This is a genomic window from Pseudomonas sp. 11/12A (assembly GCF_000800055.1).
GTDB lineage: Bacteria > Pseudomonadota > Gammaproteobacteria > Pseudomonadales > Pseudomonadaceae > Aquipseudomonas > Aquipseudomonas mohnii.
The window spans coordinates 4585545-4641234 of sequence record NZ_JUGV01000001.1 but is presented as its reverse complement, the minus strand read 5'-3'; the positions used below and the strand labels follow the sequence as shown (position 1 = coordinate 4641234).

The following is a 55690-nucleotide window of genomic DNA, read 5'->3' as shown; positions in this document are numbered from 1 at the left end:
AGCGAGAACACAATCACCCCGATGCTGATCCACGGTGCGCCCACCGGCTCCGGATGCTTGATCCGCTCGAACGCCTGCATCGCAATCAGCACCGCACTGCCCCCGATGAACAGCGCCTGCGCCATGCCGGCCAGCGATTCGGCCTTGCCATGCCCGTAGCGATGATCGTCGTCGGCGGGGCGCAGGGCGTAGTGCACAGCCAGCAAGTTGAGCATCGAAGTGATGCCGTCGAGTGCCGAGTCGGTCAACCCGGCGAGCATGCTCACCGATCCACTCAGCCACCAGGCGATGGCCTTGGCGACGACCAGCGTGCAAGCCACCGCCACCGAGGCACGGGTCGCCAGCCGCAGCAGGCGGGCGTGTTCGGAGCTGGAGATCATAAGTGCGGCCTTTCCTTGAAACGCATCGATTACGCGGCGGGTTGCAGGCCGAACATGGCCAGTTGCTGGGTGCTGCCCTTGTGCTGGATCAGGCGTGGATCATCCAGCGGGAAGCTGCGGCCCAGTTCACGCTGCAGAATAGTCTGCAATTTGAGGTTATCGACCTTGCCGTCGGCGCCGATGGCGTCCTTGAGCTTTTCCGGATCAACCTGGGCGGTCTTGCCCGGTTCGAAGTAAATCGCGCCGGTGGCGAAGTCCACGGCAAACGCGATCAGGCCGGGAATGATATAGAACAGAAGGCCCACGGCGTCGAGCACGGCAATGGCCGGGTCGATCTTGCCGTCGATCTGGCCGCGGCGATCCGGGTAGAAGATCGAACCGCAGGCCGTCACTTGGGTCAGCAGGGTGGCAACCAGAACACCGCCAATCAGGCGAAAGGGAATACGCATATGAAATCTCCTGGGTCATTTCAAAACGAAGCGTCATCGGTATGAATTAGGACCGCAACGAACACTGGGCAGTTCGCCGTTATACTCGCCGCTCTGTTTGGGAGCCAGCATGATTTCTTTGCCGATTGATGAAGTTTTACCCGCCCTGCGTGAAGCCTTGGCGACACGCCACGAAGCCGTGCTCGAAGCACCGCCCGGCGCCGGTAAAACCACCCGCGTGCCCTTGGCCTTGCTCAACGAGCCGTGGCTGGCCGGGCAAACCATCCTGATGCTCGAGCCGCGCCGGTTGGCGGCGCGTGCGGCAGCGGAGCGCCTGGCCAGTGAACTGGGCGAGAAAGTCGGCGAAACCGTGGGTTATCGCATTCGGCTCGACAGCAAGGTCGGCCCCGACACCCGCATTGAAGTGGTCACCGAAGGCATCCTCACCCGGCGCTTGCAGGACGACCCGGCGCTGGAAGGCGTGGGCTTGCTGATCTTCGACGAATTTCACGAACGCAGCCTCGACGCCGACCTCGCGTTGGCCCTGAGCCTCAATGGCCGGGAGCTGTTTCGCGACGATCAACCGCTGAAAATCCTGCTGATGTCCGCGACCCTGGAGGGCGAACGCCTGGCCGGGCTACTGGACGATGCGCCGATCCTGCGCAGCGAAGGGCGCATGTACCCGGTGGCGATGCGTTGGGGGCGGCCATTCCAGGCGGGTGAATTCATCGAGCCACGGCTGGTGCAGACCATTCTCGAAGCCTTGAACGATGAGACCGGCAGCGTGCTGGTGTTCCTGCCCGGACAAGCGGAAATTCGACGCGTGCATCAACAACTGGCCGATGCGCTGGGCGACAACCCTCAGGTGTTGCTCTGCCCGTTGCATGGCGAACTGGACCTGGCCGCGCAACGTGCGGCGATCGACCCGGCGCCGGTGGGCCAACGCAAAGTGGTGCTGGCCACCAACATCGCCGAGACCAGCCTCACCATCGACGGCGTGCGCGTGGTGATTGATGCCGGGTTGGCGCGGGTGCCGCGTTTCGACCCTGGCAGCGGCATGACCCGCCTCGACACTCAGCGTATCTCCAAGGCCAGCGCTACCCAGCGTGCGGGCCGCGCCGGGCGACTGGAGCCCGGCGTGTGTTATCGCCTGTGGTCACAGGATCAGCACGAACAACTGGCGGCCTACGGCAGTGCGGAGATCCTTTCGGCGGACCTCGCCGGTCTGGCCTTGCAACTCGGCCGCTGGGGCGTGACGCCCGGGCATTTGGTCTGGCTCGATGTACCCCCCGCCGCCGCGTACGCCCAGGCGCAGGACCTGCTCGAACGTTTGGGCGCACTGGATGGCCAAACGCTGACCCGTCACGGTCAGGCCATGGCCGAGTTGCCGGCGCATCCGCGCATCGCCCATTTGCTGTTGCGCGGCCAGGCCCTGGGTTTGGCAGACATGGCCTGCGATGTCGCGGCGCTGCTTGGCGAGCGCGACATCTTGCGCGGTGCCGGCGCGGATCTGCACAGCCGACTGGTGCTGTTGTCCGGCGAGGCGCGCGCCGCTCGCGGTGCCCAGGGCGGGGTGCAGCGGGCGCGGCAACTGGCGCGGCAATATCGAGGCTATCTGCGCGGCAAGGCAACGCAGCCGGTCAGCGATCCCGATCACCCGCGCTGGCTCGGCGCGCTGCTGGCACTGGCCTATCCCGATCGCGTCGCCCAACAACGACGCGCGAGCGGTGCCGAGTATCGCCTGGCCAACGGCCGTGCAGCCCTGTTCGCCGAAGCAGACAGCCTGATGAAGCAACCCTGGCTGGTAATCGCCGACCTCGGCAGTCGTCAGGGCCAGCGTGAAGAGCGGATTTATCTGGCGACGGATTTCGATCCGGCACTGTTCGACTCGGTACTGGCCGAGCAGGTGCGTGTGGTTGATCAACTGGATTGGGACGAACGCGAAGGCGTGTTGCGGGCCGAGCGTCAGCGCAAGGTCGGGGAACTGATTCTCAGCCGCGAACCGCTGACCGGCCTCGATGAAACCGCCCGCAGCCAGGCGCTGGTCAATCTGGTCCGGCGCAAGGGTCTGGAATTGTTGCCGTGGACGCCGGAGTTGCGTCAGTGGCAGGCGCGGGTCGCCTTGTTGCGCCAGTTGGATCTGGCGGGCAAGGGCGAGAGCGAGTGGCCGGATGTCAGCGACGCCGCGTTGCTCAAAAGCCTGGAGCACTGGTTGATGCCGTATCTGGGCAAGGTCTCACGGCTCAGTCACTTCGCTAACCTGGAACTGTCGAGCATCGTCCATAACCTGTTGCCATGGCCGTTGCCGCAACGGCTCGACGAGCTGGCACCGCATCATTTGAGCGTGCCGTCGGGCTCGTCGATCCGTCTGGATTACAGCGAACAACCGCCGATTCTGGCGGTGCGTCTGCAGGAGCTGTTTGGCTTGGCCGAGACACCGCGCATCGCCGGTGGCCGGCAGGTGGTCAAGCTGCATCTGTTGTCCCCGGCGCGGCGGCCGGTGCAGGTGACGCAAGACCTGGCGAACTTCTGGCGCAGCACCTACGCCGAAGTGAAGAAGGACTTGAAGGGGCGCTACCCGAAACACTACTGGCCAGATGATCCGCTGGTGGCCGAAGCGACCGCACGGATCAAGCCGCGTAAGTAGGCGCTGGCTTGCCAGCGAGGGCGGTCTCAAGGTCAATGCAAGTCACAAGGGCCCCTTCGCCGGCAAGCCGGCTCCTACAAATGGCGTCCGCTGAACCACCACGGAACTTGTGGGAGCTGGCTTGCCAGCGAAGGCGTCCTGCAAAACACCACAGATTCCAAACCCTTCGCCAGCAAGCTGGTGCCTACAGGGTCGGGTGTGTTTTTTCGGATTTTTCGGTGAGCTGCTCGCGGCAGTAATCGGCAAACAGCTGTGCCGGTTTGGTCAATTGGCCGCGTTTCAACCACGCCGCCACCAGTCCTGACCCCGTGACGTCTTCGACAATGTCCACGCACACCACTTTCTGCCCGTCATAGGTGCACTCCGAATGCGGCCGCGTGACCAGGATCGAGAAGCCAAACCCTTGCCCGACCATCCCGCGCACCATCTCGATCGACGGTGAGCTGAAGGCGATGTGCGGCGTCAGGCCGAGTTCCTCGAACAGGCTGACGAAGTAGGTCCGGCTCGGCTGTACATCCAACAGAATCATCGGCTCCAGGCACAGGTCGCGCAGCGACACTTGCTTCAACTGGGCAAAGCGATGATCCGCCGGCAGCAAGGCATAAGGGCGCTGCGCCGGCATCAGGGGTTCGGTCTGGATGGTCGCGTCCAGGTCGTGCTCATAGAGAATCGCCAGATCGAAGGTGCCCGAGGTCAGGCCTTGCACCAACTCCTGCTGCTCACCGTCGCGGATCCGGATTTTTACCCCCGGGTACAGTGCCGAAAACCCCGCAATCAGCTTTGGCAAATACAGCGGTGCGACGGTTTCGAAGCAGCCGATATCAATTTGCCCGGCCACCACGTCGTTGTCGGCCAGAGCGTTCTGTTCGAACTCCTTGGCCATGCGCAGCAGTTCCTGGGCCTTGCGGTAGAAGCGCGCGCCGCTGGGCGTCAGGGAGACGCCCTGGGCGTGATGGCGGATCAGCAGTTGCACGCCGAAGCTGTCCTCAAGGCCTTTGATCGCCGTGGAGATCGCCGGTTGGGCGATATACAACTTGCGCGAAGCCTCGGCGACGCTGCCGCAATCGACGGTGGTAATGAAGTACTTCAATTGACGCAGGTTGTAGGCGGCCACGACAAACCTCGGGACGGACGGGTAAGGCATCCAAGCAATTTACGCACCGCCCGTATCCCTTCAGGCGAAGTTTTTCTCGCGTTTGAACAATAACCACAAGCGGCGCAACCAGGGAGATTGGCTACCCAGTTTTTTCATCGTCTGCGAAGACATTTTTACTATTTTTCCTCGACACGGGCCTGGGCCACCATCCATGCACAAGAAAAGCCCTTGGAGCATCTGAACGTGTTCGAGCTTGCATATTGGCAAAACAAGGCCGCTGCGCTGCGGCTTCCCGACCAGGCCGTGATCGACGGTAAATCCCGTGCGGCGCAGTCGGGACAGACATTCGCGGCCATCAACCCCGCCACCGGCCAGTGCCTCGCCAACGTGGCGGCTTGCGGTGAGGAGGACGTCGACGCAGCGGTGCGCAACGCGCGGCAGGTGTTCGAAGCCGGCACTTGGGCGGCGCGTTCGCCGAGCGAGCGCAAGCAGGTGCTATTGCGCCTGGCGGATCTGATTCTGGCCCATCGCGAAGAACTGGCGCTGCTCGATTCGCTGAACATGGGCAAACCCGTCATGGACGCCTACAACATTGACGTGCCGGGCGCCGCCGGGGTGTTTCGCTGGTACGCCGAGAGCCTCGACAAACTCTACGATCAGGTCGCCCCCAGCGCACAGAACGTGCTGGCGACCATCACCCGAGAAGCGTTGGGCGTGGTCGCGGCCGTGGTGCCCTGGAACTTTCCGCTGGATATGGCCGCGTGGAAACTCGCGCCAGCCCTGGCGGCGGGCAACTCGGTAATCCTCAAGCCGGCCGAGCAATCGCCGTTTTCCGCGCTGCGTCTGGCCGAGCTGGCGCTGGAAGCCGGACTGCCGGCCGGTGTGCTCAACGTGTTGCCGGGGCTTGGCGAACAAACCGGTAAAGCCCTCGGCCTGCACCCGGATGTCGATTGCCTGGTGTTCACCGGCTCCACCGAAGTCGGCAAATACTTCATGCAGTACTCGGCGCAATCGAACCTGAAACAGGTATGGCTGGAGTGCGGCGGCAAGAGTGCGAACCTGGTGTTCGCCGACTGTCAGGACCTGGATCTGGCGGCGCAGAAGGCGGCGTTCGGCATCTTCTTCAATCAGGGTGAAGTCTGTTCCGCCAACTCGCGGTTATTGGTGCAGCGCTCGATTCACGATGAGTTTGTCGAGCGCCTCAAAGCCCAGGCCGAGTGCTGGCAGCCGGGCGATCCTCTGGACCCGTCGAGCACTGCCGGCGCCATCGTCGACAGCCGCCAGACGGCACGCATCATGACGTTCATCCAGCAAGCCGGGCAGCAGGGCGCGACCCGCGTCTGTGGTGGCCGGCAGTCGATCTTCAATGGCTCCGACAACTTCATCCAGCCGACCATTTTTACCGGCGTGAGCCCGGACATGCCGCTGTTTCGCGATGAGGTTTTCGGCCCGGTGCTGGCGGTCACGGCGTTCGATGACGAGGCCCACGCCTTGCAACTGGCCAACGACAGCGTCTACGGTCTGGCGGCGTCGCTGTGGACCGACGACCTCAATCGCGCCCACCGCGTGGCGCGACAATTGCGAGCCGGTACCGTGTCGGTCAACAGCGTTGATGCGCTGGACGTGACCGTGCCTTTCGGCGGTGGCAAACAGTCCGGTTTTGGCCGTGACCTGTCGCTGCACTCATTCGATAAATACACCCAGTTGAAGACCACCTGGTTTCAATTGCGCTGATAACAAAATGGAGAACTGGCGATGACCACCCCACGTGAAACCCGCGACTACCAGGCCGCCGACGCCGCGCACCACATCCACGCATTCGTCGATCAAAAGGCACTCAACGATGAAGGGCCCCGGGTGATGGTCCGTGGCGAGCGCCTGCACCTGTGGGACAACGACGGTCGGCGTTATCTCGACGGCATGTCCGGGCTGTGGTGCACCAACCTCGGCTACGGGCGCAAGGACCTGGCGTTGGCGGCGAGCCAGCAGCTGGAACAGCTGCCGTACTACAACATGTTTTTCCACACCACTCACCCGCAGGTGATCGAGCTTTCCGAGCTGTTGTTCAGCCTGTTGCCGGGTCACTACAGCCACGCGATCTACACCAACTCAGGCTCCGAAGCCAACGAAGTGTTGATCCGCACGGTGCGGCGTTATTGGCAGGTGCTCGGTAAGCCCGAGAAGAAAATCATGATCGGCCGCTGGAACGGCTACCACGGTTCGACCCTGGCCGCGACGGCGCTCGGGGGCATGAAGTTCATGCACGAAATGGGCGGCATGATCCCCGACATCGAGCACATCGACGAGCCGTACTTCTTCGCCCACGAAGGTAACCTGACGCCGGCCGAATTCGGTCTGCGCGCGGCGCAGCAACTGGAAGCGAAGATTCTCGAACTGGGCGCGGACAAGGTCGCCGGCTTCATCGCCGAGCCGTTCCAGGGCGCGGGCGGCATGATCTTCCCGCCGGAAAGCTACTGGCCGGAAATTCAGCGCATCTGCCGCAAATACGACGTGCTGTTGTGTGCCGACGAAGTGATCGGCGGCTTCGGTCGTACCGGCGAATGGTTCGCCCACGAGTACTTCGGTTTCGAGCCGGACACCCTGTCCATCGCCAAGGGCCTGACCTCGGGCTATATCCCGATGGGAGGCCTGGTGCTGTCGAAAAAAATGGCCCGGGTGCTGGTGGAGCAGGGCGGGGTGTTCGCCCACGGCCTGACCTATTCCGGGCACCCGGTGGCGGCGGCGGTGGCGATTGCCAACCTCAAGGCATTGCGCGATGAAGGGGTGGTGACGCGGGTCAAGGATGACATCGGTCCGTACCTGCAACAGTGCCTGCGCGAGGTGTTCGGCAATCACCCGCTGGTGGGCGATATCCAGGGCACGGGCATGGTGGCGGCACTGCAGTTGGCCGAAGACAAGACCAGCCGCAAACGCTTTGCCAACGAGAACGACATCGCCTGGCGCTGCCGCACGATTGGCTTTGAAGAAGGGGTGATCATTCGTTCGACGCTGGGGCGGATGATCATGGCGCCAGCGTTGATTGCCAGCCGTGAAGAGATCGATGAGCTGGTGGGCAAGACCCTGAAAGCGGTCGATCGTACGGCGCAGGAATACGGCCGGCTCTAACACCGCCTGAAGGTCCTGCGGACCTTATCGCGGGCTAGCCACGCTCCCACAGGTTATGTGTCGTGCTTAAACGTGCGACCGACACATGACCTGTGGGAGCGGGCTTGCCCGCGATTGCTTTTGCCCATTCAACGCACTTTTCATTTTTTGCACCCACCCTGTGCACCCTCGCTGCCCCCGCCCTTTTTCCGCGCGCGCTACCCAGTTTTTTCATCATTCCCATCGACATATTTCCTCATTTTCCTGAGCCCTGCCTTGGGCCAACATCGACTTCGCCAGTCAGCCCCATGCTGCCCAACCAAAGGTCCGTCAGAGATCGCCGGTGGCAGCTGATGTTCAGGGCCGCTGGCCGTACTGCCCATCAAAACTAAATCAACAGCTTTGGGAGTGCCCTATGATCAAGTCCTTGCTTACCCGCGTTACTTATCCACTGGCGGTCACCGCCATCGCCGCGACGGTCGCCACCAGCGCCCAGGCCGGCACCCTGTCCATCGGTCACACCACCTGGGTCGGTTACGGCACCCTCTACCTGGCCCAGGACCTGGGCTACTTCAAGGAAAACGGTTTGACCGTGGAACTGCCCGTCGTCGAAGAGGCTTCGATGTACATGGCTGCGCAAGCGTCGGGCGAGTTGTCGGGCTCGGCTTCGACCATCGACGAAGTGCTGAAATACCGTCCGCAATTCTGCTTCAAGGCGGTGGCCGCGCTGGATGACAGCCATGGTGGCGACGGCGTGCTGGTGGGCAAGGACGTCAAGAGCCTGCAGGAGCTCAAGGGCAAGTCCGTGGCGGTCAATGAAGGCTCGACCTCGCAGTTCTGGTTGTCTTACCTGCTGAAAAAACATGGCATGACCATGAGCGACATCACTGTGCAGAACATGACGGCTGACGACGCCGCCACCGCCTTCATCGCCGGTCGCGTGCCCGCCGCCGTGACCTGGGAACCGCACCTGTCGATGGTCCGCGACAAGCAACAGGGCAAGGTGCTGATCGACAGCAGCAGCACGCCGGGCGTGATCGTCGACGTGGTGGCACTCAACTGCACCGTCATCGAAAAACAACCGGAAGACGTCAAGGCCCTGGTGGCCGGTCTGTACAAAGCGGTGCAGTACACCAAGGACCACCCGGAGCAGGCCTACACCATCATGGCCAAGGGCGTCGGCGGCTACCTCGCCGATCCGAAGGAGCTGGCGGCGGCCGCAAAAGGCGTGCGCTTCTACGATCAGGCCATGAGCGAAAAACTGCTCGGCTCGCCGGGCAAGCCGGGTGACAGCGAACCGCTGATCAAACTGGCCAACGAGACCGCCAGCGAGTTGCAGGGCAAGCCTTACAACGTCAGCAATGACGACCTGATCGACAACCGTTTCGTCAGTCCGCTCTAGGAGGTTTGCATGTTCAAGCGCAATTCATGGCTGAGCCGCTGCATCACGCCCAAGACCGGCCTGCCGGTGTCGGTGATCTGGAGTGCGAGCGGCCTGGCCTGGGTCTTGTTGGTCGGCCTCTGGGCCGGCTTGTCCTACGGCGGCGTGGTGCCGGGCATGTTCCTGCCGACACCGGGCGCCGTGGTCGAGGCCGCCGTACGCCTGGGTCGCGACGGCACGCTCGGCCAGCATGTCTGGGCCAGCGTCGAAGTGGTGATGGTCGGTTTTATTGTCTCGTCCCTGGTCGCCGTGCCGCTGGGGTTGCTGATGGGCAGCTTTCGCATCGTCCAGGCGTTTCTCGAGCCGATGGTCAACTTCATCCGCTACCTGCCGGTCACGTCCTTCGTGCCGCTGTTCATTCTGTGGATCGGCATCGGTCTGGAGCAGCGGGTGTCGGTGATTATCTTCGGCGTGTTCTTCCAGCAACTGGTGATGATCGCGGATGTGTCCAAGGGCATCTCCAAGGACTTGATCAACGCCTCCTACACCCTTGGCTCTAACCGTCGTGACGCCGTGCTGCACGTAATTGCCCCGGCGTCCTTGCCGGGCGTGCTCGACACCCTGCGCGTGACCATGGGCTGGGCCTGGACTTACCTGGTCGTCGCTGAACTGGTCGCGGCCTCCAGTGGCCTGGGTTACCTGAGCCTCAAAGCCATGCGCGGCTTTCAGGTGGATGTGATTTTCCTGGCCATCGCGATCATCGGCCTGTTGGGCCTCGCGACCGATCAACTGTTCCGCTTCCTACGTCTGAGGATCACCGCATGGGCTCAGTAACCGCTGCCAATCATCGATTCGCCACCCCCCAGGCCACTGCGGTGCAGGCCGCGCCACGACTGCAAGTGGACAAGGTCAGCCTGCGTTACAAGAAACCCGATGGCGGCACGTTTACCGCGCTGGAAGAGGTGTCGTTCGACGTGCCGGATCAGCAATTCGCTGTGCTGGTCGGCCCTTCGGGGTGCGGCAAGTCGAGCCTGCTGTACCTCACCGCCGGCCTCAACGAGCCCACGTCGGGCGAGATTTATGTGGGGGGCCAGCAAGTGCAGGGGCCCGGTGCGGATCGCGGCATGGTGTTCCAGAGCTACACGCTGTTCCCGTGGCTGACCGTGCGCCAGAACGTCGAGTTCGGACTCAAGCGGCGTGGCATGCCGGCGGCGCAACGCAAGGACATTGTCGACTACTACGTCAACGAAGTCGGCCTGAGCAACTTCGCCGACAACTACGCCAAGCAGTTGTCCGGCGGCATGATGCAGCGTGTGGCGATCGCTCGCGCGCTGGCCAACGACCCGCAGATTCTGCTGATGGACGAGCCCTTCGGTGCCCTCGACAGCCAGACGCGCCTGCAAATGCAGCAGCTGTTGTTGCGGGTCTGGGGCCACAGCAAGAAAACCGTGTTGTTCGTCACCCATGACATCGACGAAGCGATTCTGCTGGGTGACCGGGTCTATGTGATGGGCGCACGTCCCGGGCGGATCAAGCAGATTCTCGACGTGCCGATCGAGCGCCCACGCACGCTGGACATGGTCATGGAACACTCGTTCATTGACATGAAACGCAAGATTTTCGGCTTGCTGCATGACGACCTGGAAGAGGTGCATTGATGCACGTTCTTTGTGGGAGCGAGCTGGCTCCCACAGGGGCGGTGTTGGCCTGGAGTCTGGCGCTAAGGCGCCGCCGGCAGCAGGAATCGGGCGATCACCGGCAAGTGATCGGAGATGCGTAATGTATCGTCCTGTCGCACCCTCGCTTCGACCCGTTTGATGCGCGGGCTGTAAAACAGGAAGTCGACAGTCCGGTCCGGGCCGCTCACGTTCGTATCGTTCGGGTAGTGCGTCAGCCAGCGCGCGCGGTCGATGCCACTGGCTTCGTTGTTGGTGGGGATCATCGGGTATTTGTCCCACAGCACATGCAAGGCGCTGTCGGAGGAATAGGGCGTGCGTTGCTCGCTGGGCAGGCGCTGGTATTGACCCAGGGGCAGGAGGTTGAAGTCGCCGCCGATCAACCACGGCGTGCCACGGCTTTCGAATTTGTCGAGGACCTTGGCCACGGCCGAGACTTGCGCTTGCAGGGTTTCGTCGGGTTGGGTCGCACGGTCCAGATGGGTGTTGAGGACCGCCATCTGGCCGCCGTCGCTCAACGGCAGGTAGGTCAGCAACAAGGCGTTTTTCGGCTTGAACTGACGGCTGATCAGGTTGACCTCCGACACGGGCAGTTGCAGGCGCTCGGCGTGTTCGATCTCGTAGCGGCTCAAGGTCGCCAGTTGCCGGCCAACGCTGCCGAAAATGTGCGGATCAGGGATGAAGTCGGCTTTCCAGTCGAACGCGTGGGCACTGCATGGATAAAGGTCGGCGACCCGCTCCTGCAAGAGCTTGAGCTGATTCTGGTAGTCGCTGGCCTTGGCGCCGTCATCGAGTTCCTGCAACAGCACGATGTCCGGTTGCTCGTCACGAATCACCCGCGCCACCTCATCGAGGCTGAAGGCCATGTCGTCGGCGGTGGGGGCTTCATCGGTGCCGGCCGCCAGGTCATTCCAGAACACGTAGCGCTTGCCCGCCAGGTACTGGACGTTCCAGGTCATCACCTTCAACGCCTGGCCAGGCGCCAGGGTCGGGGCCTGAGTACTGCAACTGACCGGCAGCACCTCCCTGGCGTCAGGACGCCAGGTCAGGCTGTAGACCATCGCGCCTGCCAGGGCGATCACAATCAACAATCCCAGCAGGGTGTAGCGCAATGGTCGGGTCATGGCTCGGCTTATTATCTTATTATTGTGTTACGAGGATAGACCCCGAGCATACCCGACTGACAAGCCATCGCCCACGGTCAGCGTGGTCCATCGATTTTTTCCGGCGTATCGCCGATCAGCATGAACAGGCGGAACAGCACCACGCTGGTGAACAGTTGCAGGAAGCTGTGGGCACTGTCGATCAACAGCGAGATCATCGGGTTCTGCGGGTCGGGATACACCGCCAGCGTCGCGCCCTTGAGCACCCACAACGGCCCCATCACGCACAGAATGCACACCAGGATGCGCATGAAATGCCCGCGGGTCAGGCGCAGGCTTTCCTTCATCGCCGCCAGCGGGGCCAGGCCACGCAGCACCAGCAGGTATTCGCCGAAAGCCAGGGTCACCATCAGCCAGATGCCCGGCAGGAAATACAGCGACAGGCCGAGCAGTATCAGCACGGTATTGAGGGCCGTCAGCAAGGCAAAGCGCGGCCACAGGTAGGCGGACCTTGTCAGCAGATCGCGGTTACGGGGTGATTCCCCACGGCTGCGGGCATCGAGAAACAGAATCAGCGCGGCGGTGTACAGCGGATAGATCAGCAAACCGACGATCACGCTGATGCCTGGAAAACTGTCGGGCTCGGTCGAATGGTCGACCACTTGTTGCAGCAGGGCCTCGATGATCACCAGCGGCAGGCACAGTTGCACAATCTGGCCCAGATTGCGTTTGAAGAAGTACAGGGAGTCACGCAGTACGTCGAACGGATTCATCAGTCGGTATCGCAGGTTGAAAGCAGTGGTCCACTTTAACCGATGATGTGCACAAGGGCACAAACGTAAACGTTCGGTAAAGGTCATTGAAACAACTTGTTTCAGCCTCCATTAAGGTCAGGCACCTTATCCTCGGTGGATACAGGCAACGATTTTCCCGGCAATCTAAGAGGTCGCCATGAACAGCGAAGAACAAACCCTGATCGATGGACTGTTTTCCCGGCTGCAACAGGCCGAAACGAACTCAGCCCCGCGCGACGCCCAGGCCGAGGCGCGGATCAAGGAACACCTGACTCGCCAGCCCGCAGCGGGTTATTTCATGACCCAGGCGATTCTGGTGCAAGAGGCGGCGATCAAGAGCCTCGACGAGCAGAACAAGCAACTGACGGCACAAATCCAGCAATTGCAGGCCGAACTTCAGCAGGCCAAGGCGCAGACAGCGGCGCCGGCCCCGAGCAGTGGCGGCTTTCTGTCGAGCATCTTTGGTGGCAGCGCCCGCGACCCGCAGCCGGCGCCCAGCCAAAGCGCACCGGTATCGAGTGGTGGCGGCTGGCGCGAGCCAGGGCGGTCGTCGTTCGGTGGCCAACCGCCGCAGCAAAACTACGGTGCTCCGCAGCAGGGCTTTGCGCAGCAGGGTTATGCGCCGCAGCAGCAGGCTCCGGCAGCGGCCGGCAGCAGTTTCCTCGGTGGCGCGCTGAAAACCGCCGCGGGCGTCGCGGGTGGCGTAATGCTGGCGCAAGGCATCAGCAGCCTGTTCCATAACAATCAGCAACCGCAGGAAATCGTCGAAGTCATCAAGGAAGAGCCGGCCCAGGTCAGCGACCAGAGCAACAATGGCTGGGGCAATGACCAGCGTATGGCGGGTAACGATTCCTACAGCAACGACCAGGGCGGCTTTACTGACGCCGACTACAACGATGACAGCTCATCGTTCTTCGGCGGCGACGACGACTCTTTCGTCTGACCCTTCTGTTGCACCTGACCTGTGGCGAGCTCGCTCGCCACAGGTGTCATTCCAAAGGTGTCACTCCCCAACGTTGCCCATTCCACAGGTGCCATTCGTCCGAGGCGTCCGGATGCCTCGGGCCGATTATTCGCGGAATACGCCTTCAGGCTGGCATACTGGGCGCCTTTTCGGGCCTGGTGCCTGATCCTGCCTGCGCCCAAGGGGATGTGCGGTGAAAAAAATCGCAGTGTTCGCCGATGTCCAGAACCTCTACTACACCGTGCGTCAGGCTTACGGTTGCCACTTCAATTACGCCGCGCTGTGGGCTGAAATCAGCAAGCAGGGGCAGATTGTCGAGGCCTACGCCTACGCCATCGATCGCGGCGACAGCAAACAGCAGCAGTTCCAACAGATCCTGCGCAATCTCGGGTTCACCGTGAAGCTCAAGCCTTTCATCCAGCGCAGCGACGGTTCGGCCAAGGGCGACTGGGACGTGGGCATCACCCTCGACATCATGGACGCCGCCGACCATGTCGACGAAGTGGTGCTGGCCTCCGGCGACGGTGATTTCGACATGCTGCTCGAGCGCATCATCAGCAAGCACGGCGTGCAAGCGGTGGCCTACGGCGTGCCGGGCCTGACCGCCAATTCGCTGATCCGCGCGGCCAGCCGCTACGTGCCGATCGAAGGCGCGCTGCTGCTCAAGAATTGATTTTTACGGAGTTGAAACAGGTTTGGAACGCATCGCAGTCATCGACTTTGAAACCACCGGGATCTCCCCGAGCAGCAGCTGCCGGGCCACGGAAATTGCCGTGGCGATCCTTGAACAGGGGCGCATCGTCGAGCGTTACCAGAGCCTGATGAATGCCGGCGTGCGTGTCCCGGCCTTCATCGAACAACTCACCGGCATCAGCAACGCCATGCTGCGCACCGCGCCATCCTCCGAGCAGGTCATGAACGAGGTCAACGAATTCGTTGGCGCCATACCATTGCTGGCGCACAACGCCGCGTTCGACCAAAAATTCTGGGATTTCGAGCTCGGGCAGATCAAACGCATGCGTTTGCAGAGCTTCGCCTGTTCGCTGCTGTTGGCTCGGCGCCTGATGCCTGGGGCGCCCAACCACAAACTTGGCACCCTCACCACTTTTGCCAATCTGCCCCACACCGGCAAGGCCCACCGGGCCATGGCGGACGCGGAAATGGCCGCCAACCTTACGGTGCACCTGGCCGAAGAACTGCGCCAGAAACACGGCGTGCGCGAGTTGTCCCACGACCTGCTGTGCAAGTTGCAGAAAGTGCCGGCGGCAAAAGTGGGCGAACATCTGAAGCGCTATCGCGGCTTCTGACTACACCGCAGATCCCCTGTAGGAGCCGGCTCGCTCCGACAGGTTGTTCACTTTCCATTGCCCTCGATGTGCCCCAGCGGCACGCGCTTCTCTATCGCGCTCGACAACACAATCGACGTCTTGCTGAAGCCGAACGTGGCGATCCGGTTGATCAACTCTTCCAGCTCCGGCATCGAACCCACCGCCGCCTGCATGATCACGCAGGGATCGCCCGTCACCCGGTGGCATTCAGTCAACTGTGGGATTTTGATCAGGTCGTCGTAGGCTCTCTGGTTGCCGTGCTGGTTCAGGCGCAGTTCGATCACGCACTGGATGGGCAAGCCCAGCTTGGCCATGTCGACTTTCGCCTGGTAACCGGTGATGACTCCGCTGGCTTCGAGCTTGGCCACGCGTTCGGCCACGGCGGGGGCGGACAGGTTGACCTTGCGCGCCAGGTCGGCGTAGGACGCGCGACCGTTTTCCAGCAGGGCGCTGAGCAGCATGCGGTCGTATTTATCCACGGGGCGACTCCTGAAAAGGGCTGACTTTCGAAACAACGGTATATAGCGCTGAACTCCGTGTTTTGAAAAGTGTACCGGCGCTTTAAAAAGGTTTTGTAACTTATTTTCTGCTGTCAGCCTTTCTAGAATAGCTGCTCACTTGTCTTGCCTGTGAGCTGCCCCCCATGCCTGGCCTACGTCGTTTTCCCTTACCGCTGATCGCCGCCTTCTTCGCCTTGTATGTGATTTGGGGCTCGACCTACCTGGTGATCCGCATCGGCGTGGAGTATTGGCCGCCGCTGCTGCTGGCCGGGATTCGCTTCGTCATTGCCGGGAGCTTGATGTACGCCTTCCTGCGCTGGCGCGGGGCACCGGCACCGACCTGGGCGCAATGGAAAGCCGCGGGCATCATCGGTGTGTTGTTGCTGGCGTGCGGCAACGGCGCGGTCAGCGTGGCTGAGCACACGGGCGTGGCCTCAGGTGTCGCCGCCCTGGCGGTGGCGACGGTGCCGTTGTTCACCTTGCTCTGTGGCTACTTGTGGGGCGCGCGCAATACCCGTCTCGAATGGGCCGGGATTGTCCTCGGGCTGATCGGTATCGCCATGCTCAACCTCGGTTCCAACCTGCAATCGAGCCCGCTGGGCGCCGCGTTGTTGATCTTTGCAGCAGCCACCTGGGCCTTCGGCTCGGTGTGGAGCAAACACTTGCCATTGCCTCAGGGTGCCATGGCCAGTGCCGTGGAAATGCTGGTGGGCGGGGTGGTGTTGCTGATCGGCAGTGCCGTGAGCGGCGAACACCTGGAAAAGATGCCACCGATCGAAGGCTGGGCCGCGCTGGCGTACCTGACCGTGTTCGGTTCGATCATCGCCTTCAACGCCTACATGTATCTGTTGAAACACGTGCGCCCGGCGGCGGCCACCAGTTATGCCTACGTCAACCCGGCGGTGGCGGTGTTGCTGGGGATCGTGTTTGTCGGCGAGACCATCGGTATCGAAGAAGGGCTGGCGATGCTGGTGATCATCAGTGCCGTGGTGTTGATCGGTCTGCCGCAGTGGCGCCGTTCGCCACCGCAGCCGGTGGTGAAGGCAGTGCCGACAGAATCCCGTGTGAATTAGGGTAAACTGCGCGCCATTGCACATTTGTTTGCACACTTGTTTTGCACAACCCGCGCTGAATTTTCCTACGGTACTCCCATGACTTTCGCCACCCTTGGCCTGATCGAACCCTTGCTGCGCTCCCTCGAGAAGCTTGGCTACCAGACTCCGACGCCGGTTCAGGCGCAAGCCATACCGGCGGTGCTGGCCGGTCGCGACCTGATGGCCGCCGCCCAGACCGGCACCGGCAAGACCGCCGGTTTTGCGCTGCCGCTCCTGCAATTGCTGGCCATGGAAGGGCCGAAAGTCACCGCCAACTCGGTCCGCGCGTTGATCCTGGTGCCAACCCGCGAACTGGCCGAGCAAGTTCACGAAGCCGTGCGCCAGTACGCCGAGAACCTGCCGTTGCGCACCTACGCGGTGTACGGCGGCGTCAGCATCAACCCGCAAATGATGAAGCTGCGCAGCGGTGTCGATCTGCTGGTGGCGACCCCGGGCCGTTTGCTCGACCTGTTCCGCCAGAACGCGCTGAAGTTCAACCAGTTGCAAACCCTGGTGCTGGACGAAGCCGACCGGATGCTCGACCTGGGCTTTTCCGAAGAACTGGCGAACATTTACCGCGCATTGCCGAAGAAACGTCAGACGCTGCTGTTCTCCGCGACCTTCTCCGACGACATCCGCCTGCTGGCCGGGCAAATGCTCAACGACCCGCTGACCATTGAAGTCAGCCCGCGCAACGTGGCCGCCAACACCGTCAAGCAATGGGTGGTGACGGTGGACAAGAAACGCAAGCCCGAGCTGTTCGTGCACTTGATGCGCAAGGGCAAGTGGAAGCAAGTGCTGGTGTTCGCCAAGACCCGTAATGGTGTGGATGCGTTGGTCGAGAAGCTGCAGGGCCTGGGCATCAACGCCGACGGCATTCACGGCGACAAACCCCAGGCGACCCGTCAGCGTGCGCTGGACCGTTTCAAGGCGAGCGAAGTGCAGATCCTGGTCGCCACCGACGTCGCGGCCCGTGGTCTGGATATCGAAGACTTGCCGCTGGTGGTCAATTTCGACTTGCCGATCGTCGCCGAGGACTACATCCACCGCATCGGCCGTACTGGCCGCGCGGGCTCGACCGGCGAGGCGATTTCCCTGGTGTGTGCCGATGAAGTGAACCTGCTCTCGGCCATCGAGATGCTCACCCGTCAGACCTTGAAGCGTCAGAACGAGCCGGACTTCGAGCCTGAGCACCGGGTGCCGGACACCGATGCCAGTGGCCAGGTGATCAAGAAACCGAAAAAGCCTAAGAAGCCGAAAGCTTCGGGTGGTGGCGGCAAGCGTAACCTGGGCAAGTGGGTTGATAGCGGGGAAGTCGCACCAGCAGAACCTTCGGTCAAGCCTGTGCGCAAGGTGCCGGTGTTCAATACCGGGCCGCGCAAGCGTAAGCCTTGATTAACGGCGGCGTCTGCTAAGCCGCCTTCGCCAGCAGGCTGGCTCCCACAGGTTTTCCCTGTGGGAGCCAGCCTGCTGGCGATGGGGGCTACTCGGTCTTCAGCCCTTGCGCTGCAACCACTCAATCATCCCCAACCCCGCCGCCCGCCCACTGGCGAAACATGCGGTCAGCAAATAGCCGCCCGTCGGCGCTTCCCAGTCCAGCATTTCCCCCGCGCAGAACACCCCAGGCAGTTGCTTGAGCATCAAGCGTTCATCCAACGCTTCGAACAACACACCGCCCGCACTGCTGATGGCTTCGTCCAATGGCCGGGTTTTCACCAGTGTCAGTGGCAATGCCTTGATGGCCTGGGCCAGCAAAGCCATGTCCGTGAAAGTTTCGGCAGAAGTCAGTTCGCGCAGCAGCGCGGCTTTCACCCCATCGATGCCCAACTGACTGTGCAGGTGTTTGGCCATCGAGCGTGAGCCGCGCGGCTTGCTCAATGCCGACTGCACTTTATCCACAGGCCGGCCGGGCAGAAGGTCGATATGAATCGTCGCCGAGCCGTGCCGGTTGATCGCTTCGCGGATCGGTGCCGACAGGGCGTAGACCAGGCTGCCTTCGATGCCGGTGGCGGTCATGACGCATTCGCCGAGGCGCGGCACGTCGTCGTTGAGGCCGATGGCGATGTTTTTCAGCGGGCTGCCTGCGAATTTGCTGACCATCAAATCGCTCCAGGCCTGCACTTCGAAGCCACAATTACTCGGTTGCAGCGGTGCCAGTCCTACACCGCGTTGCTCCAGTGGCCGCATCCAGGCGCCGTCCGAACCCAGGCGCGCCCAACTGCCGCCACCGAGCGCCAGCAGGGTGGCGTCGGCCTGAACGGTTTTTTCGCCTTCGGGGCTGTCGATGCGCAAACCGCCGTTTCCATTCCAGCCCAGCCAGCGATGGCGGGTGTGGATAACGACGCCGCTGTCACGCAGACGCTTGAGCCAGGCACGGAGCAGCGGCGCGGCTTTCATGTCGGTCGGAAAGACCCGGCCCGAGCTGCCGACGAAGGTGTCGATGCCCAGGTCCTGAATCCACTGGCACAGGGCTTCGGCGCCGAAGCCGCGCAGCAGTGGGGCGATCTGCGGTGCCCGTTCGGCATAGCGCGAAAGGAACGCCGGGTAGGCTTCGGAGTGGGTGATGTTCATGCCGCCGACACCGGCCAGGAGGAATTTGCGCCCGACCGAAGGCATGCCGTCGTACAGATCGACCTTGATCCCGGCCTGACTCAACACTTCAGCCGCCATCAGGCCGGCGGGGCCGCCACCGATGATGGCGACGTGAAAGGCGGAGGGTGTCGAGGGTCGGGTCATGGGCTGCGCTGCGGTCTGGCGGGATAGGGCGGGCATTCTACCAGCCTCGCCTTCTGTAGGAGCGAGCTTGCTCGCGAAGGTCTTGAACGATAACGCGTGCAACCAGATGCCCAGCGGTGACGTTATGTTTCTCGCGAGCAGGCTCGCTCCTACAGGGGTTATCGGTGTTTTTTAGGGTGGTTAAAAAATGATCATTAGTCTGTAGCCCACACCCCGCATGGGCTGCGGTCCCTTTCACTCAGGTTATCCACAGGCAGCTCCACAGGCATTGTGGGTAAAGCGCCCACAACTCAGTGACAACCTGATGACTGCCAGACCCGCTGCGCGCTGTGGTGGAGAATGCCGTGGCGGCGGGCCAGGGCTTTGCGGTCCTTGCTGTAACCGCCGCCAATCACCCCGACCACCGGGATGTCGCGGCCCAGGCAGTGGCGCATCACGGCTTCATCGCGGGCGGCGAGGCCTTCGTCTGTCAGTTTCAGATAGCCGAGGGCATCGTCCTTGTGCACATCGACGCCGGCGTCATACAGCACCAGATCCGGCTGATAGAGCGGCAACAAATAGTTGAGCGCGTCATCCACCACCTTTAGGTAGTCGGCATCGCCCATGCCATTGGGCAATGGAATGTCCCAGTCGCTTTCGGCCTTGCGTGCAGGAAAATTCTTCTCGCAATGCAGGGAAACGGTAATAGCCTCCGGAGTGTCGTGCAGGATGCGTGCAGTCCCGTCACCCTGGTGCACATCGCAATCGAAGATCAGCACCCGGTTTACCCGGCCACTTTCCAGCATGAAATGGCTGATCACCGCCAGGTCATTGAAAATGCAGAAGCCGGCCGGGTGGTCGTAGTGAGCGTGGTGAGTGCCACCGGCCAGGTGACAGGCCAGGCCATGCTCGAGCGCCTGCTCGGCCGCCAGCAACGAGCCGCCGACCGCCCGCACCGTGCGCCGGGCCAGGGCTTCGCTCCAGGGCAGGCCGAGGCGACGTTGATCCTCGCGGGACAACTCGCCGCCCATGTAGCGTTCGATGTACGAAGGGTCATGGGCGAGGGCGAGAATCTCCGGCGGGCAGAGTTGCGGACGCAGCAGGTCGGCGTCGCGAGTCAGGCCGCTGTCCACCAGGTGATCGCGCAGCAAGCGGAACTTGTCCATGGGGAAGCGGTGATCCGCCGGGAATTCGGGACTGTAGTCTTCGTGATAAATCAGCGGCAGCGGCATGATGCTTTCGTACAGGAATGAGTGAAGGATCCTACCAGCGTTGTAGACTCGCGGCATGAAAATGGGGGGAGCACGATGGAGCCGATACTGGAACTCGAGAGCGCGCGGCTGCTGTTGCGGCAGTGGCAGGATGAGGATTTGCCGGAGTTTGCGGCAATGTGTGCCGATCCACAGGTCATGCGTTATTTCCCGGCACCCTTGAGCCGACTGGAAAGTGCTTCATTGATCGGGCGAATCCGTGGTCATTTCGCTGAGCATGGTTTCGGTCCGTGGGCGCTGGAGCGCAAGGACACTGGGCAGTTCATCGGATTTACCGGGCTCGGGGTGGTGGGTTTCGACGCGCCGTTCACCCCCGCCATCGAAATCGCCTGGCGCCTGGCGCGGGAGCATTGGGGACTGGGTTATGCCAGTGAGGCGGCGTGGACCGCTCTGCGCTGCGGGTTTGACCGTTTGGCGCTGAACGAAATCGTCTCCTTCACGGCCGACAGCAACCTGCCGTCGCAGAAAGTCATGCAGGCCATCGGCATGCACCATGATTGCGCTGATGACTTTGAACACCCCAACCTTGCCGTCGATCATCCCTTGCGCCATCACGTGCTGTATCGCATCAGCCGTGAACAATGGCTGCAAACCTTGCATGGATAAGCCGCCGCGGATGTTTACAATGGCCCCCATCGGCCCTGGCCAGAAACTGAATCGACCGCCGCAGCCAAGACTGCGGGGCATTGCTTTGTGTGAGGAGAGTCTGAATGAGCCAAGTGTTGGATGATCTGGTCGACCTGCTGACCCTGGAGCCGATTGAGGAAAACCTGTTCCGTGGCCGTAGCCAGGACCTGGGTTTTCGGCAGTTGTTCGGCGGCCAGGTACTCGGCCAGTCCCTGTCGGCGGCCAGTCAGACCGTCGATGAGGCGCGCCATGTGCATTCGATGCATGGCTATTTCCTGCGTCCGGGCGACGCCGGGTTGCCGGTGGTGTATCAGGTTGACCGGGTGCGCGACGGTGGCAGTTTCAGCACGCGCCGGGTTACCGCGATCCAGAAGGGTCATCCGATCTTCACCTGCAGCGCCTCGTTCCAGTACGACGAAGAGGGTTTCCAGCACCAAAGCGAAATGCCGCAAGTGGTCGGTCCGGAAAACCTGCCATCGGAGCTGGAGCTGACCCAGCAGCGCGCGCACCTGATTCCCGAGAAAATGCGCGAAAAACTGCTGTGCCCCAAGCCGATCGAGTTCCGGCCGATCACCGAAAAGGATCCCTACAACCCGCTGCCGTCCGACCCGATCAAGTACGTCTGGTTTCGCGCCGACGGCGCCTTGGCCGACTCCCCGGCGTTGCACAAGTACTTGCTGGCCTACGCCTCGGATTTCGGTCTGCTGACCACCTCGATGCAGCCCCATGGCAAATCGGTCTGGCACAAGGACATGCAGGTCGCCAGCCTCGATCATGCGCTGTGGTTCCACGCTGATCTGCGTGCCGATGACTGGTTGTTGTACGCGATGGACAGTCCCTGGGCCGGCAACTCCCGTGGTTTCTCCCGTGGCAGCGTGTTCAACCGCGCCGGGAAACTGGTGGCCTCGGTCACGCAGGAAGGCCTGATCCGTCATCGCAAGGATTGGTCATGAGCTTGGCCGACGTGCGTCACTGGGTGTTCGACATGGACGGCACCCTGACGGTGGCGGTGCATGATTTCGCGGCGATTCGCGTGGCGCTGGCGATCCCGGCCGAAGACGACATCCTGACCCACCTCGCCGCGCTACCGGCCGACGAAGCCGCTGCCAAGCATGCGTGGCTGCTTGAGCACGAGCGCGACCTGGCGCTCGGGTCGAAACCGGCACCGGGTGCCGTAGAGCTGGTGCGTGACTTGGCCGGGCGCGGTTATCGCCTGGGTATTCTCACGCGCAATGCCCGTGAATTGGCGCATGTCACGCTGGAGGCCATTGGCCTGGCTGACTGCTTCGCGGTGGAGGACGTGCTCGGTCGAGATGAAGCGCCGCCAAAACCGCACCCCGGTGGTTTGCTGAAATTGGCGCAAGCCTGGAACGTACCGGCGAGCGAAATGGTGATGGTCGGTGATTACCGCTTTGATCTGGATTGCGGGCGGGCGGCGGGGGCGCGGACGGTGCTGGTGAACCTGCCGGATAATCCGTGGCCGGAATTGACCGATTGGCATGCGGCCGATTGCATCGAGTTGCGGCAGATGCTCTCGGCCAGCGCAAAACCTACAGCCCGAACAACGCCTTTTGCCCCTCCGGCGAAGTAAACATCCCATCCCCGTCATGCCCGACGCCGGGCACTTCGATCAGTTGCTGATTGAGCCCTTTCGGTTGCAGCCGCTTCAGATACTCAAAGTAATTGCGCCCGCGGGCCAATCGATAGGGGCCTTGCGCCTGGGCTTCACAACCCTTGTCCAGCGCCGGGTGGTTGGGGTCGATGTCCTGTTGCCCCAGCAGATAAACGATGTTGCGCTTGACGTAGGTTGCCAGCAGTTGCGCCGGCGTTTTCCCTTCGGCGTAGGCGGGTAGATCCGTCAGCCCGTACTTCCAGCGATTGAAGTCCGGGCAGCGGGCATGGCTGAAAGCCACTGGCCGGCGTTCGTCGAAGTACGCATAGGAAGATGGATTGGCGATGACATAGCGCACCTGCACACCGGCGGCGTCGAGGGCTGGCTGATCGTGTCCGAGCAGGGCGTATCGCTGAACCACTTGAGCGCCACCGGAGTGGCCGGCGATGACGATTTGCTTCACATCGGGAAACTGTTCGCGATCACCCAGGCGGGCGATGATTTCGTCCAGCGCCGCAAAGGCGCTGAGACGGAACGGCGCAGTGGATTCGCCCCCCGCCATCCACTCATTGCCCTGCCAGCGCAGAACGGTCTCGGCGACGGGATGCATCGCGACGTCGGTTTCATTAAGGAATTGTGGGGCGATGATCAGTGTTGTCGCACTTTGCCCGGCCAGTTCCGCCGCGTGTTCGCCGCTGTACAGGTAGGTCTGAGCGTTGCGCAAGCGACCATGGACGATGATCAGCACACGTTCGATTTTGGCCGGGCCAGGGCTGATGCCCACCGCGATCTCGCCTGATTTCAACAACAGGCGTCCGGGGCTGACCTCCTTGACGGCATGCTCGGCAGCCCAAGTGCTTGTGCAAGTGATCAATAACGCCAACAGCCACGTCTTCATTTACAGATTTTTCGCCGCAAAGGTGTCGCACTGGCCAACCTGGCCTTGGGCGAATCCGGTTTTGAACCAGCGCACCCGTTGCGCCGACGTACCATGGGTAAACGAGTCGGGCACCACACGGCCCCGACCCTGTTGCTGCAAACGATCATCGCCGATGGCATTGGCAGCGTTGAGCGCTTCTTCGACATCGCCCGGTTCCAGCCAGTTCAGCCGTCGTTGTGCATGGTTGGCCCAGACGCCGGCCAGGCAATCGGCTTGCAGTTCTTGACGCACCAGCAAGCCACCATCGCCTTCCATTTGCCGGCCTTGCTGGCGCGCGGCCTGGATTTTTGCGGAAACACCGAGCAAGGTCTGCACGTGGTGTCCGACTTCGTGAGCGATCACGTAGGCCTGGGCAAAGTCCCCCGCCGCGGAAAAACGTTGGGCCATTTCCTGGAAAAACGCCATGTCCAGATAGACCTTCTGGTCCGCCGGGCAATAGAACGGACCGGTGGCCGACGTCGCCAGGCCGCAGGCCGAGTTCACGCGATTGCTGAACAACACCAGGGTCGGGTCTTTGTATTGCTTGCCGGCCTGCTGGAAAATCTGCTGCCAGGTGTCCTCGGTATCACCCAGAATCGAACGGACGAATTCGGCGCCTTCATCACTGGCTGGTGGCGCCTTGCGCGTCTGAGTGGTCGCCGGTGCCGTTTGCTGGCCCATCTGCCCGGTCAGTTGGCCGAGGATCTGCAGCGGGTCCTGGCCGGTGATCCAGCCGATGCCGACGATCAAAAGGATCGCCGTCAGGCTCAGGCCCTTGCCACCGCCAAAGCGCATCCCGCCACCGCCGACATCATCGCCACGGGCATCGACCACGTTGTCACTGCGTCGGCCTTTTTTCCATAGCATGTGGGAATCCTCTTCTGTTCCGGGTAATGACCCGTGCGGTGAGTGTTGCTGCCAAGTGGGAGCGGCGCCAGTCCAGTCGTCCGGGTTTTTGTCGCACGCGCCCGTAGGCCCGGCAATCCCTGACGGATTGCCGAGTACATTTCAGGCTTGTATTGAACACGGACACCCCGACGAATTCCGCAGGGCGACGGTTTTTTTATCGGGGGAACATCGAGCGCTGCGTAAAGCGCCCGGATCGGCGGGGTTATTCGTCGAACGCGTCCCATACCGGGGCAAAGGGCGGGCTGACCTGACGCTCGCGTTTGGAAAGGCTGGCGATCAAGGCGCGGTCCGTGTCATCCAGTTGCACCTCCAGCGCCGCCAGGTTGGCCCGTTGATTGGCCTCGCTACTGGCCTTGGGAATGGCGGCCACGTTCGCTTGATCCAGCAGCCATTTGAGTGCGACCTGGGTTGGCAGCACGCCGTGTTTGGCGGCGATCTGCCGGATCTGCGGGATGTCCGACACCTTGTTGCGAGCCAGGGGCGTGTAGGCCGTGAGGGCCAGATCGTGTTGACGGGCGTAGTTCAGCAGGGCGTTTTGGCCGAGCAGTACGTGATACTCGACCTGAATGGCGGACAGCGGGGCGCCCAGTTCCTCGACGACTGTGCGCAACAGCGGCAGCGGAAAATTCGCCACGCCGATATTACGCGCCAGGCCCTGTTCCTTGAACGACACCAGGGTCTCGATCGTGCTCGGCAAGTCCCAGTCGGTGCTCGGCCAATGGATCATGAACAGGTCGACGTAATCGCTGCGCAGGGCCTTTAGGCTGCGGTCCATGGAGTGGCGCATGGCGTCGGGTTGCAGTTGGTCCCACCAGACCTTGGTGGTGACGTGGATCTGCTCGCGGGGTGTCGGACTGTTCGCCAGTGCTTGACCGACAGCGTCTTCGTTGTTGTAGCCCGCCGCCGTATCGATGTGCCGATAACCCAGTGCCAGGGCCTGTTCCACGGCGCGGGTGCATTCCTCGCCCAGCATCGGCCAGGTGCCGAGGCCCAGTTTTGGCATGTTCAAACCTTGGGCGTTAACGATGTGCTGCATGGTCGATCTCCTTTTCATAAGCGGTGATACCCGCGATATGCCGCGCGGCGATGTAGCCGAAGGTCAGCGCCGGACCCAGATTGATGCCGCCGGCGGGGTAGTGCCCGCCCATGATGCTGGCCATGTCGCCGCCCGCCGCATACAGCCCGGCGATGGCCTGACCTGTGTCGTCGAGGACCTGGGCGTGTGCGTTGACCTTGAGCCCGGCGAAGGTGCCGAAGCAACCGGGCTGGACCTTCACCGCGTAGAACGGGCCTTGTTCGATCGGCGCGACGCAGGGGTTGGGTTGCTGCCGCGCATCGCCCTGCTTGCGGTTATATGGGGTCGAGCCGCGACCGAACTGCGGGTCTTCACCGTTGCGCGCATGGCGGTTGTAGTCTTCCACGGTGCGGCGCAGACCGGCCGGATCGATGCCGCAGGCCGACGCCAATTCTTCAAGGCTGTTACCGGTTTTCAGATAGCCGTTGCGGATAAAGGATGATAACGGCACCGGAAACGGCCGAGAGATGCCCAGCCCGTAGCGCCGCTGGAAACCATGGCTGCAAATCAGCCACGAAGCGACCTCTTCGCCTGGCGGGGCAGCGGCGACCATGGCCTTGACGTAGTCGTAGTAGCCGTTGGCTTCGTTGACGAAGCGCTGGCCATTGCTCAGCACGCCGATGATCCCCGGCTTGCCGCGTTCAATAATGTGCGGGAAATGGCCAACGCTGCCATCGCTGTGCGGCACCTGCGAGACCGGTGCCCAGGCGACCGGTGACGCCACATCGGTATTCACTCGAGCGCCGACGCTTTCGCCCAGTCGCAGCCCGTCGCCGGACACCGCCAGCGGCGGCAATGCCAGGTGCTCACGCCCGGTTGGCGTGCGCGCAAACAATGCCTTGCGCCGCTCGATGTCATTGGCAAAACCGCCGGCCGCGAGCACGACGGCCTTGCGCGCCTGGATGCGCACCGAACCCTTGGCGGTGCTGACCACCGCACCACGGACCTGATGGTTCTCGCGCAGCAACTCGGTGACGGGCGCCGACTCCCACAGCAATACGCCGAGGTCCTCGGCGGATTTTGCCAGGCGTGCGACCAGCGCCACACCGTTGACCAGTTGCATCGCGCGGCCATGCACGGCGAGGTCGAGCAGGTGGCGGGTGAAACGTCGGGTGACGTGCCAGGCGGCGGGCAGCGAGCGGGTCAGGTTGAGGAATGCCGTAAGGTCCGCGCCCGCCATGATCGGCATGCCCATGAACGACGTTTCACGCATGGTTTTGCGCAGACGCTTGAGCAGCTTGCCGACTTTTCGTGCGTCATAAGGGGCGGCGATCACCGAGCGCCCGCCGGTGCCTGCGCCTGGCGTGTCGCCGTGAATGTCGGCAATGGCATTGCCGTCGGCGAATTGCAGCGAGGTGTGCTGTTCGAAAAACGCAACCATCTGTGGGCCGGCCTCGAGGAAGGCATCAATCATTGCCGGCTCGAAGTGCTCGCCCAACTCGTGTTTCAAGTAGGTGCGCGGCAGTGCCACGTCTTCGACGATGCCGGCGCGACGGGCCAGGGGGTTGCAGGGCACCCAGGCCCAGCCGCCGGACCATGCCGTGGCGCCCCCGAAAACCGCATCTTTTTCCACCACAATGACTTTCAGGCCATGCCATGCCGCCGTGACAGCGGCCGACAAACCGGCCGCACCGGAGCCGACGATCAGCACATCACAGTCGATGTCGGGAAGAATGGGCGGTTCGGCAGGCATTTTGAGCACTCCAGCGGTCTATTATTTTGGAATTTGATTCCAGAAAATATAAGAGGTCGACGGAGTCGGGCAAGCCTGGGGCGCACAAAGCGGGCGGTAATCGGACGGCGAGTTCCAGATTTCGCATTCGGCCGGTTGTCTTCTAGAATCGAGCAAATTTTGCGTGGAAGCTCCCATGGCCGGCAGTCAGATCGAACGTGTTTTCAGTGTGCTTGAAAGCCTCACCAGCGACCCCCGTGGCCTGCCGATGCAGACCCTGGCAGAGCAGCTGGACATCCCCAAGAGCGCCACCCATCGCATGCTGGCGGAGCTGATCCGCCTCGGTTATGTGCGACAGAATCCGGAGAACCTGCGCTACCACCTGTCGACCAAGCTGGTGGCGATGGGGTTCCGTTATCTGTCGAGCAGTGGCGCCGATATCGTGCAGCCGGTGCTCGATCGCCTGGCTCAGGAAACCGGTGAACTGGTGCGCCTGGGCGTCATAGACGGCGAGCGGCAGACCTGGATCGCCAAGTCCCAGGGGGCCCGCTCCGGCTTGCGCTACGACCCGGACATGGGCCGCGATGCCCCGCTGTTTTACACGGCTTCCGGGCATGCGTGGCTGGCGTGCATGAGCGATGCCGAAGCCCTGTCGCTGGTCGAACGCCAGGCCATGGACCGACCACTGGAACTGGGGCCGAATGCGCCGCGCTCGAACATTGAATTGCTCGAGCGCCTGCGCCTGGCGCGGGAGCAAGGCTATGCCTGTGTCGAGGAAAGTTCGGCGATAGGCACGTCGGCGATTGCCGCGGTGGTGCGTCATCCCGGCGATGGCCGGGTGATCGGCGTACTCAGCATTGCCGGGCCGAGCGCGCGGATGCCGGGCGCGCGACTGCATGAACTGGCGCCGTTGTTGTTGAGGTTTACCGAGGAGTTGTCGGCGGCGAGCCTGGCGTCGGAGTTGTTTAACTAGGGGCGCAAGTTTCTCCTGTGGGAGCGGGCTTGCCCGCGATGAGGGACTTATATCCGACATCATTGTTGGCTGGAGGTCCGCTATCGCGGGCAAGCCCGCTCCCACAAAGGATTTTCGTTTGCCAAATGAAGCTGTGCGTTGTTCGAACACTTTCAGTCCTTGTGTGTGTAAGAATCTGGAACTGGGTTCTAAATTATTGGAAACCTTCCTTCCAACAATAAACACAAGAGGACCGCGCCTTGAATTCGCCCCTTCGAATCGCCCTGATCGGCGCTGGCATCATGGGCCAGCAGCATTACCAGCATCTGAAAACCCTGACTGAAGCGACGCTGTGCGCCGTGGCCGATCCCGGTCCGCAAGCAGCAACCCTCGCCGCCGAATGGGGCGTGGCGTATTTCGCCGATCACGCTCAGATGCTGGAGCAGATGAAGCCGGACGCGGTCATCGTCGCGAATCCGAATAACCTGCACATCAGCACCGCCCTCGACTGCCTCGCCGTCGGTGTAGCGGTGTTGCTGGAGAAACCGGTCGGCGTGCATCTGGATGAGGTTCGCCAGTTGGTGGAGGCTTCGAAGGCTACGGGTGTACCGGTGCTGGTGGGCCATCATCGGCGGCACAATCCGTTGATCGTCCGTGCCCATGAACTGGTCAAGAGCGGCGCCTTGGGCCGGTTGACCACGGTCACGGCGCTCTGGCAGTTGCGCAAACCCGACAGTTACTTCGAGACGCCCTGGCGCCGCGAGGCGGGTGCCGGGATGTTGTTGACCAACCTGATCCACGACCTCGATTTGCTGCGGCACTTGTGCGGTGAAGTACGTCAGGTGCAGGCCATTACCAGCAACGCCATCCGCGGTTTTGCCAACGAAGATTGCGCGGCGGTGTTGCTGCAGTTCGACAACGGTGCCCTGGGTAGCCTGACCGGGTCCGACGCGGTGGCGGCGCCCTGGAGTTGGGAGCTGGATTCCGGGGAGAACCCGGTGTATCCGCGTCAGGCCGACCAGCCGTGTTACTTGCTCGCCGGAACCGGCGGGGCGCTGAGCATTCCGCAACTCAAGCGCTGGCATTACACCGAAGCCGATGGCGGGTGGCATCAGTCCCTGGTGCAGACGCAGGAAAGCTTCAGCGCCGATGAGGCGTTGCGCTTGCAGTTGCAGCATTTCGTGCGCGTCGCGCGCCGGGAAGTCGAGCCGCTGGTGAGCGCCGCCGATGCCGCCCGCACCCTGGCGCTGATCGAAGCCATCCGCGAAGCCGCCGAAACCGGTCGCGCTTGCACACCTTCCCTGATTGAGGCTTGACCATGAGTGAACGAATCTTTTCCCTGGCCAGTCTGACCGTGCTGGAGTTGTCACCGCCCGAGATGGTCGACGTCGCGGCGCGGGCCGGGTACAGCCACGTCGGCTTGCGTCTGGTGCCGGCGACGCCGGAGGAGCACCATTTTGCCCTGGTGGCGGATGCGGGTTTGCGCCGTCAGACCCTGGCGCGTCTGCGCGATACCGGCATACGTGTACTGGATGTTGAAATCCTGCGCTTGAAGCCGGATACCGTCGTCGCCGAATTCGAGAAGGTTCTGGCGGTCGGTGCCGAATTCGGTGCGACTGAATTACTGGTGGCCGGTAATGATGTGGATGAGCAACGCCTGATCGATAACTTTGCGCTGCTTTGTGATCTGGCGGCCCCATATGGACTGCATCCGCACCTGGAGTTCATGCCCTGGACCGATGCGCGCAACCTTGAGCAAGCCGTGCGCATCGTCGAGGCGGCCGGGCGCGAAAACGGTGCAGTGCTGGTGGATGCGTTCCATTTCGATCGCTCCGGGTCGCGGCTGGAAGATCTGGCCAGGGTTGCCCCTTCGCGGCTACGGTATGCGCAGTTATGTGATGTGGCGGGGCCGCGTCCGGCCGACATGGCCGAGATTTTGCGTCAGGCCCGTAATGAGCGGCGGTTTCCCGGCGATGGCGATTGCGATCTGCCGGGTCTGTTGCGCTGTTTGCCGGCTAACATTCCATTGAGTCTGGAAATTCCCACCCTGCAACTGCTGGAGCAGGGCGTGAGCGGGTTGGACCGGGCGCAGATGGCGTTGGATAAAACCCGGGAATTGTTGGCGCGGCTGTAAGCGGTGCTGCGCACCTGTCGCGGGCAAGCCACGCTCCCACACGTTTTATGCTGACCTGTAGGAGCGTGGCTTGCCCGCGAAGCTTTTGATTTTTGATGTAAACAAAAGGAAACCCAATGACAGTCAGCACCCCGCTTTCCGGCGTCAATCAGCCCTTCAAGGGCATCTTGCTGATCGTCGTTGCCACCTTCCTGTTTTCCAGTCATGACGCGATATCCAAATACCTCTCGGGGTTCTACCCGATTGTCATGGTGGTGTGGGCGCGTTATGTGGTGCACACCTTGTTGATGGCCGGGATATTCCTGCCGCAATCCGGGTTGCGGGTGTTGCGTACCAAGCGCCCGTTGCTGCAATTGGTCCGGGCGTTATGCCTGCTGGGCACCAGTCTGTTTTTCACCACGGGGTTGATGTACATCCCGCTGGCGGAAGCGACCTCGGTCAACTTCCTGGCGCCCGTGCTGGTCACGGCGTTGTCGGTGCCGTTGCTCAAGGAGCGCGTGACGCGCGGGCAGTGGTTGGCGGTGATTTTCGGCTTCAGCGGCGTGCTGATCATTGTTCACCCCGGCGGCGAGTTGTTCACCCCGGCGGTGTTGCTGCCGTTCTGTTCGGCGTTGTTTTTCTGCTTCTATCAACTGCTGACCCGCAAGCTCAGCGAGATCGACAGCCCGACCACCAGCAACTTCTTCGCCGGGCTGTGCAACACCCTGGTAATGAGTGCGTTGGTGCCGTTCTTCTGGCAGGTGCCGAGCCTGCCCCATGGCGTGCTGATGCTGGCGCTGGGCGCCTGCGGCATGACGGCGCATCTGTTTCTGACCCAGGCTTTCCGCCATGCCGCGCCCGCTTTGCTGGCGCCCTTCAGTTACTGCCAGATCGTGTTTGCCGGCCTGCTGGGCTGGTTGCTCTTTTCCCACACGCCAACCTTGACCACGGTGCTTGGGATCGCGGTGATTTGCTGCAGTGGCCTGGCGGCGGCCTGGCAGCAAAGTCGCCGTTGAGGCCGCTCAGAACCTGAAGCGCACCACCAGGTTTTGCAGGCCCGCCGCCAATTGCGACAGCTCCTGGCTGGTAGCACTGGTGCGGGTCGAGGCGTCGGCGCTTTGCAGTGACAGGTCGCGAATGTTCAGCAGATTCCTGTCCACCTCGCGCGCCACCGCCGCTTGCTCTTCCGACGCGCTGGCAATCACCAGGTTGCGCTCATGGATCTGTTCCATGGCCCGGGTAATTTCTGCCAGTGCGATGCCAGCCTGTTCCGCGAGCGACAGGGTTTGCGCAACGCGCTGGCTGTTGCCGTGCATCGACTGCACCACACCTTCGGTATCGCCCTGAACCCGGCCGATCATCTGTTCGATTTCCCGGGTCGATTGTTGAGTGCGATGGGCCAGTGCGCGAACTTCATCGGCCACGACCGCAAAACCGCGCCCGGCTTCCCCGGCCCTGGCGGCCTCGATGGCCGCGTTGAGCGCCAGCAGGTTGGTCTGTTCGGCGATGGCGCGAATCACGTCCAGCACCTTGCCGATTTCCCGGGATTGCTCGGCCAGGGTCTGCACCTGTTGCAGGGCTGTGCCGGCATCGGCGCTCATGGCCTGGATCGAGTCGAGTGTTTCAATCACCCGCGCCTGACCCTGACTCGCCTGTTGTGTCGACTGGCGCGTACTGTCAGACGTCGATACGGCATTGCGGGCGACTTCTTCCACGGCCACGGTCATCTCGTTCACCGCGGTGGCGGCTTGTTCGATTTCGTTGTGCTGCTGTTGCAGGCGGCCAGAGTCCTGGTGGGTGCTCTGTTTCATCTGGTTGGCGGCAGCGGCCAGTTGTGTGGAGGCGTCGCTGATCCGTTGCAGGGTCTCGCGCAGGCTGGTTTGCATGATCGACAACGCGGTCAGCAAACGCCCGGTTTCATCCGTGCCGTGGCTGCGGATCGGCGTACTGAGATCCCCGGCGGCGACCTGCTCGGCCACGTCTACGGCCTGACGGATGGGCGCCACGATGCTGCGAATCAACATCCAGGCGAGGAGCACGGTCAGCAGCGAGACGGCGATCAAGGCCCCGATCACCGTGACTTTCACCTGGTTGTAGAGCGCGTCGGCCTGTTGCGCCGATTGGCTGACTTGCTGGGTGGTGAGGGCCACCAGCTCGGCGAACTGGTCACCGGTCAGGGTCGAGTAATCCTGGATCTTGCCGTTGAGCAGCGCGGTCATTTCTTCCTGGCGGTTTTCCCGCGACAGGGTTTCGTATTGCGCCAGCGCTTGACGGTATTGGGTGACGGTCGCGACGAATTTTTCGTACGGCTCTCTGTTGTAATCGCCTACGAGGGGGGTGAATTTGTTCAGCGCCTGTTCCAGCCAGCCCTGCACCTGATGCAGGCGGCTCACCGTGGCCTCGAGCACCTTGGCGTCGCGGTTGAGTGCCATGCGCAGGCTGAGTACCCGAATGCTCAATGCATAGTCGCGGATTTCCCCCAGGTAGCGGGTGCTGGGCAGGGAGATGTTCTCGGTGTATTGGCCGGTGGCACGCACTTCGGCGACTTGCTTGAGGGCGAACAAGCCCTGCAACAGCACCAGCAGGGCGATGAGACCGAAGCTGATGACCGCGCGTTGGGCGATGCTCAGGCGACCTGGCGACATGGTTAGACCTCCTTGGCGATGAACGAAAAATCGTGGATTCATGAAATGCAGGCACAAAAAAAGCGCAGGCCCGAAATCGGGCCTGCGCCGAGGCAGCATCAGTCTTCTACTTTCGGAATCTTGCGCGGGGCCATGAAGTACATCCAGATCAGCGCGATGAAGTACATCGCCGGAATCAGGGTGAACAGCACGGTGTAGTTGTTGTTGGTGACGGTCAGGATATGGCCGACCAACTGCGTCATGAACATCCCGCCAATGGCGGCGCACATGCCACCGAAACCGAACACCGTACTCATCATGTGCTTGGGCGTGTAGTCCATCACCAGGCTCCAGATGTTCGCGGTCCAGGCCTGGTGCGCGCCGATGGCCAGGGAAATGGCAAACACCGCGACCCACAGGTTGCTGGAGCCGGCGGCCATGATCACGCCGATGATGCAGCAGGCGAACAGGAACATGGACATCAGTCGCGCCTTGATCGGGTTGATACCGCGGCCGATCAGGAACGAGGACAGAATCCCGCCGCCCACGCTACCGAAGTCGGCAGTCAGGTAGATGATGATCAGCGGGATGCCCATCTGGGTGACGTTGATGCCCAGGTTGTATTGCTGATTGAGGAACGGTGGCAGCCAGTACAGGTAGAACCAGAACACCGGCGCGGTGATCGAGTAGGCGAGGGCGAAGGCCCAGGTGCCACGCATGCGCAGGATTTTCGAGAACGGTACGCGAGTTTGTTCCGGTTCGTCTTCTTTCTGGATGTAGTCCAGTTCCGACTGTTTGACGCTCGGGTGATCATCCGGGTTGAAGTACTTCAGGCCCCAGCACACCAGCCAGATGCCGCCCAGTGCCGACATGCACAGGAACGCGGCTTGCCAGCCCCAGGCGTGCAGGATCAATGGCAGCAACATCGGCGTGAACATCGCACCGACGTTGGTCCCGGCGTTGAAAATACCGGTGGCCACGGCACGCTCGCCGGCCGGGAACCACAGGCGCGTGGTCTTCACGCAGGCCGGGTAGTTGGCGGCTTCGGTCAGGCCGAGGATGAAGCGGCAAACCATGAAGCCAGCCGCCGATGTGGCCAGGCCATGAGCGCCGGTTGCGAGGCTCCAGAGCAGTACGGCGCAGAAGAACACGCGCTTCACACCGACCCGATCGATCAAGCGCCCTTGCAGCACGAAGCCGATGGCGTAGCCGACCTGGAACCAGAAGTTGATGTTGGCGTAGTCCATCGCCGTCCAGCTCATTTCCTTGGCCAGGATGGGCTGCATGACGCCGAGGGCGGCGCGGTCGATGTAGTTCAGGGTGGTGGCGAAAAACACCAGCGCCAGCATGCCCCAACGGGTTTTGCCGACGGCCATGGCGCCGCGGATTTTATCGCCGATGCCACCGGTGGTAGCGCTCATGGCCGGGGCCATGCGTGAGCTTTGTGTAGGATTCATGTGTGCCATCCGTTCAATGACTGACAAGCCAGGCTCGTCGGGACTTCAAGGGCGCGTGATCAATCGCTGGCGGCGAGCGCGTGAGGACTGATCGGCTGTTTCGTCGGCTGACGGGTTATTCAGCGAGCGGCACGTGTGTGCCAGCGGTGCGCAGGGTTCGGATGGACGCCGGGCCAGGCGTAATGGCGTTGGTTCGAGCGAGCAGAGCGGTGAAGGAGCGCATGAGCGTATACCCGTTTTTTTGAAATTTTTATGTGGTGTTCTGGGTCGTTGTTAACTGGGACCGATGAGTGGTGACCGGGCCCAATGTGGTGTTGATGTTGCGCAGTGGGCGAAAAATCGTCAATTCGCCAATTGCCATTTTGTTCGATAATCGCACGCAAAACTAACTGGGTAGTACACTTTAAATTGCTGTGCGGGATCACGCAGCCAATAATTCACTCAAAGCTAAACGCAGTCCCCGCATCAGCTGGCGAATGCCCCTAACAAAATGGTCTCCAGTACCGGGAGTCGAAGATATGCAGCGTTCCATTGCCACCGTTTCCTTGAGCGGTACCCTGCCGGAAAAACTCGAAGCCATTGCCGCCGCTGGTTTTGACGGCGTCGAGATTTTCGAGAATGACCTTCTCTACTACGACGGCAGCCCCCGGGAAATCAAACAGATGTGCGCCGATCTCGGGATCGCCATCACCTTGTTTCAACCGTTCCGGGATTTCGAAGGCTGCCGCCGTGACCGCCTGTCGCGCAATCTGGAGCGGGCCGAACGCAAGTTCGACCTGATGCAGGAACTGGGCACCGACCTGGTGCTGGTGTGCAGCAACGCCTCGGCCGATTCCATTGGCGATGAGCAGATTCTGGTCGACGACTTGCGCCTGCTGGCCGAACGCGCCGGCGCGCGGGGTTTGCGTATCGGTTACGAAGCACTGGCCTGGGGCCGGCATGTGAACACCTATCAACAGGTGTGGAACATCGTGCGTCAGGCCGATCATCCAAGCCTCGGCGTGTTGCTCGACAGCTTTCATACGCTGTCGCTCAAGGGCGATCCAAGCGCCATCGCTGATATCCCGGGCGACAAGATCTTCTTCGTGCAAATGGCCGACGCGCCCATCCTGGCCATGGATGTGCTGGAGTGGAGCCGGCATTTCCGCTGCTTCCCGGGCCAGGGCGAGTTCGATCTGCCGGGCTTCCTCGCACCGATCATCAAGAGCGGTTACACCGGGCCGCTGTCGCTGGAGATCTTCAACGACGGCTTTCGCGCCGCGCCGCCACGGGCCAATGCCGCCGACGGTTTGCGTTCGTTGCTGTACCTCGAAGAGAAAACCCGTCAGCGCCTGGAGCAGGAATCCCGACCTGCGGCCAACCTCGACATCCTGTTCGAGACGCCCAAGGCCAGCGAGTACAACGGCATCGAGTTTCTCGAGTTCGCCGTGGATGAAAGCCTCGGTGCCAAGCTCTCGAACTGGCTGGAACGCCTGGGTTTCGTCAAGGCTGGCCAGCATCGCTCCAAGAGCGTCAGCCTGTTGCGCCAGGGCGATATCAACCTGATCCTCAACTCCGAGCCTTACTCGTTCGGCCACAGTTTTTTCGAGGCCCACGGTCCATCGCTGTGCGCCACCGCCGTGCGGGTCAAGGACAGCGCCAGTGCACTGGCCCGCGCCGTGGCTTACAAAGGCCAGCCCTATCGCGGGCTGGTCGGCCCCAATGAACTGGAACTCGCCGCCGTGCGCGCGCCGGATGGCAGCCTGATTTACCTAGTGGATCAGGACGCCGACGTCTACGGCACCGACTTCAACCTGCAGCCGAACGCGCTGGCCAGCGGCGGCCTCAAACGCATCGATCACATGGCGATGGCCCTGCCGGCCGATAGCCTCGACAGTTGGGTGTTGTTCTATAAGAGCCTGCTGGATTTCGAGGCCGACGACGAAGTGGTGTTGCCCGACCCTTATGGTCTGGTGAAGAGCCGCGCGTTGCGCAGTCGGGACAGCTCGATTCGTCTGCCGCTGAACATTTCCGAGAACCGCAACACCGCCATCTCACACGCGCTGTCGAGTTATCGCGGCTCCGGCGTGCATCACATCGCGTTTGATTGCGACGATATCTTTGCCGAAGTCAGTCGTGCGAAAGCGGCGGGCGTTCCGTTGCTGGACATCCCGCTCAACTACTACGACGACCTGGCGGCGCGCTTCGACTTCGACGACGAGTTCCTCAGCGAACTGGCCTACTACAACGTGCTGTACGACCGCGATGCCCAGGGTGGCGAGCTGTTCCATGTGTACACCGAGCCGTTCGAAGGGCGGTTTTTCTTCGAGATCATCCAGCGCAAGAACGGCTATGCCGGTTACGGCGCGGCCAACGTCGCGGTACGACTGGCGGCAATGGCCAAATCCCGAAGTGGTGCCGTCCGTCAGGCAAAGTTGTAGGAAATTCGTAATGACGGGAGTAATCCATTGCCGCACGGCTTCCCTCAGTGTGCGGCTCAGCCCATAATCGCCCGCTTGTGCAGTGATGGCCGTGAGCCCGCAATGACAATGACTTCAGAACTCTCCTTGGCGTCCGACGAACCGATGGCCGAGCCGCGTAAGAGTCGCAAGAACAACCCGGAAAAAACCCGCGAGAACATTCTTCAAGAAGCCATTGTCGAGTTCGTTCAGCAGGGGCTTTCCGGGGCTCGTGTGGATGCGATCGCCGAGCGCATCCACACGTCCAAGCGCATGATCTATTACTACTTCGGCAGTAAGGAACAGCTCTACGTCGAAGTGCTGGAAAAGCTTTACGGCGATATCCGCAGCACCGAGAACCGTCTGCACCTGGCCGAACTGGCCCCGGTGGAGGCGATTCGGCGGCTGGTGGAATTCACCTTCGATCACCATGACCGCAACGTCGATTTCGTGCGCATCGTCAGCATTGAAAACATCCACAACGCCGAGTACGTGAAGCGTTCCGATGCGATCAAGGCGATGAACAACACCATCCTCGACTCATTGGGTGAGATTCTGCGTCGTGGTGCCGAGGAAGGGCTGTTTCGTAAGGGGCTGGTTCCGCTGGATGTGCATTTGCTGATCAGTTCGTTCTGCTTCTATCGCGTGTCGAACCGTCACACCTTTGGTGAGATTTTTCAGATCGACTTGCCGGACGAGGGCATCAAGCAGCGTCATCGGGAGATGATTTGCGAGTCTGTTCTGCGCTATTTGCAGGCCTGAACCGTGGCGAGCAAGCTTGCTCGCCACAGAAAGCCTTCAGCCATTCATGCTTTGAAAGTGCGCCAGCATTCGCTGGGCATCGGGCACCACGCCGCTGAACAATTCGAACGCCTTCACCGCTTGAAACACCGCCATGTTGCCGCCATCCAGGGTCCGGCAGCCCAGGGCGCGGGCGTTGCGCAGCAGTTCGGTTTCCAGCGGGAAGTAAACAATCTCCGCGACCCACAGCTGCGCGCGCAGCCACTCGACCGGCACCGGCATGCCCGGCAGTTTTTTCATGCCCATGGGGGTGGTGTTCACCAGGCCGTCGGCCTCGGCCAGGCTCCCCGCCAGATCGAGACCCGCGACAGCGCGGCCGCTGCCGAAATGTTGATTGAGGTTGTCCGCCAGGCTCTGGGCACGACTGATTTCCACATCGAAAATGCTCAGTTGCCGTACGCCTTCGCTCAATAGTGCGTGGGCGACGGCGGCACCGGCGCCTCCGGCACCCATCTGTACGACGCGGTCAACGGCAACGCCGGTCAAGCCACGGCGAAAGCCTTCGGCAAATCCCAGGCAATCGGTGTTGTGGCCGATGCGCTTGCCATCCTTGAGCACCACGGTGTTCACCGCGCCGATGCCGCGGGCTTCCGGCGACAATTCGTCGAGCAGCGGGATGATCGCCTGCTTGCACGGGAAGGTGATGTTCAGCCCGGTAAAGTTCATGCGCTCGGCGGCACTGAGCAGGTCGGGCAGGGCATCGCTGTCGAGTTTCAGTTGATCGAGGTCGATCAGGCGATAGAGGTAGCGCAAACCCTGGGCATCGCCTTCATGTTCGTGCAGCGCCGGGGTGCGGGACGCCTGGATGCCGGCGCCGATCAGTCCGGCCAATACCGTATGGTTCGGATTCACGATGTTCACCCCTTCAAACGCAGACTGAAATGCTCCAGCGCCAGGCGATAGCCGTGGCTGCCGAACCCGGCCATCACCGCAGTGGCGATCGCCGAGACGAAGGAGTGGTGGCGCAAAGGTTCACGGGCGTGGACATTGGACAGGTGCACTTCGATCACCGGCAGTTCACTGGCAACCAGCGCATCGCGGATCGCCACCGACGTGTGGGTCCACGCGGCCGGGTTGATCACGATACCGGCGCAACGGTTGCGGGCGTTGTGAATCCAGTCGAGCAGTTCGCCTTCGTGGTTGGTCTGGCGAAACTCCACCGCCAGGCCGAATTCTTCGGCGGTACGACCGCACAGGGCGGAAATGTCAGCGAGGGTTTCGTGGCCGTAGGTTGCCGGCTCACGGGTGCCGAGCAGGTTCAGATTCGGGCCGTTGAGCACCAGAATAATGGGGGGCATCGATGTTTCTCCACTTATTGTTTTTGGCATTGGCCGAGGATTCCAGCCTGTGGAGATAAATTGTACTAACTGGTTAATTCGGTCAATTGAAGAGCCAGTCACCGGGCTTTTTGTGTGCGGTGATCGGACGGTTTCGTATCAGCGCGGCAGATGCTCAAGCAGAAAATCGATAAACGCCCGCAATCTGAGGGGGACGTGGCGACTTTGCGGATAGAGCAGGGTAAACGGCCGAGAGCGTCCGCCGTAGGGCTTGAGCACTTCCAGCAACGAGCCATCAGCCAGTTCCTTTTCGACAATGAAACGATAGGTCTGAAACAACCCCGCGCCGTGTTTCGCCAGGGTCACGCCACCCAATACATCGTCGGAACAACTGAAGTTGCCTTCCGCCAGAATTTCCCGCTCCACGCTCTTGTCGTTGAACAACCAGGCGATGCGCCGGCCGCTGCTGGGCAGTTCGTACTGGATGCATTCGTGGTGCTGCAGGTCGTCGAGGGTTTGCGGCGTGCCGGCACGCTGGAGGTAGTCGGGGCTGGCAACCATCACCAGTTCGGCGTCTTCGAGGGGCCTGGCGATCAGGCCGGAATCCGGAATCGCCCGCACGCGAATGGCCATGTCATAGCCTTCGCCGACAAAATCGATGTTGCGATTGCTGATGTGCGACTCAACCTTCACCGCCGGAAAACGCGCGCGAAAGGCCGGGAGCAACGGCAGGATGCGATGGTGGGCGTAGGTGGTGGGAATACTGATGCGCAGGGTCCCGGACGGTACTTGCTGCTGGCCCATGACTTCGCGCTGGGCTTCAACCAGTTGGGCCAGCGCCTGGCGGCATTCCTCGTAGTAGCGACGACCGCTGTCGGTCAGCTTGACGCTGCGGGTGGTGCGTGCGAACAGCCGTACGCCCAGACGCTCTTCCATACGTGACACCGAGCGACTCACGGCCGCCGGAGTGACGCCTGCCACCAGCGCGGCAGAAGTGAAGCTACCGGCTTCGGCGGCCAGGCAAAACAGCTCGATACTGCCTAGCTGAAGATCGTCGAATTGTCGCTGCATGATTGATTACACCGGGGATCAAATGAAGTGTGTGAATCAGTATTTATCAGATGCCTGCACACCGATACAGTGAGTTCGATGCCCCAGGCCTTTCTTGATCAACGAGCAGGAGATACAGCATGCCTTTCGTCAGCGTACGTATTACCCGTGACGGCGTTACCCGGGAGCAAAAAGCCCAGGTCATCGCGGAAATCACCGAAACCTTGCAGCGCGTCCTCGGCAAACCGCCAGAACTGACGCACATCGTGATCGAGGAAATTGATACCGATAACTGGGGGTATAAAGGCATCACCACCACTGAATATCGAAAGAATCTGCCAGGGTGAAAACCGGGTGAAAAAAAGCCGTCGCAGAGACGGCTTTTTTTGTGGGCGCCGGAAAAGGATTGGTTACGTTTTTTCAAGGCTGTGAATCGGCCGCAGATAGGGCTGAGCGCTAGTCTCAGAAGCGCATTGACGATTGTGTGCGTCATGCCGATTGTCGGATTTTCAGGGAATGTCGGGTCTTCGGATTCATTAACCTAACGGATGGGTTAGCATGAAAGTATGCCGTTATAAAGGGCTCTCAGTGGTGATCATGTTGCGCGATGAACACTGTCCACCGCATGTGCATGTGGACGCCGGAACATGGAGTGCGAGGTTCAAGTTTTGCTTCTGGCACAACGGTGTTGAACTCTGGGATGTCGTTCCGCTGTCGAGACGACCGCCATTGGCGGTGCTTGAGGGATTGCGTCAATCGCTCATGCAGCCTGCCCATCTACAGCGCGCTCGTGGTATCTGGTGGCGCAAAATTCAAACGGTCTGTCTCGACAACCAGTTGTGGGACGGGCAAATCAATGAGGTTGTGTTGGTGAAAGGGATTGCTGGTGCGACTTACATGATTGGTTCTGCGTGTTATGAGCCCGAAGCGAACAAGACGCTGCTATTTCTGAAGGGTGCACAAGAAGGTGTGGAGATCGAGTTATGAAAACCATAAAAGCCAGGACGCTGTTTGATCTACCAGTCACCGAAAGTCGCCTGGACGAAGCCATTGAAAGGGGTGAGTTACGCCGTCGCAGCGGTTTACAGGCCACGGCGGTAGCCTTTCTGGACCCGTGTCTGGCCGTCAGCTTCGAAGATGGCAGCGGTGTGTTGCTGCCGGTCAAGAATTATTCGGAATTCGACGGTTTTGAGGCCGAGGATTTCACCCGGCTGAAAGTCGGTTACTCCGGTACGGCGCTTTGCCACGAAGGTAAGGATCTGCATGTATCCATTGCAGAGATGATATCGGCGTGTCCGCCATTGATGGCCATGGCGACTTCGATCGTCGCGTCACGCAATGGCCGTCAAAGCAGTTCGGCCAAGGCTGAGGCCGCACGCGCCAATGGCAAAAAAGGTGGGCGTCCGCGAAAGGTTGATGTCGCCCCTTGAGCCACAAAAAAGCCGTCGCAGAGACGGCTTTTTCATGTCTGGCGCCTGCACTCAGCGCCGGGTCAGCAATACGCCGGATTCCATGTGGTGAGTCCACGGGAACTGGTCGAACATCGCGCATTGGGTGATGCGATGGGTGTCGTGCAGTTGGGCGATGTTGGCCGCCAGGGTTTCCGGGTTGCAGGAAATGTAGAGGATGTTGTCGAAGCGCCGGGTCAGTTCGCAGGTGTCCGGGTCCATGCCGGCGCGCGGCGGGTCGACGAATACGCTGCCAAACTCGTAGCTCTTGAGGTCGATGCCGTGCAGGCGACGGAACGGCCGCACTTCATTCAAGGCTTCGGTCAGTTCTTCGGCGGACAAGCGCACCAGGGTGACGTTATCCACCGCGTTTTCGCTGAGGTTGCTCAGCGCGGCGTTGACCGAGGTCTTGCTGATTTCGGTGGCCAGTACGTTGTGCACACGAGTGGCGAGCGGCAGGGTGAAGTTGCCGTTGCCGCAATACAGTTCCAGCAAGTCGTCCGGGCGATCGCCCAGCGCGTCGTACGCCCAGTTGAGCATCTTCTGGTTCACGGTGCCGTTGGGCTGGGTGAACGCGCCTTCGGGCTGGCGATAGCTGAAGGTACGGCCGCCGACTTCCAGCTTCTCCACCACGTAATCGTGACCGATGACTTCGCGCTTGCCCTTGGAGCGGCCAATCACGCTGACATTCAATTCGGCCGCGAGCTTCGAAGCCGCCGCGTGCCAGTGTTCGTCCAGCGGACGGTGGTAGCACAGGGTGATCATGGCGTCGCCAGCCAGGGTGGTCAGGAACTCCACCTGAAACAGCTTGTGGCTCAGGGCTGAACTGGCTTGCCAGGCGGCCTTGAGCTGCGGCATCAACTGGTTGATGCGCTGGCTGGCGATCGGGAATTCTTCGATCAGGATCGGCGTGCGTTTGTCTTCCTGGGAAAACATCGCGTAGTGGCGCTCGCCGGCTTCGCGCCACAGGCGGAATTCGGCGCGCAGGCGGAAATTCTGCAGCGGCGAGTCGAAGACGGTCGGCTGCGGCGCATCGAACGGCGCCAGGAGGTCACGCAAGCGCGTGACCTTTTCTTCGAGCTGAGTGGCGTAGGCCTGGGAATTAAAAGTCATGCGTTGAACCAACCCAGCTTGATCACGAACAGAATCGACAGAATCACCAGCGCCGGGTTCAGCTCGCGGCCACGCCCGGACAGCAGTTTGATCGCGGTCCAGGAGATGAAGCCGAAAGCGATGCCGTTGGCGATGGAATAAGTGAATGGCATCGCCAGGGCGGTGATCACGACCGGTGCGGCAACGGTGATGTCGTCCCAGTCTATTTCGGCCAGGCCAGATGTCATCAGTACGGCGACGAACAGCAGCGCCGGGGCAGTGGCGAACGCCGGAACGCTGGAGGCCAGGGGCGAGAAGAACAGCGCCAGCAGGAACAGGATCGCCACCACGACGGCCGTCAGGCCCGTGCGGCCACCGGCACTCACGCCGGCGGCGGATTCGATGTAGCTGGTGGTGGTCGAGGTGCCCAGCAGGGAACCGGCCATGGCGGCGGTACTGTCGGCGATCAGGGCGCGGCCCATTTTCGGCATGTGGCCATCCTTGCCCATCAGGCCGGCGCGCTTGGCGACGCCGATCAGGGTGCCGGAGTTGTCGAACAGGTCGACGAACAGGAAGGCGAAGATCACGCTGACCAGACCGATGTCCAATGCGCCCTTGATGTCCAGTTGCAGGAAGGTCGGCGCCAGCGAAGGGGGCATCGACATCACGCCGCCGAACGGGCTGAAACCCAGCAGGATCGACGCAATGGTCACGACCAGAATGCCGATCAGCACGGCGCCACGCACGGCCAGTGCTTCGAGGGCGACGATCAGGGCAAAGCCGAGGGTGGCGAGGATCGGTGCCGGTTGTTTCAGGTCCCCGAGGCCGACCATGGTCGCCGGGTTGCTGACTACGATGCCGGCGTTGTGCAGGGCGATCAGGGCCAGGAACAGGCCGATACCGGCGGCAATCGCCGAGCGCAATGGCAACGGGATGCTGTTGATGATCCATTCACGGATGCGGAAGATCGACAGCAGGAAGAAGCACACCGCCGAAATGAACACCGCGCCCAGCGCCACTTGCCAGGTGTGACCCATGTGCAGGACCACGGTGTAGGTGAAGAAGGCGTTCAGGCCCATGCCCGGCGCGAGGGCGATCGGGTAGTTGGCGATCAACCCCATGACTGTGGAGCCGATGGCGGCGGCCAGACAGGTCGCGACAAATACCGCGCCCTTGTCCATGCCGGTCTCGCCGAGGATGCTCGGGTTGACGAACAGGATGTAGGCCATGGCTAAAAAGGTCGTGACGCCCGCCAGTATCTCGGTGCGTACGTTGGTGTTGTGTGCCTTGAGTTGAAACAGCCTTTCCAGCATGTCTGCTCCCCGTGGCGCGCCCGGCGCCGTGAATGTATCGACCTCAACAGCAAAGCACAGACCGCTGTTGGCGCCTGGGAATTTTCTGTGGGTCGGAAAAAGCCGCGCATCATACCAGCAGCGTAGGGTTATGGCTGCTTATGGCGGTGATCGTCGTCGATGTTTTGCGTTTAGCCCAAGTCAGCCATACTGCGCGCTGTTTTTGGGGAGGGGTATCGCGTGAAGAAGCGTCTGTTTATCGGCATCGGAATGTTGCTGGCCTTGTGCCTGGGGGCACAAACCGCCTCGGCGGCCTCGGCGCCACCCTTGACTCAGTTGAAAGTGCTCAAGGTCGAATCGCCGGCCTGCGGCTTTGAAGACATTGCTGAAGGACAGGAGCAGACACGCTGCAACCACTCCGGTCCTCACATCATGATCTACGTGTTGGAAGTCGGTTACGGTCGCGAGGCGCATGTCGGACTGGACGGTTTTGATGTGAATGGCACCCGGGCTCCAGTCTGTGCGTTCACTAACGGCAACCTGACGGACTGCACTGTCGGCATGAAAACCGTTGGTTATCTGTATGTCTTCGATATGGCGGGTAAGCAGGAAGGCACGTTCACCTTCAGCAACACCTCGATCAACGCCCCGGGCAATACCCTGTCGACCCAGCTTTACATCAAGTAAGGCGGGGTTCGAACAAGGGTCGGGAAAGCTGACTACGCTTTAAGGATCATTCCGTGGATTGCCCTTATGACCTTTAGAGCCTTGATTACCCTCGCCGAGGGCATCGATGACCTGCAAGCCGTGACCCTGGTCGACGTGCTGCGCCGTGCCAAAGTGGAAGTGGTGGTGGCCAGCATCGAGGGGCGACGCATGCTCACCTGTGCCCGCGGCACCCGCCTGACCTGCGATGCCATGCTGGTGGACCTGCTGGCCCAGCCATTCGACCTGATTGTCCTGCCCGGCGGTGCAGTGGGGGCGCAGCACCTGGCGAACCATCAGCCCCTGCAACAATTGATCAAGGATCAGGCGGCGGCCGGTCGCTTGTTCGCGGGCATTGCCGAGGCCCCCGCGCTGGCGCTGCAGGCTTTTGGCGTGTTGCGCCAGCGGCGCATGACGTGCCTGCCTTCGGCCAGCCATCAACTGTCAGGCTGCAACTTCGTCGATCAACCGGTGGTGGTTGATGGCAACTGCATCACGGCCCAGGGCTCGGGCGCCGCCCTGCCGTTCGCCCTGGCGCTGGTGGAACAACTCTGCGGCAAGGCCACGCGAACGGCGGTGGCGTCGGAGTTGGTGGTTTAGCGTCAGGCCTTCACTTCTTCCTTCGGCACATGCATGCGATCGCGGCTGGCCAGACTCGGGAACAGTTTGATCCACACCCCGGTCACCACCAGTGTGCCGATTCCGCCCATGACCACCGCCGGCACGGTTCCGAACCAGTGGGCGGTCAGGCCGGATTCGAATTCTCCCAATTGATTCGAAGCACCGATGAACAATCCGTTCACGGCGCTGACCCGGCCGCGCATTTCGTCCGGGGTTTCCAGTTGCACGAAGGACGCGCGGATCACCATGCTGATCATGTCGGCCGCGCCCAGGATCACCAGTACGGCCAGCGAGAACCAGAACGATGTCGACAGGCCGAAGGCGATGGTTGCCACACCAAATATGCCCACGGCGGTGAACATCACTCGCCCGACATTGCGGTCGACAGCAAATCGCGCCAGCCACAGCGACATCATCAGCGCGCCCACTGCGGGTGCCGAGCGCAGCAGGCCCAGGCCCCACGGGCCGGTCAGCAGGATGTCCTTGGCGAAAACCGGCAGCAACGCCGTCGCGCCACCCAGCAGGACGGCGAACAAGTCAAGGGAGATGGCCCCTAGTATGTCGGGGCGACTGCGAATGAAGCGGATGCCGGCCAGCAGTGAATCGAGGGTGGCCTTGCCCTTGTTCAGCGGCGTTTGGCGGGCGGGCAGGTTGAGCATCAGCGAGCAGGCAATGAGGTAAAGGATCACCGTCGGGCCATAGACCCAGACACTGCCGAAGGCGTAGAGCAATCCACCGAGGGCCGGGGCGACGATGGTCGCTGACTGCTGGGCCGACTGTGCGGCGGCGACGGCCCGGGGAAACAGGGCGCTGGGCACGATACTCGGCAGCAGGGCCTGGGTGGTCGGCATTTCGAAGGAGCGAGCGGCACCGAGCACGAACGCGAGGATGAAGATCATTTCCCGGGTGACATGGTCAGTTGCGCTGCCGATCGCCAGCGACAGGGCGATCAGTGCCTGAATGGACTGGCAGATCGCCGCGACCCTGCGCCGGTCGTAGCGGTCTGCCACATGCCCGGTGTGCAGCATGAACAGCACGCGCGGGGCGAACTCCACCAGCCCGACCAGGCCCAGATCGAGCACGTTGCCGGTCAGTTGGTACAGGTTCCAGCCAATGGCCACCGTGAGCATTTGAAAGCCGCTGGCCGTAAAGATCCGGGCCAGCCAGAACGCGATGAAAGGGCGGTGATGACGTAACAGCAAGGGCTCTTGGCTGGGCATCTGGAAGCAGATCTGGGTGTGGGAAAGGGAGAGATTATCATTAAGCTGTAACAGGAAGTTGCCATCCTGGAAGATTTGGTTAGCTAGACATCTATTCGTCTGGCTCGCGTCGGTGAGGCAACTTGTCACGCGGCAAAAGACCACGCGGTTCATCCTCGCAAATGGGACTACTCTTTCAACGTTGCTTGATCCAGATCAATACCCTCGACAGGCGTTGATTCTGTGACCCGAGCGCCAGACTCCCTGCGTTGCGATGCTGGTAAAAAAAAGAACGAATTTGAATTCGCCGCACTCCATACCCGTGGGAACCGTGGATGCAGGCTTGCGCCGGCAGCCGTACTACCTGACAGAGGAAGACTTATGTTCGGTTTAGAGGCACTTGATCTCGCCCGAATTCAGTTCGCGTTCACTATCTCGTTCCACATCCTGTTTCCCGCCATCACCATTGGCCTGGCGAGTTACCTGGCGGTTCTCGAAGGCCTGTGGCTGAAGACCCACAACGACACTTACCGCGATCTCTACCACTTCTGGTCGAAGATCTTTGCGGTCAACTTCGGCATGGGTGTGGTTTCGGGGCTGGTCATGGCGTATCAGTTCGGCACCAACTGGAGCCGTTTCTCGGACTTCGCCGGATCGGTGACGGGGCCGTTGCTGACGTACGAAGTCCTGACGGCATTCTTCCTCGAAGCCGGTTTCCTCGGCGTCATGCTGTTTGGCTGGAACAAGGTGGGCCGCGGTCTGCACTTCTTCGCCACGGTGATGGTCGCCATCGGCACCTTGATCTCGACCTTCTGGATACTCGCGTCCAATAGCTGGATGCAGACCCCGCAAGGCTTCGAGATCATCAACGGCCAGGTCATTCCGACCGACTGGCTGGCGGTGATCTTCAACCCGTCGTTCCCGTATCGCCTGATGCACATGGCAACGGCGGCGTTCGTCGCAACGGCTTTCTTCGTCGGTTCCTCGGCGGCCTGGCATTTGCTGCGCGGCAAAGACAACCCGGCGATTCGCACCATGCTCTCGATGGCCATGTGGATGGCGCTGATCGTGGCGCCGATTCAGGCGGTCATCGGTGACTTCCACGGTCTCAACACACTCGAGCATCAACCGGCAAAAATCGCCGCGATCGAGGGCCACTGGGAAAACAAAGGTAACGAGGCGACGCCGCTGATCCTGTTCGGCTGGCCGGACATGAAAGAAGAGAAGACCAAATTCGCCGTCGAGATTCCGTACCTTGGCAGCTTGATCCTGACCCACTCGCTGGACAAACAGGTACCCGCCCTCAAGGAGTTCCCGCCTGAAGACCGGCCGAATTCGACCATCGTCTTCTGGTCGTTCCGGATCATGGTCGGCCTGGGCTTCCTGATGATCTTCACCGGATTGTGGAGCCTGTGGCTGCGCAAGCGCGACACGCTCTATACCTCGCGGCCGTTCCTGTATCTGGCGTTGTGGATGGGGCCGTCCGGCCTGATCGCGATTCTCGCCGGCTGGTTCACCACTGAAATCGGTCGTCAACCGTGGGTGGTCTACGGGCTGATGCGTACGGCGGATGCCTCCTCCAACCATAGCTTCATGCAGATGAGCATCACCCTGATCCTGTTCGTCGTGGTGTATTTCGCCCTGTTCGGTGCCGGCCTGGGCTACATGATGCGCCTGGTGCGCAAAGGGCCGAAGATCGACGAGGGCAAGGAAACCAACGAAGGTGGTCCTGGCCAGAAACGCACACCGGCACGTCCGCTTTCCGCAGCCGGCGATGAACACGCCGATGCCGACCACAGCCTGACCAAGGAGATTTGAATCATGGGTATTGATCTTCCGCTGATCTGGGCCGTGATCATCATCTTCGGCATCATGATGTACGTGGTCATGGACGGATTCGACCTGGGGATCGGGATTCTCTTTCCGTTCATCCCCGGCAAAAGTGACCGCGATGTGATGATGAACACCGTCGCTCCGGTCTGGGACGGTAACGAAACCTGGTTGGTACTGGGGGGCGCAGCATTGTTCGGTGCGTTCCCGCTGGCTTACTCGGTGGTGCTCTCGGCGTTGTACCTGCCGCTGATTTTCATGCTGATCGGCCTGATTTTCCGTGGCGTGGCCTTCGAGTTCCGCTTCAAGGCCAAAGATGCCAAGCGCCACCTGTGGGACAAGGCGTTCATCGGTGGTTCGGTGGCGGCCACCTTCTTCCAGGGCGTGGCGCTGGGGGCGTTCATCGATGGTTTGCCGGTGGTCAATCGTCAGTTCGCCGGAGGTTCGCTGGACTGGCTGACGCCATTCACGATGTTCTGCGGAGCCGCATTGGTAGTGGCTTATGCGTTGCTCGGTTGCACCTGGTTGATCATGAAGACCGAAGGCAAGCTGCAGGAGCAAATGCATGACCTGGCGCGACCCTTGGCGTTCGTATTGCTGGCGGTGATCGGCATCGTCAGCATCTGGACGCCACTGGCCCATGCCGAGATTGCGGCGCGCTGGTTCACGTTGCCGAACCTGTTCTGGTTCCTGCCGGTGCCGATTCTGGTGCTGGTGACCTTGTACGGTCTTATCCGGGCGGTGGCCCGCAATGCGCACTACACGCCTTTCCTGCTGACGCTGGTGTTGATCTTCCTCGGTTACAGCGGCCTGGGCATCAGCCTGTGGCCGAACATCGTGCCGCCGTCGATCTCGATCTGGGACGCTGCGGCACCGCCGCAGAGCCAGGGCTTCATGCTGGTGGGCACGCTGTTCATCATCCCGTTCATCCTTGGGTACACCTTCTGGAGCTATTACGTGTTCCGCGGCAAGGTCACCCATGAAGATGGTTACCACTAGGCCTTTGCTGCGCGGATTTGTGGGCGCGAGCTTGCTCGCGATGGCGCCATGACGGGCGCCACCCACCTTCATTGGAGGTTCAGGCTATGAGCAACAAACATTCCCTGCACGACATCGAACAGGCCGAAAAAAAGCCGCTGTGGCAGCGGCTTGGCTGGTTGGCCATGATTTGGGCGGGAAGCGTCGGTGCATTGTTCATCGTCGCCAGCCTGATGCGCATGTTCATGAACGCCGCCGGCCTGACCACACACTAATGACCTGACATCTCATCCCGCAGCCTTGCGGCGCGGATTTACAACCCTCCTGATGGAGGGTTTTTTTTGCCCTGATTATTTGCGGGCCTTGAGAATCACGAATTTCGGCGTGGCGGCGACTTGCTCGACCCCGCGGAACAACCGCGCGAGCTTGCTGTGATACCCCAGATGACGGTTGCCGACGATGTATAACGCACCGCCTGTCACCAGGGCTTCCCGGGCCTGCTGGAACATCCGCCAGGCCAGGAAGTCGCCAACCACCTGCTGCTGGTGAAACGGTGGATTGCACAGCACTACGTCCAGCGATTGAGGTTCCTGCCCGGCCAAACCATCGCCCGCCCGCACGGTCACATCGCGCTCGCCCAGTGCGGCGCTCCAGTTCTCGGCGGCCGATTGCACGGCCATGAACGACTCATCGACCAGTGTGTAATGGGCCTCGGGGTTTTGCAGGGCGCTGGCGATCGCCAGAACGCCGTTACCGCAACCGAGGTCGGCGACCCGTGCGCTGCCGAGGTTCTTCGGCAGGTGTGGGAGAAACGCCCGCGTGCCGATGTCCAGGCCTTCACGGCAGAACACGTTGGCGTGGTTGAGCAATTCGATGGCCGGTGTGTCGAGTCGATAGCGCGTCGGATAGGGCGAGACTACGGGGGCTTTTGCTTCGGTCGTGGCGATCAGCAGCCGTGCTTTCTTCACCGCCAGGGTCGCCTGCACCGGGCCGATGTAGCGCTCCAGCAGATCGCCTGCGGCACGTGGCAGGTGTTTGATCATTGCGCCCGCGATCACCTGGGTACCTGGAGCCAACTGCCCTTGCAGGCGGATCAGTTGTTCTTCCAGCAACGCCAGGGTTTTCGGCACCCGGATCAGTACCCGGTCAAAGGGCCCCTTGAGCGCTTCACTGGCGGGTATGTGCGGTACGCCATCAAACGGCAGGCCATTGCGCGCCAGGTTTTTTTCCAGACCCTGAAAAGCCAGGAACGAGTCGCCGCTGCTGGTGACGTTGACTTTGCCTGCCAGGCTGGCTGCCAGTGCACCGAAACTGTCGTTGAGCACCAGAACCCGCGTCTCGGTCGAAGGTCGCTGTTCGGCCAGATGGTTGAGCAGGTACTCGTCTGCCGCGTCAAAGGCTTGCAGGGGTTCGTTCTGCTGTTCGGGTTGGCGGATCAGGTCGAGGCTGGCGAAGGGTGTTTCGAGCAAGGGCATGGGGCGGGGCTCTGGGTAATCAACGGGTATCCCGCGGCCCTGGGGCGTCTTGGCGGCGGGGCCGTCCGAGTGGACTGCGTCGTGGACAAATCACACGTCATCACTCAGGAGGGACCGCGAATGGTACGTTTTTTTGGAGTGGATTACTCGCAGGTTTTTCCAGTCAACCTATTGCGTTTCTGTCGAGGTAGCCAGCCTTGGCGGCCGCGATGACAGCTGAAATCTTATTGCTTACTCCGAATTTGCGGATGGCTTCCTGAACATGGAAATTGATCGTTCGCGGGCTGAGATTAAGAATTCCGGCGCTTTCGTAGGCTGTTTTGCCATCCGCGGCCAGTTTCAATACGTCGATTTCCCGCAGCGACAATTGCGGGTTGGACGGTGTGGCAGGCCTTGTGGGTAGCGATCGTACAGCCAGCTTGTGCAGGTGATGCCCGATGAACGAGGAAAAACCCAGATGTTCGTACAGCTCCCACGCGCTGATCGGGCAGTGGCTGCGCACCAGGCTCAATATGCTGCACAGACCGCTTTCCTCGTCGTGAATCGCTTGCGACCAACCGTGTTGCAATCCCTGCTGCTCAAGCCCATCCCATAGACATCGCGCGCCGCTGAACAGCTCTTCGCTCCACACGATAGGCATTGCTGATTGGTGGCAATGAGCTACTATTGGATCAATGGCAGCCAGCTTCTTTTTCTCATAGGCGGAGTTCCAGTCTGAGGGGTAATTGTTTAATCGCACGGTATTGAAATCGTCGGTTTTCGAAGTGTAACTGGTTGAAAAAGCAAAAAATTCGAACCCCATGTTTTTTGCAAAACTGAGCGATACACCGTAGGCGATTTCAAGTTCTGCGGAGGCTGCCAGTTGTTTGAGTTGGGATTCCTTCCATCTTTCCATGATGTGGCTCCTGTAGTATTGGTGAATTGGATCCACTGTTTTGATGTGTTTGGGATTGTAGGATTAATCCTACGCAGGTATTGATAATATTTAGCTTTATTAGACATTAGGAAGCTAAGATTTTGGTTCTAATGGAGGTAGATTTAAACGTTTGTATTATATGTATTCTTTAATTTAATCCTGTAAGGCTCCTGTATCGCGTGTTATTTAATATTTACGGCAAGAGTACTTTTTGCCCTAAAAGACACTACAAATAGTGAGTGTTTATGGTGTGCGCTTTACGAGACACTGGGCAATCTGTTGAATGGAGCGTCCCCATGACCGCCAGTGAAGAGAAATTTACTCGCCAGACACTGCTCGACGTCCAGCCATTGACACCGAATCTGTTCACGCTACGTGCCACTCGGGACCCCGGTTTTCGTTTTCGCGCAGGGCAATTTGCCCGGTTAGGCGTCACCCGCGCCGATGGCAGTACGGTTTGGCGTGCCTATTCCATGGTGTCGTCACCCTTTGACGAGTTTCTTGAGTTCTTTTCCATCGTGGTTCCGGGGGGCGAGTTCACCAGCGAGTTGAGTCGTCTGGGCGTTGGCGACACGCTGCTCGTCGACCGCCAGGCCTTCGGTTACCTGACGCTTGATCGCTTCGTTGACGGGCGTGATCTGTGGTTGTTATCCACGGGTACGGGGCTGGCGCCATTTCTGTCGATCCTGCAGGACTTCGAGGTCTGGGAGAAATTCGAGCGGATCATCCTGGTCTACAGCGTCCGTGAGACCCGGGAGCTGGCTTATCAGGACCTTATCGCGGGGCTGGCGCAGCGTGAGTATCTGTCGGAATTCGCTCACAAGCTGCAACTCATCAACACGGTGACGCGCGAGCAACATCCTGGCGCCTTGAACGGGCGCATTACCACGCTGATCGAAAATGGCGAGTTGGAGCGCGTTGCCGGGGTGGCCCTGACGCCCGAGCACTCACGGGTCATGCTATGCGGCAATCCGCAGATGATCGATGACACGCGCAAATTGCTCAAACAGCGCGATATGCATTTGAGCCTCAGCCGACGACCCGGTCAGGTGGCGGTGGAAAACTTCTGGTAATAAAACGGCGCCGCAAGGGCGCCGTCCGTATTTCTTTCAAGCTTTCAAGGCCGGTTGTTCTGGGCCTTGAGCAGATCGCGGATCTCGCCCAGCAACACTTCTTCCTTGGTCGGAACCGGCGGCACGGTGGGCGCCACTGCCTCTTCGCGTTTCAGGTGGTTAATGGCTTTGACACCCATGAAGATCGCGAAGGCGACGATGAGGAAGTCGATCAGGCTCTGGATGAATTTACCGTAGGCCAGCACCACCGCCGGGACGTTACCGTCAGCGGCCTTGAGCGTAATGGCCAGGTCACTGAAGTCCACCCCACCGATCAACAGCCCGATTGGCGGCATGATCACATCGCCGACAAACGACGTGACAATCTTGCCGAAGGCGGCGCCGATGATGATACCCACGGCCATGTCGACCACATTGCCCTTGACCGCGAAGGCCTTGAACTCACTTATCACGCCCATAGGTTATTTCCTTGTTACAGATGAGGTTGGTGACCGCAGTGTAAATCAGCAAGACGCATCTTGCTCGAAACGCCTGCTTACAAACGCCGCCTGCTGTCGACCGGGGTATCGGGAAAAAGTTTGACAATGCCACCCTCGCAGGGTGGGCGAGAAAGGGTTTCGAGGTATTTTCGCGATCCTGTCGTCGTGCTGCTCTACTGTCGAAAACCAGGCGTGTGGCGAAGGTCAGCTGGAATGAAATGATAGTGACAACATAAATAAAATTTCACTTTTGGTTGTTTGGATTATGAGATTTCAGTGGGGAGATGAGAGCGAGGTCGAGATTTAAGAGTGTGCTTGGTCAGATTTGCTATTTGTATTGATGACAGAGTTTGCGCTTGCTGTACGTTGAGGCGGTAGTTGTAGTGGATGTGTACAGGGTTATATGTGGGGGGTATTTGCTGTTAGTTGTAAAAAATTGTAATTGTTTTTAATTAACTATATCGTTACGCGTGTTAATCGATCATGACAAGTTGTAGGCAGTCACTCGGCGGACACCCGCGTCGCACTGATTCGCTCCACCTGGGGTATCATCGCGATTTTTGCCGGGAGTTCCGATGGCCAAGGCCAAGCGCATGTATGGCTGCACCGAGTGCGGCTCGACTTTTCCGAAGTGGGCTGGCCAGTGCGGCGAGTGCGGCGCCTGGAACACGCTGACTGAAACCATGGTGGAAAGCGGCGGGGCGGCAGCGCCCAGCGGTCGCACCGGCTGGACCGGTCAACAGGCGCAGATCAAGACCCTGGCCGAAGTCAGTGTCGAGGAGATTCCGCGTTTTTCCACGGCGTCCAGCGAACTGGACCGGGTGCTGGGCGGTGGTCTGGTGGACGGTTCGGTGGTGCTGATCGGTGGTGATCCCGGCATTGGCAAATCGACCATTCTGTTGCAAACCTTGTGCAACCTCGCCAAGAGCATGCCGGCGCTGTACGTCACCGGCGAAGAGTCCCAACAGCAAGTGGCCATGCGTGCCCGACGCCTCGGGTTGCCTCAGGATCAGTTGCGGGTCATGACCGAGACCTGTATCGAAACCATCATCGCCACGGCGCGGCAGGAAAAGCCCAAGGTGATGGTGATCGACTCGATCCAGACGATTTTCACCGAGCAACTGCAGTCGGCACCGGGCGGCGTGTCTCAGGTCCGCGAAAGCGCGGCATTGCTGGTGCGTTATGCCAAGCAGAGCGGCACGGCGATTTTCCTGGTCGGCCATGTCACCAAGGAGGGGGCGCTGGCTGGTCCCCGTGTGTTGGAGCACATGGTCGATACGGTCCTGTATTTCGAAGGCGAATCCGATGGTCGTCTGCGCCTGCTGCGGGCAGTGAAAAACCGTTTCGGTGCGGTTAACGAACTGGGCGTGTTCGGCATGACCGACAAGGGGCTGAAAGAAGTCTCCAATCCTTCGGCGATTTTTCTGACCCGGGCTCAGGAAGAAGTTCCGGGCAGTGTGGTCATGGCGACGTGGGAGGGTACCCGACCGATGCTGGTGGAAGTCCAGGCGTTGGTGGACGACAGCCATCTGGCCAATCCGCGCCGGGTAACCCTGGGTCTGGATCAGAATCGCCTGGCGATGTTGCTGGCGGTGTTACATCGTCATGGCGGCATTCCGACCCACGATCAGGACGTATTCCTCAACGTCGTCGGTGGCGTGAAAGTGTTGGAAACGGCTTCCGATCTGGCGTTGATGGCGGCGGTCATGTCCAGCTTGCGCAACCGGCCGTTGCCTCATGATCTGCTGGTGTTTGGTGAGGTGGGGCTGTCCGGTGAAGTGCGTCCGGTACCGAGCGGTCAGGAGCGTTTGAAAGAGGCCGCCAAACACGGTTTCAAGCGCGCCATCGTGCCCAAGGGCAATGCACCGAAAGAGGCCCCGCCGGGTTTGCAGATCATTGCCGTCACCCGTCTGGAGCAGGCGCTGGACGCCTTGTTCGAATAAGTTTCCGGGCCGGACTTGATCCCAGTGGGATGGTGTCGGGCCGTCAGATTTCGATCAGGGCACCCAGCTCTCGTTCAAGTTCAGCGGCGTCACCCAGGTTGAACTCAATCACCCGCCGCAGGCTCGCAATCGATTCCAGGCTGAGATGCCGGCAGACAAAGCCGAGCTGGCCTTTGTCCTCGTGGGTCAGTTCGACATCCATGGCAATGTCGGTGTCATCGGACAGGTGAATGCCGACGGAAAAGTTCTGCTGCGGATTACCCAGCCACGGGACAGGGCGTTCAATCAGCAAGCCCTTGAGTGACAGGTCGATCAGCTTCACCGACCAGGTGTGTTCACCCTGACGGAGCTCGGTTCGGGCATCGAACGCAATACGTTTGAAACGGCGGCGGTCGGCAGGGTGGTCGCTCATGGCGCAATCCTCGATAGGTTCGCTGACTATAGACCCGCCTTTCGCAAGACTGCCAGCAAGAGAGGCGCCAGACCAATATCGGGTATGCCCTTTGTCGTCAGGGGCGCTAAACTCGAGGTGGCTTTCTTTCTTGTCCACTCTGGCTGGAATAATAAAATGAAAAATAATAATAGCCCGCTACGCCATCTACCCTGGCTGGTGCTGGCAATCATAGGTGCG

At 61.0% G+C, this 55690-nt stretch carries 55 protein-coding genes and 1 pseudogene (2 of these 56 only partly in view); 31 read left to right on the top strand and 25 right to left on the bottom strand.

Translation table 11 applies throughout. The features are described from left to right. Nucleotides 1–380, bottom strand: partial view of a cation diffusion facilitator family transporter gene (locus GQ39_RS21355; protein WP_047533655.1) — the beginning only. The gene continues 514 nt to the left of window position 1, outside the view; only the first 380 of its 894 coding nucleotides appear in the window; the start codon lies at nucleotides 378–380; its stop codon lies beyond the left edge, outside the window. 29 nt (nucleotides 381–409) lie between these two features. Then, entirely contained in the window at nucleotides 410–829 is a 420-nt protein-coding gene (locus tag GQ39_RS21350; protein ID WP_047533652.1) for a hypothetical protein, read from the bottom strand. A gap of 109 nt (nucleotides 830–938) precedes the next feature. On the opposite strand from GQ39_RS21350, the gene hrpB reads away from it, so the two are divergent. Beyond that, entirely contained in the window at nucleotides 939–3455 is a 2517-nt protein-coding gene (hrpB, locus tag GQ39_RS21345) for an ATP-dependent helicase HrpB (protein WP_047533650.1), read from the top strand. A 184-nt stretch (nucleotides 3456–3639) separates the two neighbouring features. Here hrpB and GQ39_RS21340 read toward each other — a convergent pair whose 3' ends face one another. Continuing rightward, complete coding sequence (locus tag GQ39_RS21340; RefSeq protein WP_047533647.1) at nucleotides 3640–4569, bottom strand: LysR substrate-binding domain-containing protein; 930 nt, start codon at nucleotides 4567–4569, stop codon at nucleotides 3640–3642. A gap of 225 nt (nucleotides 4570–4794) precedes the next feature. Between GQ39_RS21340 and GQ39_RS21335 the strand changes: the two genes are divergently transcribed. The 5 genes from GQ39_RS21335 (at nucleotide 4795) to GQ39_RS21315 (ending at nucleotide 10695) form a co-directional block, all read left to right on the top strand. Continuing rightward, a complete protein-coding gene (locus GQ39_RS21335; protein ID WP_047539085.1) occupies nucleotides 4795–6285 on the top strand; it encodes an aldehyde dehydrogenase in 1491 nt (496 codons plus the stop codon). Nucleotides 6286–6306: 21 nt separating this feature from the next. Then, the gene (locus tag GQ39_RS21330) at nucleotides 6307–7677 is read left to right on the top strand and encodes an aspartate aminotransferase family protein (protein WP_047533644.1); all 1371 of its coding nucleotides are present in this window, start codon (nucleotides 6307–6309) and stop codon (nucleotides 7675–7677) included. Between the two features lie 394 nt (nucleotides 7678–8071). Further along, the gene (locus GQ39_RS21325; RefSeq protein ID WP_047533642.1) at nucleotides 8072–9058 is read left to right on the top strand and encodes an ABC transporter substrate-binding protein; all 987 of its coding nucleotides are present in this window, start codon (nucleotides 8072–8074) and stop codon (nucleotides 9056–9058) included. Between the two features lie 9 nt (nucleotides 9059–9067). Then, entirely contained in the window at nucleotides 9068–9871 is an 804-nt protein-coding gene (locus GQ39_RS21320) for an ABC transporter permease (RefSeq protein WP_047533639.1), read from the top strand. Further along, nucleotides 9859–10695: an ABC transporter ATP-binding protein gene (locus GQ39_RS21315; RefSeq protein WP_047533636.1), complete on the top strand. Its 837-nt coding sequence runs from the start codon at nucleotides 9859–9861 to the stop codon at nucleotides 10693–10695. Before GQ39_RS21320 ends, GQ39_RS21315 begins: the two co-directional genes overlap by 13 nt. A 62-nt stretch (nucleotides 10696–10757) precedes the next feature. Here GQ39_RS21315 and GQ39_RS21310 read toward each other — a convergent pair whose 3' ends face one another. Then, nucleotides 10758–11837 (bottom strand): endonuclease/exonuclease/phosphatase family protein, encoded by a 1080-nt coding sequence (locus GQ39_RS21310; protein ID WP_047533633.1) that lies wholly within the window; start codon nucleotides 11835–11837, stop codon nucleotides 10758–10760. Nucleotides 11838–11914: 77 nt separating this feature from the next. Further along, nucleotides 11915–12589 (bottom strand): YciC family protein, encoded by a 675-nt coding sequence (locus GQ39_RS21305; protein ID WP_047533630.1) that lies wholly within the window; start codon nucleotides 12587–12589, stop codon nucleotides 11915–11917. 178 nt (nucleotides 12590–12767) lie between these two features. Here GQ39_RS21305 and GQ39_RS21300 point away from each other — a divergent pair, with 178 nt between their 5' ends. The 3 genes from GQ39_RS21300 to GQ39_RS21290 all read left to right on the top strand — a co-directional run bounded on the left by GQ39_RS21300 (nucleotide 12768) and on the right by GQ39_RS21290 (nucleotide 14881). Further along, entirely contained in the window at nucleotides 12768–13553 is a 786-nt protein-coding gene (locus GQ39_RS21300; protein ID WP_047533627.1) for a DUF2076 domain-containing protein, read from the top strand. A 214-nt stretch (nucleotides 13554–13767) separates the two neighbouring features. Continuing rightward, the gene (locus GQ39_RS21295; protein ID WP_047533625.1) at nucleotides 13768–14247 is read left to right on the top strand and encodes an NYN domain-containing protein; all 480 of its coding nucleotides are present in this window, start codon (nucleotides 13768–13770) and stop codon (nucleotides 14245–14247) included. 22 nt (nucleotides 14248–14269) lie between these two features. Then, nucleotides 14270–14881, top strand: a complete 612-nt coding sequence (locus GQ39_RS21290; RefSeq protein WP_047533622.1) for a 3'-5' exonuclease — start codon at nucleotides 14270–14272, stop codon at nucleotides 14879–14881. Between the two features lie 47 nt (nucleotides 14882–14928). Here GQ39_RS21290 and GQ39_RS21285 read toward each other — a convergent pair whose 3' ends face one another. Next, nucleotides 14929–15381, bottom strand: a complete 453-nt coding sequence (locus GQ39_RS21285; protein WP_047533619.1) for an Lrp/AsnC family transcriptional regulator — start codon at nucleotides 15379–15381, stop codon at nucleotides 14929–14931. A 164-nt stretch (nucleotides 15382–15545) separates the two neighbouring features. Here GQ39_RS21285 and yedA point away from each other — a divergent pair, with 164 nt between their 5' ends. Then, complete coding sequence (gene yedA / locus GQ39_RS21280; RefSeq protein WP_047533616.1) at nucleotides 15546–16475, top strand: drug/metabolite exporter YedA; 930 nt, start codon at nucleotides 15546–15548, stop codon at nucleotides 16473–16475. Nucleotides 16476–16553: 78 nt separating this feature from the next. Further along, on the top strand, nucleotides 16554–17891 hold the full coding sequence (locus tag GQ39_RS21275) for a DEAD/DEAH box helicase (protein WP_047533613.1): 1338 nt from the start codon (nucleotides 16554–16556) through the stop codon (nucleotides 17889–17891). 99 nt (nucleotides 17892–17990) lie between these two features. Here the strand turns inward: GQ39_RS21275 and GQ39_RS21270 are convergent, their stop codons facing one another. After that, entirely contained in the window at nucleotides 17991–19232 is a 1242-nt protein-coding gene (locus GQ39_RS21270; protein ID WP_152614044.1) for a TIGR03862 family flavoprotein, read from the bottom strand. Nucleotides 19233–19522: 290 nt separating this feature from the next. Further along, the gene (locus tag GQ39_RS21265; RefSeq protein ID WP_047533607.1) at nucleotides 19523–20443 is read right to left on the bottom strand and encodes a histone deacetylase family protein; all 921 of its coding nucleotides are present in this window, start codon (nucleotides 20441–20443) and stop codon (nucleotides 19523–19525) included. A 75-nt stretch (nucleotides 20444–20518) separates the two neighbouring features. On the opposite strand from GQ39_RS21265, the gene GQ39_RS21260 reads away from it, so the two are divergent. From GQ39_RS21260 to GQ39_RS21250, 3 genes are all read left to right on the top strand, one after another. Then, nucleotides 20519–21088 carry a GNAT family N-acetyltransferase gene (locus GQ39_RS21260; protein ID WP_047533604.1) on the top strand — a complete coding sequence of 190 codons (570 nt, stop codon included), beginning with the start codon at nucleotides 20519–20521 and terminating at the stop codon, nucleotides 21086–21088. Between the two features lie 104 nt (nucleotides 21089–21192). Continuing rightward, complete coding sequence (gene tesB / locus GQ39_RS21255; RefSeq protein WP_047533601.1) at nucleotides 21193–22062, top strand: acyl-CoA thioesterase II; 870 nt, start codon at nucleotides 21193–21195, stop codon at nucleotides 22060–22062. Continuing rightward, nucleotides 22059–22700, top strand: a complete 642-nt coding sequence (locus tag GQ39_RS21250) for an HAD family hydrolase (RefSeq protein WP_052193627.1) — start codon at nucleotides 22059–22061, stop codon at nucleotides 22698–22700. The genes tesB and GQ39_RS21250 overlap by 4 nt, the downstream gene beginning before the upstream one ends. On the opposite strand, the gene GQ39_RS21245 is transcribed toward GQ39_RS21250, so the two are convergent. From GQ39_RS21245 to GQ39_RS21230, 4 genes are all read right to left on the bottom strand, one after another. Then, nucleotides 22660–23619, bottom strand: coding sequence for an alpha/beta fold hydrolase (locus tag GQ39_RS21245; protein ID WP_047533598.1), 960 nt, complete (start codon nucleotides 23617–23619; stop codon nucleotides 22660–22662). The two genes, GQ39_RS21250 and GQ39_RS21245, sit on opposite strands and share 41 nt — an antisense overlap. Further along, complete coding sequence (gene ypfJ, locus GQ39_RS21240) at nucleotides 23620–24507, bottom strand: KPN_02809 family neutral zinc metallopeptidase (protein WP_047533595.1); 888 nt, start codon at nucleotides 24505–24507, stop codon at nucleotides 23620–23622. A gap of 244 nt (nucleotides 24508–24751) precedes the next feature. Next, nucleotides 24752–25585 (bottom strand): aldo/keto reductase, encoded by an 834-nt coding sequence (locus tag GQ39_RS21235; protein WP_047533592.1) that lies wholly within the window; start codon nucleotides 25583–25585, stop codon nucleotides 24752–24754. Continuing rightward, on the bottom strand, nucleotides 25569–27317 hold the full coding sequence (locus tag GQ39_RS21230) for an FAD-dependent oxidoreductase (protein ID WP_047533589.1): 1749 nt from the start codon (nucleotides 27315–27317) through the stop codon (nucleotides 25569–25571). The genes GQ39_RS21235 and GQ39_RS21230 overlap by 17 nt, the downstream gene beginning before the upstream one ends. A 175-nt stretch (nucleotides 27318–27492) precedes the next feature. Here GQ39_RS21230 and GQ39_RS21225 point away from each other — a divergent pair, with 175 nt between their 5' ends. The 4 genes from GQ39_RS21225 to GQ39_RS21210 all read left to right on the top strand — a co-directional run bounded on the left by GQ39_RS21225 (nucleotide 27493) and on the right by GQ39_RS21210 (nucleotide 31377). Further along, on the top strand, nucleotides 27493–28269 hold the full coding sequence (locus tag GQ39_RS21225) for an IclR family transcriptional regulator (protein WP_047533586.1): 777 nt from the start codon (nucleotides 27493–27495) through the stop codon (nucleotides 28267–28269). Nucleotides 28270–28508: 239 nt separating this feature from the next. Continuing rightward, entirely contained in the window at nucleotides 28509–29564 is a 1056-nt protein-coding gene (locus GQ39_RS21220; RefSeq protein ID WP_047533583.1) for a Gfo/Idh/MocA family protein, read from the top strand. A 2-nt stretch (nucleotides 29565–29566) separates the two neighbouring features. Then, nucleotides 29567–30382: a sugar phosphate isomerase/epimerase family protein gene (locus tag GQ39_RS21215; protein WP_047533581.1), complete on the top strand. Its 816-nt coding sequence runs from the start codon at nucleotides 29567–29569 to the stop codon at nucleotides 30380–30382. A gap of 116 nt (nucleotides 30383–30498) precedes the next feature. Then, nucleotides 30499–31377: a DMT family transporter gene (locus GQ39_RS21210; RefSeq protein WP_047533578.1), complete on the top strand. Its 879-nt coding sequence runs from the start codon at nucleotides 30499–30501 to the stop codon at nucleotides 31375–31377. Between the two features lie 6 nt (nucleotides 31378–31383). On the opposite strand, the gene GQ39_RS33855 is transcribed toward GQ39_RS21210, so the two are convergent. The 3 genes and pseudogenes from GQ39_RS33855 to GQ39_RS21200 all read right to left on the bottom strand — a co-directional run bounded on the left by GQ39_RS33855 (nucleotide 31384) and on the right by GQ39_RS21200 (nucleotide 34442). Beyond that, the gene (locus GQ39_RS33855) at nucleotides 31384–32172 is read right to left on the bottom strand and encodes a methyl-accepting chemotaxis protein (protein ID WP_442961751.1); all 789 of its coding nucleotides are present in this window, start codon (nucleotides 32170–32172) and stop codon (nucleotides 31384–31386) included. Between the two features lie 66 nt (nucleotides 32173–32238). After that, nucleotides 32239–33006: pseudogene (locus GQ39_RS33850) on the bottom strand (MCP four helix bundle domain-containing protein); the annotation flags it as partial. Between the two features lie 98 nt (nucleotides 33007–33104). Beyond that, nucleotides 33105–34442 carry an MFS transporter gene (locus GQ39_RS21200; protein ID WP_047533572.1) on the bottom strand — a complete coding sequence of 446 codons (1338 nt, stop codon included), beginning with the start codon at nucleotides 34440–34442 and terminating at the stop codon, nucleotides 33105–33107. Between the two features lie 518 nt (nucleotides 34443–34960). Between GQ39_RS21200 and quiC the strand changes: the two genes are divergently transcribed. Both quiC and GQ39_RS21190 read left to right on the top strand, forming a co-directional pair. Beyond that, nucleotides 34961–36862 carry a 3-dehydroshikimate dehydratase QuiC gene (gene quiC, locus GQ39_RS21195; RefSeq protein ID WP_047533568.1) on the top strand — a complete coding sequence of 634 codons (1902 nt, stop codon included), beginning with the start codon at nucleotides 34961–34963 and terminating at the stop codon, nucleotides 36860–36862. 102 nt (nucleotides 36863–36964) lie between these two features. Then, nucleotides 36965–37642 carry a TetR family transcriptional regulator gene (locus GQ39_RS21190; protein ID WP_047533565.1) on the top strand — a complete coding sequence of 226 codons (678 nt, stop codon included), beginning with the start codon at nucleotides 36965–36967 and terminating at the stop codon, nucleotides 37640–37642. A gap of 36 nt (nucleotides 37643–37678) precedes the next feature. On the opposite strand, the gene GQ39_RS21185 is transcribed toward GQ39_RS21190, so the two are convergent. From GQ39_RS21185 to GQ39_RS21175, 3 genes are all read right to left on the bottom strand, one after another. Continuing rightward, nucleotides 37679–38533 (bottom strand): shikimate dehydrogenase, encoded by an 855-nt coding sequence (locus GQ39_RS21185; RefSeq protein ID WP_047539079.1) that lies wholly within the window; start codon nucleotides 38531–38533, stop codon nucleotides 37679–37681. A 5-nt stretch (nucleotides 38534–38538) separates the two neighbouring features. After that, nucleotides 38539–38979 carry a type II 3-dehydroquinate dehydratase gene (aroQ, locus tag GQ39_RS21180; RefSeq protein ID WP_047533563.1) on the bottom strand — a complete coding sequence of 147 codons (441 nt, stop codon included), beginning with the start codon at nucleotides 38977–38979 and terminating at the stop codon, nucleotides 38539–38541. A 138-nt stretch (nucleotides 38980–39117) separates the two neighbouring features. Then, nucleotides 39118–40029 carry a LysR family transcriptional regulator gene (locus tag GQ39_RS21175; RefSeq protein WP_047533561.1) on the bottom strand — a complete coding sequence of 304 codons (912 nt, stop codon included), beginning with the start codon at nucleotides 40027–40029 and terminating at the stop codon, nucleotides 39118–39120. Nucleotides 40030–40148: 119 nt separating this feature from the next. Here GQ39_RS21175 and GQ39_RS21170 point away from each other — a divergent pair, with 119 nt between their 5' ends. The 3 genes from GQ39_RS21170 to GQ39_RS21160 all read left to right on the top strand — a co-directional run bounded on the left by GQ39_RS21170 (nucleotide 40149) and on the right by GQ39_RS21160 (nucleotide 41438). Further along, entirely contained in the window at nucleotides 40149–40355 is a 207-nt protein-coding gene (locus tag GQ39_RS21170; protein WP_047533558.1) for a tautomerase family protein, read from the top strand. Between the two features lie 211 nt (nucleotides 40356–40566). Next, on the top strand, nucleotides 40567–40995 hold the full coding sequence (locus GQ39_RS21165) for a hypothetical protein (RefSeq protein ID WP_047533556.1): 429 nt from the start codon (nucleotides 40567–40569) through the stop codon (nucleotides 40993–40995). Further along, nucleotides 40992–41438, top strand: a complete 447-nt coding sequence (locus GQ39_RS21160) for a DUF2442 domain-containing protein (RefSeq protein ID WP_047533553.1) — start codon at nucleotides 40992–40994, stop codon at nucleotides 41436–41438. The genes GQ39_RS21165 and GQ39_RS21160 overlap by 4 nt, the downstream gene beginning before the upstream one ends. 51 nt (nucleotides 41439–41489) lie before the next feature. Here the strand turns inward: GQ39_RS21160 and trmA are convergent, their stop codons facing one another. Beyond that, the gene (trmA, locus tag GQ39_RS21155) at nucleotides 41490–42569 is read right to left on the bottom strand and encodes a tRNA (uridine(54)-C5)-methyltransferase TrmA (RefSeq protein WP_047533551.1); all 1080 of its coding nucleotides are present in this window, start codon (nucleotides 42567–42569) and stop codon (nucleotides 41490–41492) included. Then, a complete protein-coding gene (locus GQ39_RS21150; RefSeq protein WP_047533548.1) occupies nucleotides 42566–43861 on the bottom strand; it encodes an NCS2 family permease in 1296 nt (431 codons plus the stop codon). Before GQ39_RS21150 ends, trmA begins: the two co-directional genes overlap by 4 nt. Nucleotides 43862–44110: 249 nt before the next feature. Here GQ39_RS21150 and GQ39_RS21145 point away from each other — a divergent pair, with 249 nt between their 5' ends. After that, nucleotides 44111–44527, top strand: a complete 417-nt coding sequence (locus GQ39_RS21145) for a DUF4879 domain-containing protein (RefSeq protein ID WP_090469928.1) — start codon at nucleotides 44111–44113, stop codon at nucleotides 44525–44527. A 66-nt stretch (nucleotides 44528–44593) separates the two neighbouring features. Beyond that, nucleotides 44594–45145 carry a DJ-1 family glyoxalase III gene (locus GQ39_RS21140; protein WP_047533542.1) on the top strand — a complete coding sequence of 184 codons (552 nt, stop codon included), beginning with the start codon at nucleotides 44594–44596 and terminating at the stop codon, nucleotides 45143–45145. Nucleotides 45146–45147: 2 nt separating this feature from the next. Here GQ39_RS21140 and GQ39_RS21135 read toward each other — a convergent pair whose 3' ends face one another. After that, nucleotides 45148–46386, bottom strand: a complete 1239-nt coding sequence (locus GQ39_RS21135) for an MFS transporter (protein WP_047533540.1) — start codon at nucleotides 46384–46386, stop codon at nucleotides 45148–45150. Between the two features lie 360 nt (nucleotides 46387–46746). Between GQ39_RS21135 and GQ39_RS21130 the strand changes: the two genes are divergently transcribed. From GQ39_RS21130 to GQ39_RS31715, 3 genes are all read left to right on the top strand, one after another. Beyond that, entirely contained in the window at nucleotides 46747–48183 is a 1437-nt protein-coding gene (locus GQ39_RS21130) for a cytochrome ubiquinol oxidase subunit I (protein WP_047533537.1), read from the top strand. Nucleotides 48184–48186: 3 nt separating this feature from the next. Next, on the top strand, nucleotides 48187–49194 hold the full coding sequence (cydB, locus tag GQ39_RS21125; RefSeq protein ID WP_047533534.1) for a cytochrome d ubiquinol oxidase subunit II: 1008 nt from the start codon (nucleotides 48187–48189) through the stop codon (nucleotides 49192–49194). 86 nt (nucleotides 49195–49280) lie between these two features. Continuing rightward, the gene (locus tag GQ39_RS31715) at nucleotides 49281–49448 is read left to right on the top strand and encodes a DUF2474 domain-containing protein (protein WP_081997949.1); all 168 of its coding nucleotides are present in this window, start codon (nucleotides 49281–49283) and stop codon (nucleotides 49446–49448) included. A 75-nt stretch (nucleotides 49449–49523) separates the two neighbouring features. On the opposite strand, the gene GQ39_RS21120 is transcribed toward GQ39_RS31715, so the two are convergent. Both GQ39_RS21120 and GQ39_RS21115 read right to left on the bottom strand, forming a co-directional pair. After that, nucleotides 49524–50648, bottom strand: coding sequence for a methyltransferase (locus tag GQ39_RS21120; RefSeq protein WP_047533531.1), 1125 nt, complete (start codon nucleotides 50646–50648; stop codon nucleotides 49524–49526). A gap of 163 nt (nucleotides 50649–50811) precedes the next feature. Then, a complete protein-coding gene (locus GQ39_RS21115) occupies nucleotides 50812–51543 on the bottom strand; it encodes a helix-turn-helix transcriptional regulator (RefSeq protein ID WP_047533528.1) in 732 nt (243 codons plus the stop codon). 317 nt (nucleotides 51544–51860) lie between these two features. Here GQ39_RS21115 and GQ39_RS21110 point away from each other — a divergent pair, with 317 nt between their 5' ends. After that, on the top strand, nucleotides 51861–52637 hold the full coding sequence (locus GQ39_RS21110; RefSeq protein WP_047533526.1) for a ferredoxin--NADP reductase: 777 nt from the start codon (nucleotides 51861–51863) through the stop codon (nucleotides 52635–52637). 44 nt (nucleotides 52638–52681) lie between these two features. On the opposite strand, the gene mscL is transcribed toward GQ39_RS21110, so the two are convergent. Then, nucleotides 52682–53095 (bottom strand): large-conductance mechanosensitive channel protein MscL, encoded by a 414-nt coding sequence (gene mscL, locus GQ39_RS21105; protein WP_047533523.1) that lies wholly within the window; start codon nucleotides 53093–53095, stop codon nucleotides 52682–52684. Nucleotides 53096–53691: 596 nt separating this feature from the next. Here mscL and radA point away from each other — a divergent pair. Next, nucleotides 53692–55059, top strand: coding sequence for a DNA repair protein RadA (gene radA, locus GQ39_RS21100; protein ID WP_007937264.1), 1368 nt, complete (start codon nucleotides 53692–53694; stop codon nucleotides 55057–55059). 43 nt (nucleotides 55060–55102) lie between these two features. Here radA and GQ39_RS21095 read toward each other — a convergent pair whose 3' ends face one another. Beyond that, a complete protein-coding gene (locus GQ39_RS21095) occupies nucleotides 55103–55471 on the bottom strand; it encodes a PilZ domain-containing protein (protein WP_047533521.1) in 369 nt (122 codons plus the stop codon). A 156-nt stretch (nucleotides 55472–55627) separates the two neighbouring features. On the opposite strand from GQ39_RS21095, the gene GQ39_RS21090 reads away from it, so the two are divergent. Continuing rightward, nucleotides 55628–55690, top strand: partial view of a carbon starvation CstA family protein gene (locus tag GQ39_RS21090; RefSeq protein WP_047533519.1) — the start only. The gene runs 2004 nt beyond the window's last position; 63 of the gene's 2067 nt are visible here — the first part of the coding sequence; it begins with the start codon at nucleotides 55628–55630; the stop codon falls past the right edge of the window.

Excerpts from the sequence above, each read along its gene's own strand:
- GQ39_RS21350 (WP_047533652.1), bottom strand. The coding sequence starts at position 829 with ATGCGTATTCCCTTTCGCCTGATTGGCGGTGTTCTGGTTGCCACCCTG.
- hrpB (WP_047533650.1), top strand. The coding sequence starts at position 939 with ATGATTTCTTTGCCGATTGATGAAGTTTTACCCGCCCTGCGTGAAGCC.
- GQ39_RS21330 (WP_047533644.1), top strand. The coding sequence starts at position 6,307 with ATGACCACCCCACGTGAAACCCGCGACTACCAGGCCGCCGACGCCGCG.
- GQ39_RS21325 (WP_047533642.1), top strand. The coding sequence starts at position 8,072 with ATGATCAAGTCCTTGCTTACCCGCGTTACTTATCCACTGGCGGTCACC.
- GQ39_RS21320 (WP_047533639.1), top strand. The coding sequence starts at position 9,068 with ATGTTCAAGCGCAATTCATGGCTGAGCCGCTGCATCACGCCCAAGACC.
- GQ39_RS21315 (WP_047533636.1), top strand. The coding sequence starts at position 9,859 with ATGGGCTCAGTAACCGCTGCCAATCATCGATTCGCCACCCCCCAGGCC.
- GQ39_RS21310 (WP_047533633.1), bottom strand. The coding sequence starts at position 11,837 with ATGACCCGACCATTGCGCTACACCCTGCTGGGATTGTTGATTGTGATC.
- GQ39_RS21305 (WP_047533630.1), bottom strand. The coding sequence starts at position 12,589 with ATGAATCCGTTCGACGTACTGCGTGACTCCCTGTACTTCTTCAAACGC.
- GQ39_RS21300 (WP_047533627.1), top strand. The coding sequence starts at position 12,768 with ATGAACAGCGAAGAACAAACCCTGATCGATGGACTGTTTTCCCGGCTG.
- yedA (WP_047533616.1), top strand. The coding sequence starts at position 15,546 with ATGCCTGGCCTACGTCGTTTTCCCTTACCGCTGATCGCCGCCTTCTTC.
- GQ39_RS21275 (WP_047533613.1), top strand. The coding sequence starts at position 16,554 with ATGACTTTCGCCACCCTTGGCCTGATCGAACCCTTGCTGCGCTCCCTC.
- GQ39_RS21270 (WP_152614044.1), bottom strand. The coding sequence starts at position 19,232 with ATGACCCGACCCTCGACACCCTCCGCCTTTCACGTCGCCATCATCGGT.
- GQ39_RS21265 (WP_047533607.1), bottom strand. The coding sequence starts at position 20,443 with ATGCCGCTGCCGCTGATTTATCACGAAGACTACAGTCCCGAATTCCCG.
- GQ39_RS21260 (WP_047533604.1), top strand. The coding sequence starts at position 20,519 with ATGGAGCCGATACTGGAACTCGAGAGCGCGCGGCTGCTGTTGCGGCAG.
- tesB (WP_047533601.1), top strand. The coding sequence starts at position 21,193 with ATGAGCCAAGTGTTGGATGATCTGGTCGACCTGCTGACCCTGGAGCCG.
- GQ39_RS21250 (WP_052193627.1), top strand. The coding sequence starts at position 22,059 with ATGAGCTTGGCCGACGTGCGTCACTGGGTGTTCGACATGGACGGCACC.
- GQ39_RS21245 (WP_047533598.1), bottom strand. The coding sequence starts at position 23,619 with ATGAAGACGTGGCTGTTGGCGTTATTGATCACTTGCACAAGCACTTGG.
- ypfJ (WP_047533595.1), bottom strand. The coding sequence starts at position 24,507 with ATGCTATGGAAAAAAGGCCGACGCAGTGACAACGTGGTCGATGCCCGT.
- GQ39_RS21235 (WP_047533592.1), bottom strand. The coding sequence starts at position 25,585 with ATGCAGCACATCGTTAACGCCCAAGGTTTGAACATGCCAAAACTGGGC.
- GQ39_RS21230 (WP_047533589.1), bottom strand. The coding sequence starts at position 27,317 with ATGCCTGCCGAACCGCCCATTCTTCCCGACATCGACTGTGATGTGCTG.
- GQ39_RS21225 (WP_047533586.1), top strand. The coding sequence starts at position 27,493 with ATGGCCGGCAGTCAGATCGAACGTGTTTTCAGTGTGCTTGAAAGCCTC.
- GQ39_RS21215 (WP_047533581.1), top strand. The coding sequence starts at position 29,567 with ATGAGTGAACGAATCTTTTCCCTGGCCAGTCTGACCGTGCTGGAGTTG.
- GQ39_RS21210 (WP_047533578.1), top strand. The coding sequence starts at position 30,499 with ATGACAGTCAGCACCCCGCTTTCCGGCGTCAATCAGCCCTTCAAGGGC.
- GQ39_RS33855 (WP_442961751.1), bottom strand. The coding sequence starts at position 32,172 with ATGAAACAGAGCACCCACCAGGACTCTGGCCGCCTGCAACAGCAGCAC.
- GQ39_RS21200 (WP_047533572.1), bottom strand. The coding sequence starts at position 34,442 with ATGAATCCTACACAAAGCTCACGCATGGCCCCGGCCATGAGCGCTACC.
- quiC (WP_047533568.1), top strand. The coding sequence starts at position 34,961 with ATGCAGCGTTCCATTGCCACCGTTTCCTTGAGCGGTACCCTGCCGGAA.
- GQ39_RS21190 (WP_047533565.1), top strand. The coding sequence starts at position 36,965 with ATGACAATGACTTCAGAACTCTCCTTGGCGTCCGACGAACCGATGGCC.
- aroQ (WP_047533563.1), bottom strand. The coding sequence starts at position 38,979 with ATGCCCCCCATTATTCTGGTGCTCAACGGCCCGAATCTGAACCTGCTC.
- GQ39_RS21175 (WP_047533561.1), bottom strand. The coding sequence starts at position 40,029 with ATGCAGCGACAATTCGACGATCTTCAGCTAGGCAGTATCGAGCTGTTT.
- GQ39_RS21170 (WP_047533558.1), top strand. The coding sequence starts at position 40,149 with ATGCCTTTCGTCAGCGTACGTATTACCCGTGACGGCGTTACCCGGGAG.
- GQ39_RS21165 (WP_047533556.1), top strand. The coding sequence starts at position 40,567 with ATGAAAGTATGCCGTTATAAAGGGCTCTCAGTGGTGATCATGTTGCGC.
- GQ39_RS21160 (WP_047533553.1), top strand. The coding sequence starts at position 40,992 with ATGAAAACCATAAAAGCCAGGACGCTGTTTGATCTACCAGTCACCGAA.
- trmA (WP_047533551.1), bottom strand. The coding sequence starts at position 42,569 with ATGACTTTTAATTCCCAGGCCTACGCCACTCAGCTCGAAGAAAAGGTC.
- GQ39_RS21150 (WP_047533548.1), bottom strand. The coding sequence starts at position 43,861 with ATGCTGGAAAGGCTGTTTCAACTCAAGGCACACAACACCAACGTACGC.
- GQ39_RS21145 (WP_090469928.1), top strand. The coding sequence starts at position 44,111 with ATGTTGCTGGCCTTGTGCCTGGGGGCACAAACCGCCTCGGCGGCCTCG.
- GQ39_RS21140 (WP_047533542.1), top strand. The coding sequence starts at position 44,594 with ATGACCTTTAGAGCCTTGATTACCCTCGCCGAGGGCATCGATGACCTG.
- GQ39_RS21135 (WP_047533540.1), bottom strand. The coding sequence starts at position 46,386 with ATGCCCAGCCAAGAGCCCTTGCTGTTACGTCATCACCGCCCTTTCATC.
- GQ39_RS21130 (WP_047533537.1), top strand. The coding sequence starts at position 46,747 with ATGTTCGGTTTAGAGGCACTTGATCTCGCCCGAATTCAGTTCGCGTTC.
- cydB (WP_047533534.1), top strand. The coding sequence starts at position 48,187 with ATGGGTATTGATCTTCCGCTGATCTGGGCCGTGATCATCATCTTCGGC.
- GQ39_RS31715 (WP_081997949.1), top strand. The coding sequence starts at position 49,281 with ATGAGCAACAAACATTCCCTGCACGACATCGAACAGGCCGAAAAAAAG.
- GQ39_RS21120 (WP_047533531.1), bottom strand. The coding sequence starts at position 50,648 with ATGCCCTTGCTCGAAACACCCTTCGCCAGCCTCGACCTGATCCGCCAA.
- GQ39_RS21115 (WP_047533528.1), bottom strand. The coding sequence starts at position 51,543 with ATGGAAAGATGGAAGGAATCCCAACTCAAACAACTGGCAGCCTCCGCA.
- GQ39_RS21110 (WP_047533526.1), top strand. The coding sequence starts at position 51,861 with ATGACCGCCAGTGAAGAGAAATTTACTCGCCAGACACTGCTCGACGTC.
- mscL (WP_047533523.1), bottom strand. The coding sequence starts at position 53,095 with ATGGGCGTGATAAGTGAGTTCAAGGCCTTCGCGGTCAAGGGCAATGTG.
- radA (WP_007937264.1), top strand. The coding sequence starts at position 53,692 with ATGGCCAAGGCCAAGCGCATGTATGGCTGCACCGAGTGCGGCTCGACT.
- GQ39_RS21095 (WP_047533521.1), bottom strand. The coding sequence starts at position 55,471 with ATGAGCGACCACCCTGCCGACCGCCGCCGTTTCAAACGTATTGCGTTC.